Raw genomic sequence first — 55,078 nt, 5'->3', positions numbered from 1 at the left:
GCGATGATGTCTCGCAGCGACTTCTGATATTCGCCCATGAGTTCGCGCAGCTTACCCTCGAACTCCAGTTCCTTTTTCAGCTTGTCATCTTCGGAAAGGGACTTCAGTCGCTCCTGAAGTTCCTTGATGGCCTCTTCAGTGGCGCGATACTCGTTGATCAGTGACATGTGGCTTCCTTGAGATAGGCTTGAACGCAAGTGTTGGCAATCATAGTCCTGCCGTATGCGCAAGTAAATATAGCCGGTTAAAAAAGCGGGATTACTATTTGAAGGGATATTTCACGTACGGACATGCGTCGAAACAACGGGTTAATGAATGTATGCCTGTTTAAATGGACAACTTTCTTGGTGTTTTCAGGCGGGGTACTGCCGGTTGCCAATCTTCCGGGCGATGCACCTCCGCGCTCGATGCTGCTAGTTGACGGAAACGTTGCCGTTAATGCGATGGCTGTGCTTTTGTCAGCTGGGCTAGAATGCCGCGTTTCCTTTGAGCCGGAGTAACCGTTAATGCGCACTTTCAGGCTGGTCATTGCCTGTCCAGATGGCGTTGGCATTGTCGCCAAGGTCAGCAACTTTCTCGCTACCTACAACGGCTGGATCACCGAGGCCAACCATCACTCCGATCATCAGAGTGGCTGGTTTTTCATGCGCCACGAGATCCGCGCGGATTCGCTACCCTTCGACCTGGACGGATTTCGTCACGCCTTTGCACCGATTGCCCGTGAGTTTTCCATGGAGTGGCGCATCACCGACTCCGAGCAGCGCAAGCGGGTCGTGCTAATGGCGAGCCGCGAGTCCCATTGTCTGGCGGATCTGCTGCATCGCTGGCACAGCGGCGAACTCGATTGCGATATTCCCTGCGTGATTTCGAACCACGATGACCTGCGCAGCATGGTCGAGTGGCATGGTATTCCGTATTTCCATGTTCCGGTCGATCCGATGAACAAGCAGGAGGCCTTCGCCGAGGTGACCAGACTGGTGCGCGAGCAGCGTGCCGACGCCATCGTGCTGGCGCGCTACATGCAGATCCTGCCGGCAGAGCTGTGCGACGAGTTCGCCCAGCGGGTCATCAATATCCATCACAGCTTCCTGCCGTCTTTCGTCGGTGCGAAGCCTTATCACCAGGCATCCTTGCGCGGCGTGAAACTGATAGGCGCCACCTGTCACTATGTCACGGAGGAGCTGGACGCCGGCCCGATCATCGAGCAGGACGTGGTGCGGGTCAGTCATCGCGACAGCATCGAGGACATGGTTCGGCTCGGCAAGGACGTGGAGAAGATGGTGCTGTCGCGCGGCCTGCGCTATCACCTTGAGGATCGCGTGCTGGTGCACAGCAACAAGACGTTGGTATTCAACTGACAGGGGATGACGATGGCCGATCCGTTCGAGCGCGCCGCTGCCAAGGCACCGCCTATCATTGGTGGTGGCTGTACCCAGCGATACGATCCCGAGGCGCTGTCGTCCGAGTTGGGCACCGACTTTCCGGAAGCCGAGGCGCTCTGGGCCGAGCTGCAAGCCGATCGGGAGCCCGTCGACGAGCATTGATGCGGCTGTGGCAGTGTGCGGGGAACGAGAAGGAGAGGGTTGATGATGGCTTCGAACGATCGGTTGGTACTCGGCGCCGAGGTGACCGGCGAGCCCAGCACTCAGTCCCTGCGACTGGCCAATCGGCACGGCCTGATTGCTGGCGCGACCGGCACTGGCAAGACCGTAACCCTGCAGCGCCTGGCCGAGCAATTCAGCGATGCCGGCGTTGCGGTTTTTGCCGCTGACATCAAGGGCGACCTCTGCGGTCTCGGTGCTGCAGGCGCGCCGCAGGGCAAGATCGCCGAACGCATCGCCAGCATGCCGTGGCTGCAGCACCAGCCGCGGGCCTATCCCGTCACCCTGTGGGATGTGCATGGTCGCAGCGGCCATCCGCTGAGAACGACTCTGAGCGAAATGGGCCCGCTGCTGCTCGGTAATCTCCTGCAGCTGACAGATAGTCAGCAGTCGGCGCTGTATGCGGCGTTCAAGGTGGCGGATCAGCAAGGCTTGCTGCTGCTGGATTTGAAAGACCTCAAGGCGCTGCTCGCCCATCTCAAGGCAGAACCCGAGCTGCTCGGCGAAGACAGTGCATTGTTCACTGGAGCATCTTCCCAGGCGTTGCTACGGCGTCTGGCGACGCTGGAGCAGCAGGGCGCCGAGGCGCTGTTCGGCGAGCCCGCGCTGCAGCTTGAGGATCTGCTGCGACCTGCCGCTGATGGGCGTGGCCCCATCCATTTGCTCGATGCCAGTGTGCTGGTGCACGAGGCGCCAAAGGTGTATGCGACCTTTCTGCTCTGGCTGCTGGCCGAACTGTTCGAACAGCTACCGGAGCGCGGTGACGCCGACCGTCCGCTGCTTGCGCTGTTCTTCGATGAGGCGCACCTGCTCTTCGGCGATACGCCGAAGGCACTGCAGGAACGTCTGGTGCAGGTGGTCCGGCTGATCCGCTCCAAGGGGGTTGGCGTGTATTTCGTCACGCAATCGCCGAGCGATCTCCCGGATCAGGTGCTGGCACAGCTGGGGCTGCGCATCCAGCATGGGCTCCGCGCTTTCACCGTCAGAGAGCAGAAGGCGTTGCGCTCAGTGGCTGACGGTTTTCGCGCCAATCCAGATTTCGAGACGCTGGAAGTCTTGACGGAGTTGGGGATTGGCGAGGCGCTGGTCGGTGGGCTGGAGGAAAAGGGTATGCCGGCCATGGTGCAGCGAGTGGCGATCGCGCCCCCGCAATCACGCATCGGGCCATTGAGTGATGCGGAGCGTGCGGCGCTGATCGCCGGCTCTGCCCTGCGAGGTCATTACGACAAGCCTGTCGATCGGATATCCGCATACGAAATATTGAGTGCTCGCGCCAGGCAGGCCAGCGAGCCGCAGGCGCAAAAGCCGAAGCAGGGCAGGGGGCGTGACGACATCGATCTGGGTGAGCTGGCCGGGCGAGTCGTGAAAAGTGCTCTGAGTCAGGCGGCTGGCCAACTGGGCCGACAACTGGCCAGGGGGCTGCTGGGCTCGCTACTGGGCGGTAAGCGCTGAATTAAAGAATTACTGCTGAGCTATCGGTGCAGCATCCTTATTGCGGTGCGCGGTGCTTCGACTGTCGTTTGGTTAGCGTTCAGGCTTGTGGTGCAGCCGAACTCTCGAACTCGGCGCGTTTTTCCTGTTCGAGCTTCTCGAGTTCCTGTTGAAACACCTGATCTCTAAGCGAAGGCTTTTTCCGCCAGGGTTTACGCTCAGGTTCGCGCTCGGCGGCATAGGTCGTAATCTCGCCTCCGTAGACTTTCGTAAAACGCTGTGCCTGGCGTTCGAGTTCGGCGCGCAGTTCGTCTTTCGTCACGTAAGAGATCCTGTATTGAAACGATTGCTTGTAAGTTGCCTGGAATCGCCTAGTTGTAACTGAAGTTTGCCGGAGTTTTCCCGGTAACCGTAATTGTTATGACGTGATTCAATTGAAAAGGTTTGCGCAAACTGGGCGCAAGCCGGAGAAGCGAGGCGTAGTTCAAAAAAATAGGCGTGAACGCACATCGCTGTGCGTACGGAAATCTGCATCCGCGCCAAGCGAGTGAAAGTATGCCTGCTTTCGAGCAAGGCGGACCAGGGGCATGGAAAAAGAAAAGCCCGCGATGTGCGCGGGCTTTTCACTATCGGTTGAAGTGATCAACGGGCCACTTTGGCTTCGTTGCTCTGCTCCGCGCGGCCATAAACATCATCGAAACGCTCGATGTCGTCTTCACCCAGATAGCTGCCGGACTGGACTTCGATGATCTCCAGCGGAATCTTGCCAGGGTTGGCCAGGCGATGTACCGAGGTGATCGGAATATAAGTCGACTGGTTTTCGGTGAGCAGGAAGGTCTTCTCGTTACATGTAACCTGCGCTGTACCGGAAACCACGATCCAGTGCTCTGCCCGGTGGTGATGCATCTGCAGTGACAAGCTGGCGCCGGGATTAACGCAGATACGCTTGACTTGGAAGCGACCGCCCATATCCACCGAGTCGTACCAGCCCCACGGCCGGTAGACGGCACAGTGATTCTTGGTTTCGCTGCGGTCCTGGGCATCGAGCTTGCTCACCAGTTTCTTGACGTCCTGCACCTTGTCCTTGTGAGCGACCATCATGGCGTCCTTGGTTTCCACCACGACGACATCTTCCAGACCCAGCACGGTGACCAGTTTGCCGTTGCCGTGAACCAGGCAATTGCGTGTGTCTTCGGCGATCACATCGCCTTTGAGCACATTGCCGTTCTCGTCCTTTTCATGCACGTCCCAGATCGAGGACCAGGAGCCGACATCGCTCCAGCCCGCAGACATCGGCACCACGCAGGCCAGTTGCGTCTTTTCCATCACGGCATAGTCAATGGAGTTGTCCGGGCAGCAGGCGAAGGTCGCTGGGTCGATCAGCACTTCATCGCCATTCTTCACGCTGCGCTCGAGCGCTGCCCAGCAGGTGTCGTAAATGTCCGGGTCGTGCTTTTTCAATTCATCCAGGAAGACGCTGGCACGAAACAGGAACATGCCGCTGTTCCAGTAGTAGTCGCCAGATTCCAGATAGCTCTGGGCACGTGCCTCATCGGGCTTCTCGACGAACTGGGCGACGCGCTTGATGCCTTCTGGCAGGCCCGCATTGGCGTCCTGGCTGCCACGGATGTAGCCATAGCCCGTTTCGGGACGGGTCGGTGGGACGCCGAAGAGCACCATCTCACCGTTCTCGGCGGCGTTGGTCGCCAGTGCCAGGGAGCGCTGGAAAGCCTTCTGGTCTTCGATCACATGATCGGCCGGCAGGACCAGCAGCAGCTCGTCGCGGCCCTCTTCGATCAGCTTCATCGCGGCGATGCCGATGGCCGGCGCCGTGTTGCGGCCGAAGGGCTCGAGCAGAAGGCCCTGGACGCCCAGTTTGCGCGCCGCCAGCTGCTCCTTGACGATGAAGCGATGGTCCTTGTTGCACACCAGCAGAGGCTGCTGCATGCCGTCGAAAGCCAGGCGCTCGACGGTCTGCTGAAACAATGTCTGTTCACCGGTCAGGGCCAGGAACTGCTTGGGGAACGACTTGCGGGAAAGGGGCCACAGTCGGGAACCGCTGCCACCTGAAAGAATAACCGGGATCATAGTGCTCTCTCCTGAAACGTTTCGAAGGTCGTTCTACTTGTTCGTCGACGCCGGCCATCTGGCGGCGCCCGGGTTGTTCATCGAGGGAATCGCCGATCGCTCGGAGCGATAGCCGCTCGGTCCCGAGGCACCGCCTCGGGAATGGAATCTGCTGTCAGGTCTCAATGGCCGGCGTTGGTTGCGCCAGGACCGCTCAGGCCCGATGGCGCTGTGGTTGATTGCCGGTCAGAAATGTCGGCACGGCGAATCTCCGATGGCCGACGGCACGACGAAGAGCGCCATCGTCGTGAGCGATGCGTGATGTCTGCTGGTCGGCAAGGAGCGGTGCTGTTGCATGGCCGTAACCCTCTGTTCGTGCCTTGCTCGGCGTATGTCTGTCCGAATGCCGCGTTGGCACTGGTCGACGCCTCGGCCGTTGGCCTGATGTCCGGCAGTCTGGCTGCCCGAGGTTTCGCTCCTGTCGCAGCCGTCATGCGACCGGCAGCGGAGCGAATTGCATGATTGGTGACCCAATGCACGTTCATGTGCGACGTCCCTTTCCACCTGGAATTGTCGGTACGCGCTTATGATTGCCGGCCATGCGCGATAGTTCCCGCGTGGACTGCCGTTGATCGGTGAGATTTTTCGAACGGTTTCAGCGGGCAATGGCTGCTTAAGGGTGAGACCACGGCGGGCCTCGGTGCGCTGACAGGCGCAGCGGGATGAGTTCGTGCTGCCCGTGCGGGCAGGGCGGCGCCAACTGGCGGGTTGGCGCCGCGGCTACGGTTACTGCTGGTCGGTATCGCGCAGGAATACCAGATGGTTGGCCGAGGAATCGTCCGCGCTGAAGCGATAGCCCTCGTAATCGAACGCCGAGAGCTGTTCGGGCTTGGCAATACGTTCCTTGATCACCCAGCGTGCCATCAGGCCGCGCGCCTTCTTGGCATAAAACGAGATGATCTTGTACTGGCCATTCTTCATGTCCTTGAAATCGGCATCGATGACTCGCGCATTCAGCGCCTTGCGCTTGACTGAACTGAAATATTCATTGGACGCCAGGTTGAGTAGAACATCGTCGCCCTGTTCGCGAAGGGCTTCGTTCAGCCAGTCGCTGATTCGCTCTCCCCAGAACGCGTATAGGTCCTTGCCGCGCGGGTTGACGAGCTTGGTGCCCATTTCCAGCCGATAGGGCTGCATCAGGTCGAGTGGACGCAGCAGACCGTAGAGCCCCGAAAGCATGCGCAGATGCTGTTGGGCGAACAGCAGGTCGTCGTCGGTGAAATCGTCGACATTGAGCCCGGTGTAGACGTCGCCCTTGAAGGCCAGCAAGGCCTGTTTAGCGTTGTCCGGCGTGAACTCGGCGGTCCAGCTGCCGTAACGGGCCACATTGAGCGCAGCCAGCTTGTCCGAGAGGTGCATGAGTTCGCTGATCTGCGCTGGCGAATAGTCTCGAAGCAGTTCGATCAGTTGCTGCGAATGGTCGAGGTGCTGCGGCAGGGTGAAACGTTCGGTTATCGGTGGTGTTTCGTAATCGAGTGTCTTGGCTGGGGAAATCACCATCAGCATGTAGGGTCTCCTTTCTGATGGCGCGATTGTAGGGTGGTGACCGGAGCGGCTCCAGCTATGGATGCCATAGACGCGCTGTTGACCTTACCTGCATGACAAGGTGCAAGCTGTGGCCATCGATTCGGGAGTTCGTATGACTGATTGCAATCACGCGCAATGGCAGCCGCCACACGACTACCGTCCTCTGGAACGCCGCGCGGAGCGGCAGACCTGGGGCGTGGTGCTGCTTACCGGGCTGACCATGGTGGTGGAGATAGTCGCCGGTTACTGGTTCAACTCGATGGCATTGCTGGCGGACGGCTGGCACATGGCTTCGCACATGGTCGCGATCGGTCTGTCTGCGCTTGCCTATCTACTGGCGCGACGCTACGCGACGGACCAGCGCTTCGCTTTCGGCACCTGGAAGATCGAGGTGCTCGCCGGCTTCGCCAGTGCGCTTCTGCTGGTAGTCGTGGCGCTGTTCATGATCGGCGAGTCGCTGCAGCGATTCTGGTCGCCTGCGGCGATCGGCTTCGATGAGGCGTTGCTGGTTGCGGTGATCGGCCTGCTGGTGAATCTGCTATCGGCCTGGCTGTTGCGTGATCAGCACGATCACGGCCATAGCCATAGCCATAGCCATAACGAGCAGGGCCATGCGCATGCACATGGGGCGTCAGGCAAGGACCTCAACCGTCATGCCGCCTTCATCCATGTGCTAACCGATGCCCTGACGTCGGTGGCGGCCATCGTCGCATTGCTGGGGGGTAAGTTGTTTGGCTGGGGCTGGCTCGATCCGGCCATGGGCATTGTCGGTGCCGTGTTGATTCTTGTATGGGCGCGTGGCTTGTTGCGGGATACGGCGATGGCGTTGCTTGATCGGGAGATGGATGACCCGCTCGTCGAGCAGGTTCGCGAAGCGTTGGAACGGGTGCCCGATACCGAAGTGACCGACCTGCACCTGTGGCGTGTAGGACGTTCGCAGTACAGCTGCATCCTCAGCGTGGTCACGCATCAGGGACATACCGCCGATCGCTACAAGGCCGCGCTGCAGCCCTTTACCCAGCTGGTGCACATCACCGCCGAGGTGAATCGCTGCGGCGAAAGCGCGCACCTTGATCGTCGACATTAACGCGTGAAAACGGAGTGAGCCAAGCACCTGCGGTCGATTCGTGAAAAAAACCGACATTCAACGGAAAAGTCTTTTGTCTGTCATAAGTTTTACGGTATTACCGAATCCAGACCGCCGAACCCTGCGACACAGGTGGCGGCTCCTGGGTAGCCCCGAATCCACTGGCTTCCCTCGTCCGCTCACCTCAATCGCACGGCGGTCACTCTGCGGCGGAGCGCGTATCCGCTTCGCTTCTGACCCTAGAAAAAGGTGATCGGTATGGATGACTACGGCAGATCCCGCGCGACCCAGCCCACGCTCTACGTCCTCGACACGAACGTTCTAATCCACGATCCCAATGCCTTGCTGAATTTCCAGGAGCACCAGGTCGCGATACCCATGACCGTGCTGGAGGAGCTCGATCAGCTCAAGACCGGTAAGCACAGCGTGGCCGCCGAGTGCCGCCAGGCGATTCGTCTGATCGACAGGCTGCTGGGCGATGCCACGCCTGAGGAAGTCGAACTGGGTGTGCCGATCCAGCGTGGCAAAAGCGGGCCGTGCGGCAGCCTTTCGATTCTGATGAGCAAGCGCGGTGAATCCAGCGCGCTGCCAGAGGACCTGAACGACAACAAGATCATCAATCAGGTGGTCGAGCTGAGCAAACAGCGCCCCGGGGTGCCGGTGGTACTCGTCACGAAGGACATCAACATGCGCCTGAAGGCGCGGGCCTGTGGCGTGGCGGCGGAGGATTACCATACCGACCAGCTGGTCGACGACGTAGGCCAGCTTTCGCCGGGCTATCACAGCGTCACCGGCTCGTTCTGGGATCGCGTGAGCAAGGTGGAAACCCATCAGGGGCACGGACGTACCTGGCATCGCGTGCAGCTGACCGACAATCTACCGGCCGTCCATATCAACGAGTTCATCATCGACGAACAGGGCTTCGTGGGTTGGATCAAGGGCATCAAGGCCGATGAGTTGCTGCTGCTCGACCTGCACCAGGAACCGCTGCTGCATCAGGAAGCCTGGGGCCTACGCCCGCGTGACATTCATCAGGCGCTGGCATTGTTCGCGCTGCTCGATCCGGATATTCATCTGGTCAACCTGTCCGGTGCCGCCGGCTCGGGCAAGACCATCCTGGCCCTGGCTGCAGCCATCGAACAGACCGTGGTCAGCAAGCGCTACCGGCGCATCATCGCCACCCGTAGCGTACAGGGGCTGGACGAGGACATCGGCTTCTTGCCCGGCACCGAGGCCGAGAAGATGGAGCCCTGGCTCGGCGCTATCACCGATAACCTCGAAGCGCTGCACATGGAGGACGAGAACACCCACGGGAGCATCGACTACATCCTGCAAAAGGTGCCGCTGCAGTTCAAATCGCTGAACTACATCCGCGGTCGCAGCTTCCAGCAAAGCCTGATTCTGATCGACGAGTGCCAGAACCTCACGCCGCACCAGATGAAGACCATCATCACCCGTGCGGGCAACGGTTCGAAGGTGGTGTGTCTGGGCAACCTGGCGCAGATCGATACGCCCTATCTGTCCGCTACCAGTTCCGGGTTGACCTACCTCACCGAACGCTTCAAGGACTTCTCCCACGGCGTGCATATCACCCTGCAGGGCGTGCCGCGCTCGGTGCTGGCCGAATACGCCGAAGCGCACATGTAGAGGGCTCGAGGCTGGCGATGCCCGGAGTACCTCTTACGAGGCGGGTCCATCGCCAGCGGCTGGGGTAGACTCCTGATTTTCAGCTCAGGAGCGCCAAATGCTCACCCATCTCGATTCGCAAGGCCGCGCCAGCATGGTCGACGTCACCGACAAGGCCGTGACGGCGCGCGAGGCCGTGGCCGAGGCACGCGTGCGCATGCTGCCGCAGACCCTGCAGATGATTCAGCAGGGTGGCCATCCCAAGGGCGACGTATTCGCCGTGGCACGCATCGCCGGCATCCAGGCGGCGAAGAAAACCCATGAACTGATTCCGCTCTGTCATCCGCTGCTGCTGACCAGCATCAAGGTCGAGCTGCAGGCCGATGGTGAAGACAGCGTATTGATCCGCGCGGCCTGCAAATTGGCGGGCCAGACGGGGGTGGAGATGGAGGCGCTGACCGCTGCCAGCGTTGCCGCATTGACCATCTACGACATGTGCAAGGCCGTGGACCGCGGCATGGTGATCGATGGGGTGCGGTTGTTGGAAAAACTCGGCGGCAAGAGCGGACATTGGCAGGTGCAGGCATGATTTCGATTCAGTTCTTCGCCCGATATCGGGAAACCCTTGGCAGCGATGGCGAGCGCATCCAATGGGATGAGTCGCTCGGCAGCGTGGATGACGTCCGCCGACATTTGTTGGCGCGCGGCGGCGTCTGGGAGGTGCTCGGCGAGCAGAATCTGATGTGCGCGCGCAATCAGGAGCTGTGTGGCCTAGAGGAAGCCGTTGTCGATGGCGACGAGGTGGCCTTCTTTCCTACCGTGACCGGAGGTTGAGCATGGCGGTTCGTGTTCAACAGGGCTCGTTCGATCCCGGCGCGGAGCTTAACGCGCTGCACGCCGCCAACCTGGGCATCGGTGCGGTGGCCGGCTTCGTCGGCTATGTGCGGGACTTCAATGACGGGCAGGATGTGGCCGGCATGTTTCTCGAGCATGCGCCCGGCATGACGGAAAAAGCGCTGGAGAAGATCGTGCAGGAGGCCGAGCATCGCTGGCCACTGCTGCGCCTGGATGTGCTGCACCGCGTTGGATCGCTGGAGCCTGGCGAGCCGATCGTGTTCGTCGGTGCGGCCAGTGCCCATCGCGACGCCGCCTTCGACGCCTGTCGCTTCGTCATGGACTACCTGAAAACGCGCGCGCCATTCTGGAAGAAGGAAAGCACCGCGGCCGGGCCACGCTGGGTAGAGGGCCGTGCCAGCGATCAGCTGGCAGTCGAGCGCTGGAACGAGAAGAGCTGAGCCTTCAGTAGAAGGTGATGTACATCTTGAAGGCCAGCGTCGAGAACATGGTGAGGATGCCTAGGCTCAGCAGTCCGACGCCCCATTGTTTGTCCCGGTAGTTGAAGCCCACGCAGAGTAGGACAAAACCGACGACGATGAGGGTCAATAACCAGTGCATGCTGTCCATCGGTGATCCTCCTGATTCGATACCTGGATACTACTTTAGTCGCTTCGAGTCAGAAGCGGCCTGACCCAGGTCATCGGTGCCAGTCGCCGGCTCGCCTGGGCAGGCTCCGGGCAGCAAGGGGTTCAGCGCGAGCGGGGGACGGGCGCAAGCAGTTCCGCCGGCGGCATCTCGCACTGGATCTTGCGGCCGATCAGTGCCTCGATGGGCGGCAGAGCGAAGGCGTCGTCCTCGCCAGCGAAGCTGATGGAGGTGCCGCTGGTGCCGGCGCGGCCGGTCCGGCCGATGCGGTGCACGTAATCGTCCGGGTCTTCCGGCAGGGTGAAGTTGATCACATGGCTGATGCCATCGACGTGAATGCCGCGACCGGCGACGTCGGTGGCCACCAGCACGCGAATCTTGCCCTCGCGAAAGCCCTCCAGCGTGCGGATGCGCTTGTGCTGCGGGACGTCGCCGGACATCTGCGCGGCACTGATGCCGTCCTTGGTCAGGCGTTCCTCGATGCGTCGCACTTCGTCCTTGCGGTTGGCGAATACCATCACCCGCGTCCAGTCGTTCTGGGTAATCAGGTTGTACAGCAGCTTGTACTTGTCGCTGCCCGCTACGGCGTAGACGTGCTGCTCGACGGTATCGCTGGCGACGTTCTCTGGTTCGATCTCGACCACGGCAGGGTTGGTGGTCCATTGCTGTGCCAGGTTCATCACGTCGTCGGTGAAGGTGGCGGAGAACAGCAGGGTTTGACGTTCGCTCTTGGGCGGGGTCTGCCGGATGATCTGGCGGACCTGCGGGATGAAGCCCATGTCGAGCATGCGGTCGGCCTCGTCGAGGACCATCACCTCGACCATGTCCAGGTGCACCTCACCGCGCTGGTTGAAATCCAGCAGGCGGCCGGGGGTGGCAACGAGGATGTCGCAGTAACGCGATTCCAGCTGTTTGAGCTGCTTGTCGAAATCCATGCCGCCGACAAAGCTCATCACGTTGAGACCGGTGTACTTGGTCAGGTCCAGCGCATCGTTGGCGATCTGCACCACCAGTTCGCGAGTCGGAGCGATGATCAGTGCGCGTGGCTCGCCCATGTAGCGGTCTTTCGGTGGCGGCGTCTCGAGCAACTGGGTAATGGTGGAAATCAGAAATGCGGCGGTCTTGCCCGTGCCGGTCTGGGCGCGACCGATGGCGTCCCTTCCAGCGAGTGTGTAGCCGAGCACCTGAGCCTGGATCGGCGTGCAATAAGGGAAGCCCAGGTCGTGAATGGCGTGCATCAGCTCTGGCGCGAGCTTGAAGTCATGGAAGCGGGTCTTGCCTTCGGCCGGTTCGACCACGAAGTCTTCCAGCTTCCAGGCCGGGGCGGCGGGTTTGGGCGGTTTGCTGCTGCGCTGGCGGCGTGGCTTTTCAGCGGTGCGCTGGGTGGCTTGCGGCTTGGGTTGGGCTTCGTTCGTCGCGACCTGCTGGATCACGGGGTCGGTTTGCCGTTCGTGGCTGGCAGATGCGGCACCAGTCGTTGTGGCGGCCCGCTCGTCCGGGGCCTTGCCAAAGATTTTCTTGAGTGCTTTGAGCACGGTCTTCTCGTCGTCGAAATGGGAAAGAATCGCGCGTCAGTGTAATGCAAGACGCAAATGTGGCGAAGCCTCCCGCCTGGCACGGGCGGCCGACGTGGTAGGCGGTCGGACGATGGCAGGTGAGAAGCGGCGCGCTGCCACGGATAGTCGCACGTCCAGCTTCCTCTGATGCGCCTGGTCAGCCAAGACGTTCAGCGAGCCAGGCGCCGATGTCGCGAATTTCCTCCGGCAGCACTTCATGGCCCATCGGATAGTCGTGCCATGCCGCGGTGACACCTGCGTCCTGCAGGGTTTGAAAGGCGGCGCGGCCCATCGCCATAGGCACGACATCGTCGCGGCTGCCGTGCAGGCACAGTACCGGATACTGCAGTGCGGCAGAGGCGAACGCCAACGGCTCGGTAAAGGTGGGCGCGTAGGTCGAAAGCGCGATGACGCCGCCCAGCGGTCCCTGCCAGCGTAGAAACGCTGTGTGCAGGACGACCGCACCGCCCTGGGAGAAGCCGGCCAGGAAGATGCGTGCCGGATCGATCCCGGCATCGCGTTGCGCCTCGAGCAACGAGATGACCTGTTGTGCTGAAGCTTCCAGCTGGTCACGGTTGATCGCGCGGGCCGGGCTCATGGCAAGGATGTCGTACCAGCTTGGCATGCTCCAGCCGCCGTTGATGGTCACCGGACGCGTCGGCGCCTGTGGCAGGACGAAGCGCGTGCTAAGCAGCCGTTGTTGCAGGGCTTCGGCAACCGGCAGGAAGTCGTAACGGTCGGCGCCCAGGCCGTGCAGCCAGATGACGCAGGCGTCGGCGCTGTTGGACGGCTCGAGAATCAGCGGGGTAGTCATGGATCGGCTCCGGTCTGGGTACGGTTGCCTCTTCTTGGGGCGCTCTGTCCGCCGCCTGTGAGGAAATAGCGCGAGGTTACCCGCTACGGCGTGACGTTAGAACCCGGGGTGGTACGTCGGCGGGCGTTCCCGGCGAACTGGTACGCCGCTTGCTTTGTGCTGCCTGCTCTTAAGGGATCGGCCTGCAGGGGCGAGTCGAGGCAATGACAAACAACGTTGCCGTTCATCCATGGGCGACTAGACTCAGGTCAGGCTGGCACCGCTTCGTTTGGCCCGTCGGTACATCGAAGTGGTCCATGGCCCGAACCCGAGAATAAGAAAGCAAACTGGAGGTTTCGATGATTAGGGTGAAATCCACACTGGCTGCGCTGGGTGCTGCGTCACTGCTGGGTATGAGCGGGTTGGCGCAGGCAGGGGCGACCCTCGATGCGGTGCAGAAGAAGGGATTCGTGCAGTGCGGCATCAGCGATGGCCTGCCAGGGTTTTCGTTCGCCGACGCCAAGGGCCAGTACCAGGGGCTCGATGTTGATGTCTGTCGAGCAGTTGCCGCCGCGGTGTTCGGCGACGCGAGCAAGGTCAAGTACAGCCCACTGACCGCCAAGGAGCGCTTCACCGCGCTGCAGTCGGGCGAGGTGGACATGCTGTCGCGCAACACCACCTGGACCAGCTCGCGAGATGCAGCGATGGGGTTGAATTTTACCGGCGTGACCTACTACGACGGGCAGGGCTTCCTGGTAAACAAGGAACTCGGCGTCAAGAGCGCCAAAGAGCTTGATGGCGCGACTGTCTGCATTCAGGCCGGCACCACCACGGAGCTGAATCTCTCCGACTATTTCCGCGCCAACGGCCACAACTACACCCCCATCACCTACGACACCTCTGATGAAAGCGCCAAGTCGCTGGAGTCCGGGCGCTGCGACGTGCTCACCTCTGACCAGTCCCAGCTCTATGCCCAGCGCATCAAGCTGGCGAAGCCTGATGACTATGTCGTATTGCCTGAGGTGATATCCAAGGAGCCCCTTGGCCCGGCGGTTCGCCAGGGCGATGAGGAGTGGTTCGATATCGTGCGCTGGACGCTGTTCGCCATGCTCAATGCCGAGGAACTGGGTGTCACCTCGGCAAACGTCGAGGAGAAGGCCAAAAGCACCAAGAATCCGGACGTTGCCCGCCTGCTGGGTGCCGAAGGTGAATATGGCAAGGACCTGAAGCTTCCGAAGGACTGGGCGGTACAGATCATCAAGCAGGTCGGTAACTATGGCGAGATCTTCGATCGCAACGTCGGTGCCGGCAGCGAGCTGAAGATCGAACGCGGCCTCAATGCCCTGTGGAACAACGGCGGCGTGCAGTACGCCCCGCCGGTACGTTGAGCGAGCGGGGCCGGCTATACCGGCTCCGTTACCAGAGGGAGAAGTATCACCGGTGCGCACAACGCGCCGGTGATGCGGTATGAGGACATTCGATGCGAACCATCGACAATCCCCGCCCGGCGGGCGGATCGCTTCTGCATGATCCGCGAGCGCGGGCCTGGCTATTTCAGATTCTGGCCGTCATCGCCGTGGTGGCATTCGGTTGGTACCTTTTCCATAACACCCAGACCAATCTCGCCCATCGCGGCATCACCTCCGGCTTCGGCTTTCTCGACAACGCTGCCGGCTTCGGCATTTCCCAGCATCTGATCGACTACAGCGAGAGCGACAGCTACGGTCGCGTATTCTGGGTCGGGCTGCTCAACACCCTGCTGGTCAGCGTGATCGGGATATTCCTGGCCACGATCATGGGCTTCATCCTCGGCGTGGGGCGGCTCTCGAGCAACTGGCTGATCCGCCAGCTGGCGACGCTCTACATCGAGATATTCCGCAATATCCCGCCATTGTTGTTGATCTTCTTCGTCTATTTCGCAGTGATCAGCCCATTGCCTGGGCCACGCAACAGCCTGAGCCTGTGGGACGCCGTATTCGTCAACAACCGTGGCGTGCAGATGCCGGCACCCAGCGCCGCCGAGGGCTTCTGGGCGTTCTGGCTGGCGCTGTTGGTGGCGTTGGCCTCGGTGGTCATGCTCAGCCGTTGGGCCCGCGCCCGACGCCATGCCACGGGCCGCACGTTTCCGGTGTTCTGGACCAGCCTCGGGCTGTTCATCGCCATACCCTGGTTGGTGACGCTCGTTGCCGGGGCACCGTTCAGCTGGGAAGTGCCCGAGCTGCAGCGCTTCAATATCCGTGGTGGCTGGGTGGTGATACCGGAGCTGGTGTCGATCGTGGTGGCGCTTTCGGTCTATACCGCTGCATTCATCGGCGAGACCGTGCGCGCGGGTATCCAATCGGTCAGCCATGGCCAGACCGAGGCCGCCGCGTCCCTCGGCCTGCGTCCGGGACAGGTGCTGCGGCTGGTCATCGTGCCGCAGGCGCTGCGGGTCATCGTGCCGCCCTTGACCAGTCAGTACCTGAACCTGGCGAAGAACTCGTCGCTCGCGGCGGCGATCGGCTATCCGGACATGGTCTCGCTGTTCGCCGGTACGGTGCTCAACCAGACCGGGCAGGCCATCGAAACCATGGCCATCACCATGAGTGTCTATCTGGCCATCAGCATCAGCATCTCGCTGCTGATGAACTGGTACAACAAGCGCATTGCGCTGATCGAGCGGTGAGCGCATGACCATTCATTCCTTCAAGCCCGACCTGCCGCCACCGACGATCAGCATCGGTGCGCTCGGCTGGCTACGGGCCAATCTGTTTTCCAGCTGGATCAATACCCTGCTGACGCTGGTAGGCCTATACCTGCTCTGGCTGGTTGTGCCGCCGGTACTCGAATGGGCCATCTTCAAGGCCGACTGGACCGGCGAGACGCGCGCCGATTGCAGCCGCGAAGGCGCCTGCTGGGTGTTCGTGCAGGCTCGCTTCGGCCAGTTCATGTACGGCTTTTACCCCACGGAGCTGCGCTGGCGGGTCGATGCGGCGGCATGGTTGGCGATCATCGGCGCGGCGCCGCTGTTCCTGCGGCAGATGCCGCACAAGCTGCGCTATGGGCTGGGCTATCTGCTGGTCTATCCGCTGCTGGCCTACTGGCTGCTGCACGGCGGATTCTTCGGGCTGCAGACGGTGCCGACCAGTCAGTGGGGCGGCTTAATGCTGACGGTGGTGATCGCCGCGGTGGGCATTGCCGGTGCCTTGCCGCTGGGCATCCTGCTGGCGCTCGGGCGACGCTCGGACATGCCGGCCATCCGGGTGCTCTGCGTGACCTTCATCGAGTTCTGGCGCGGCGTACCGCTGATCACCGTGCTGTTCATGTCGTCGGTGATGCTGCCGCTGTTCCTGCCCGAAGGCATGAACCTCGACAAGCTGTTGCGGGCGATGCTGATGGTGGTGTTCTTCGAGGCTGCCTATATCGCCGAGGTGGTGCGCGGCGGCTTGCAGGCGATCCCCAAGGGGCAGTACGAGGCGGCGGCCGCCATGGGCCTTGGCTACTGGCGCAGCACGTTGCTGGTGATCCTGCCGCAGGCGCTGAAGCTGGTCATTCCGGGCATCGTCAACACCTTCATCGCCCTGTTCAAGGACACCAGCCTGGTGATCATCATCGGCCTGTTCGACTTCCTCAACAGCATCAAGCGCGCTACGGCGGACCCGGCCTGGCTGGGTATGTCCACCGAAGGCTATGTGTTCGCCGCGCTGGTGTACTGGATGTTCTGTTTCGGCATGTCCCGCTATTCCATGCGCCTGGAGCGCAAGCTGGACACCGGCCACAAGCGTTAGGAGTGAAATATGAATGATTCAATCGCGCAGGCCGGGCAGGCAAGCGAGCCGGTCATCCGCATGCAGGGCGTGCACAAGTGGTTCGGCCAGTTCCATGTGCTCAAGGACATCAACCTTTCCGTGCGGCAGGGCGAACGCATCGTGCTGTGCGGGCCGTCCGGATCGGGCAAGTCCACCACCATCCGCTGCCTGAATCGGCTGGAGGAGCATCAGCAGGGGCGGATCGTCATCAATGGTGTGGAGCTGACCAGCGATCTCAAGCAGATCGAGGCGATTCGCAGTGAAGTCGGCATGGTCTTCCAGCACTTCAATCTGTTTCCGCACCTGACCGTGCTGCAGAACTGCACCCTGGCACCGATGTGGGTGCGCAAGCTGCCGCGCCGGCAGGCCGAGGAGATCGCCATGCATTATCTCGAGCGCGTGCGCATTCCCGAGCAGGCCAACAAGTTTCCCGGTCAGCTCTCCGGCGGCCAGCAGCAGCGGGTGGCGATCGCCCGGGCGCTGTGCATGAAGCCGAAGATCATGCTGTTCGACGAGCCGACTTCGGCGCTCGACCCGGAGATGGTCAAGGAAGTGCTGGACACCATGATCGGTCTCGCCGAAAGCGGCATGACCATGCTCTGCGTGACGCATGAAATGGGCTTCGCCCGCACCGTGGCCGACCGGGTGATCTTCATGGATAAGGGGGAGATTGTCGAACAGGCCGAGCCGGAGGTGTTCTTCACCAACCCAGTGAACGACAGGACCAAGCTGTTCCTCAGTCAGATCCTGCATTGAAGAGCGGCAGGTCTCCGAGCGGAAACAGTCGCCCTGTTCCGGCATCCCGCCTAACCTCCGGTTGACATCGGTCATGGGCGGACATCCGGCGATAGCCTGTAATCGTCGCATCCCATCGCGTCCGGGGCGTCGGCATGTCGAAGCGCAGAACCTGTGGTGTCATTCGTTCGCTACAGTTAGCAGTCGCCTGGCTGCTGGCGTGCGCGCTGGTCGCCTCGGCACAGGCAGAGGCGCTCTGGACACCGGCGGACATCGCGCTTTCCCGTCATGTGCCGCGTGAGGCCGAGGCAACTGATTCGCCCGCTTATGAAGCCGATCCGCTGGGGCTGATCCTCGTGGTCGAGGCCGGCGGCTCGCATGTCACCATTCTCGATGGCGAAAAGCTCGAGCCCATCCACTACTTTGTCACGCGAGGTGTGCATGGCAGCCCCTGTTTCACTCGCGATGGGCGCTTTGTGTTTTTCGTATCCCGCGATGGCTGGGTGACCAAGTACGATCTGTGGACGCTGACGGTCGTCGCCGAAGTGCGTGCGGGTCTGGACAGCAGCAATATCGCCATTTCCCCTGCCGGCGACCACATTGCCGTGGCTAATCTGCGGCCCCATGCGTTGGTGCTGCTCGATGGAGAACTCAACCTGCTCAAGGTCCTGCCGACCCTCGACCACAAGGGCGAGCGCAGCTCGCGGGTGTCGGCGGTCTACGGTCTGCCGGCGCGTCGGTCGTTCATCGTTGCGATGAAGGACATCGCCGAGCTGTGGGAGGTCAGCTATGACCCTGGCGCCGAGGATATGGCGATCGGTCTGGTGCATGACTTCCAGTACCGGGAGGGGACGTTCGTTTCCGGTTATCTCAACCCCCGGCGGATCGAGCTGGATGGGCCGTTGGATGACTTCTTCTTCAACCCGGAGCAGGCCGAGCTGTTCGGCGTGTCGTCCCAGGGCGAGGTGGAGGTCGTTCATCTGGATGCGCGTCGGCGGATCGGCCGGTTGCCCATGCAAGGGCACCCAGACATGGCATCGAGTGTCGCCTGGCGGCGCGACGGCAGGTTGCTGATGGCCAGCACCGGTCAGGTGTCGCCCGAAATCGCGGTGATCGATCCGCAGCAACGCGCGCTGGTACGACGTATCGCTCTGAAGGGGCCTGGGCGCTTGCTCACGGCTCACGAGAACAGCCGGCATCTGTTGGTCGTTTCGACGATGCCGGCCGACTCTCGGCAGGTGCTGCAGGCGATCGACCGCGAGACGCTGGAAGTGGCGCGCGAATTCCTGGCCGAGCCGGAGGCGACACTGGCTCATGTCGAATTCTCACGAGATGGCCGCCATGTCCTGGTCAGCCTGCAGCGCGACGAGGGAGCGCTGATCGTTCTCGATAGCCACGCCCTGGCCGAGGTGAAACGCCTGCCGATGAAACAGCCGGTCGGCCAATACGGCGTCTGGAGGGGAGTCAGGCTTCAGGGTGGCGCGCGCTAGCCAGCGGCCGGCTCGCGGTCGATTCCGTCATCGGTCCTGGCGGGCTGGGCGTGGGCTCGCGGGGCAGGTTGCGGCTTTACGCTGGTCGTCGGGTCCAGCTGTCAGCACGGCTCCGGACTTGCAGCGGGTCGCTGCCCCTTGCCCATCGTCATGAGCTAGAATACGCGCCCCGACTGCTCCCCCTCCGAGGCTGTTCCGACGATGTTGATCCTGCGCGGCGCTCCCGCTCTTTCCGCCTTCCGTCATGGCAAGCTCCTGGCACAACTGACCGAGAAGGTCCCCGCCGTCAGCGGGTTGTACGCCGAGTTCGCCCATTTCGCCGAGGTTTCCGGCACGCTTGATGCGGATGAGCAGCACGTACTGACCCGCCTGCTGAAGTACGGACCCAGCGTGCCGGTACAGGAACCCGCCGGTCGGCTGTTCCTGGTAGTGCCGCGTTTCGGCACCATCTCGCCCTGGTCGAGCAAGGCCAGCGACATCGCCCACAATTGCGGCTTGGAGAAGATCCAGAGGCTGGAGCGGGGGATCGCCTACTACGTGCAGGGTGAAATCTCCGACGGCGACGCCAAGCTTGTCGCTGCCGCGCTGCACGACCGCATGACCCAGCTGGTGCTGGGCCGCTTCGAGGAGGCCGCCAACCTGTTCAGCCATGCCGAGCCGAAGCCGCTGGCGGCGGTCGATGTACTCGGCGGCGGCCGCGCCGCGCTGGAGAAGGCCAACGTCGAACTGGGCCTGGCCCTGGCCGAGGACGAAATCGATTACCTGGTACAGGCCTTCACCGGACTGGGGCGCAACCCGCACGATATCGAGCTGATGATGTTCGCCCAGGCGAACTCCGAGCACTGCCGGCACAAGATCTTCAATGCCAGTTGGGACATCGATGGCGAGAGCCAGGAAAAGTCCCTGTTCGGCATGATCAAGAACACCTACCAGCTGCACAACGAGGGCGTGCTGTCGGCGTACAAGGACAATGCCGCGGTCATCGTCGGCAACGTCGCCGGGCGCTTCTATCCGAATCCTGAGACGCGCGAGTACGCGGCCAGGCAGGAGCCGGTGCATATCCTGATGAAGGTGGAAACCCACAACCACCCGACCGCCATCGCGCCGTTCCCCGGGGCTTCCACCGGCTCGGGCGGCGAGATTCGCGACGAGGGTGCCACTGGCCGCGGCGCCAAGCCGAAGGCCGGCCTTACCGGTTTCACCGTATCCAACCTGAACATCCCAGGTTTCGAGCAGCCCTGGGAAAAGCCCTACGGCAAGCCCGAGCGCATCGTCACCCCGCTGGACATCATGATCGAGGGTCCGCTGGGCGGCGCCGCGTTCAACAACGAATTCGGTCGGCCGGCGCTGACCGGCTATTTCCGTACCTTCGAGCAGGCAATCAGCACCCCGTATGGCGAGGAAGTGCGCGGCTACCACAAGCCGATCATGCTTGCCGGCGGCATGGGCAACATTCGCGAAGAGCATGTGCAGAAGGGTGAGATTTCGGTCGGCGCCAAGCTGATCGTCCTCGGCGGCCCGGCCATGCTGATCGGCCTGGGTGGCGGTGCGGCATCGTCGATGGCCACCGGTACCAGCTCGGCTGATCTGGACTTCGCCTCGGTACAGCGCGACAACCCGGAAATGGAGCGTCGCTGCCAGGAAGTCATCGATCGCTGCTGGCAGATGGGCGAGCAGAACCCGATCAAGTTCATTCACGACGTGGGCGCCGGCGGCCTGTCCAACGCCTTCCCCGAGCTGGTCAACGATGGCGGCCGCGGCGGCCGTTTCGAGCTGCGCAACATTCCCAACGACGAGCCGGGCATGGCGCCGCTGGAAATCTGGTGCAACGAATCCCAGGAGCGTTACGTGCTTTCGGTCGATGCGGCCGATTTCGAACGTTTCAAGGCCATCTGCGAGCGCGAGCGTTGCCCGTTCGCGGTGGTCGGCGAGGCCACCGAGGAAGCGCATCTGACTGTCGCCGACAGCCATTTCGGCAACAAGCCGGTGGACATGCCGCTCAACGTGCTGCTCGGCAAGGCGCCACGCATGCACCGCAGCGCCAGCCGCGAAGCCGAACTGGGCGATGACTTCAATGCCGCGGCGGTCTATCTGGACGAAGCCGTGGGCCGCGTGCTGCGCCATCCTGCGGTGGCCAGCAAGAGCTTTCTGATCACCATCGGTGACCGCAGCATCACCGGCCAGGTGGTCCGCGACCAGATGGTCGGTCCATGGCAGGTGCCCGTGGCGGACTGTGCGGTAACCGCCGCCAGCTTCGACGTCAATTGCGGCGAGGCGATGGCAATGGGCGAGCGCACCCCGCTGGCACTGCTCGACGCTCCGGCCTCCGGACGCATGGCCATCGGTGAGACGCTGACCAACCTGGCTGCCGCTTCCATCGAGAAGATCTCCGACATCAAGCTGTCGGCCAACTGGATGGCCGCAGCCGGGCATCCGGGGGAGGATGCACGCCTGTACGACACCGTGCGTGCCGTTGGCATGGAACTCTGCCCGCAGCTGGGCATTACCATTCCGGTGGGCAAGGACTCGATGTCGATGAAGACGCGCTGGTCGGAAGAGGGCGCCGAGAAGAGTGTGACGTCGCCGCTTTCCCTCATCGTGTCTGGCTTTGCTCCGGTCAGCGACGTTCGCCGTACGTTGACGCCACAGCTGCGCCTGGACAAGGGGGCCACCGACCTGATCCTGATCGACCTCGGTCGCGGGCAGAACCGCCTGGGTGGATCGATTCTCGCGCAGGTCTACGGCAAGCTCGGTCGGCAGGTGCCGGATCTCGACGATGCCGAAGACCTGCGCGCATTCTTTGCCGTCATTCAGGGGCTCAACGCCGATGGGCTGCTGCAGGCCTATCATGACCGTTCCGACGGCGGCTTGCTGACTACCGTGTTGGAAATGGCGTTCGCCGGTCACTGTGGTCTGAATCTGAATCTCGATGGTCTGCTGGATGATGCCGATGACGTGCCAGCCGTGCTCTTCAACGAAGAGCTGGGTGCGGTCATTCAGGTACGCCAGGATGACACCGAGATCGTGCTCTCGCAGTTCAGCGCAGCCGGCCTCGGCGACTGCGTCGCGGTCATCGGGCAGCCCGCCAACAATGGCTATGTCTCCATCAGGCTGGCCGGCAACGAGGTGTTCAGCGGCGACCGTCGCCTGCTGCAGCGCCAGTGGGCCGAGACCAGCTACCAGATCCAGCGCCTGCGGGACAACGCCGAGTGCGCCGACCAGGAGTTCGACGCGCTGTTGGAGGAGGACAATCCCGGCCTCAGCGTCAAGCTGGGCTTCGACGTCAACCAGGATATCGCCGCGCCCTACATCAAGCGCGGTGTGCGCCCGCAGGTGGCGGTGCTGCGCGAGCAGGGCGTCAACGGTCAGGTCGAGATGGCAGCGGCGTTCGACCGGGCCGGGTTTGCCGCGGTCGACGTGCACATGAGCGACATTCTCTCCGGTCGCGTCAGCCTCGAGGCGTTCAAGGGCCTGGTCGCCTGCGGCGGTTTCTCCTATGGCGACGTGCTGGGTGCCGGCGAGGGCTGGGCCAAGTCGGTCCTGTTCAATGCGCGCGCGCGCGACGGCTTCCAAGCCTTCTTCGAGCGCAAGGACAGCTTCGCCCTGGGTGTGTGCAACGGCTGCCAGATGATGAGCAACCTGCACGAGCTGATCCCGGGAACCGAGTACTGGCCGCACTTCGTGCGCAACCGCTCGGAGCAATTCGAAGCGCGCGTGGCAATGGTCCAGATTCAGGACTCGCCGTCGATCTTCCTGCAGGGCATGGCCGGCTCCCGCCTGCCGATCGCCATCGCTCATGGCGAAGGCCATGCGGAGTTCGAAAGCGAGGAGGCCATGTTGCAGGCTGATCTCTCCGGTACCGTGGCGCTGCGCTACGTCGACAACCATGGCAAGGTCACCGAGCGCTATCCTGCCAACCCGAGCGGCTCGCCGCGGGGCATAACGGGTCTGAGCAGTCGTGATGGTCGTGTAACCATCATGATGCCGCACCCCGAGCGGGTGTTCCGCGCCGTAACCAACTCCTGGCGTCCGGACGAATGGCAGGAGGACGGCGGCTGGATGCGCATGTTCCGCAATGCTCGTGTCTGGGTTGACTGATCACGCTTTCGACCCGAGCCCTGCAAGCCCGCTGATCGCCGATCAGCGGGCTTTTCATTTGGACCAATGTCTATGAACCGCGGGTCCTGCTCGGCGTCTGAGCTATGACGCGCAGCACCTTTTGTGCGGTGCGTGGCTGGCAAACTGCCATCTATCTCGTCTGGCCACGCGCCAGGCTTCATGCGCACGGAGAGGTCGATGTACAAACTGTGTTTCTATGTTCCGGAAAGCCATCTGGAAGCGGTCAAGAAAGCAGTGTTCACAGTAGGTGGCGGTCGAATCGGTAGTTATGACAGCTGCTGCTGGCAGACGCTGGGGCAGGGGCAGTATCGGCCGCTGGAGGGAAGTCAGCCTTTTCTGGGCCAGACCGGACAAGTGCAGCACGTGGCCGAATGGAAGGTCGAGATGGTGGTCGCCGACGAGCTGATTCACGACAGCGTCAAGGCGATGAAGAAGGCTCACCCCTACGAAACACCAGCGTTCGATGTGTGGCGTCTGTCCGATATGCAGTTCTGATCGGGGGGAGAGCGCCCCCCGCCGTTATTGGATGTTGCCTGGATGGGTCAGGGCCGTATCTCGATCAGCGTGCCGTCCTTGACCAGCGACCAGATTTCCCGCATATCGCTGTTGCTCAGGGCGATGCAGCCTTCGGTCCAGTCGAGGGTGTGGAAGAACCACTCGGGATACTCCTCGTCGAGTGGCGTGCCATGCAGCATGATCATGCTGCCCGGCGGCACTCCTTCCTCCTGCGCGCGTGCCAGGTCGCGGGCGTTGGGGTAGGAGATGTGCATCGACAGGTTGTATTTGTCGCTGGTCTTGCGCCAGTCGATCCAGTAGAAACCCTCGGGCGTACGCATGTCGCCTTCACGCAGCTTCGCGCCGCGTGGCTGCTTGCCCAGCGAGACGCGATAGCTCTTGAGCGTCTGGCCGGCGCTGACCAGATGAAGTTGGCGTTCCGACTTGACCACCAGCACCTTGTCAATGGAGGAGCCGCCCAGGCTGGGTGTCGTGTTGGCGTAGGACATCGCAGTGAAGGTTAGGCAGAGCAGGGTGAACAGCCAGCGCATCGAAACTTTCCCGTGGAAAACTGCATCAGACCTGTATTGCCGTCATGCCGTACCGAACATCAACTTGCCCGGTCGCGCTGCCTGAGGCCGGAGACGGCTTCGTTACGTACCGGGAAGGTCTGCTGCACCCGGTCGGTGAAGAAGCATTCTAGGGTACGGCCAATGGTCGGAAAAGCCAGCTCGGACCAAGGGATGTCCTGCTGATGAAAGAGTTTCACCTCGAGACTCTCGTCCCCGGCACAGAAGTCCAGATCGACCAGCTGCGCGCGAAAGAACATGTAGACCTGATTGATATGTGGCAGATCGAACAGGGTGTACAGCTGCAGGTCCCTGACTCTTGCGCAGGCTTCCTCGAGCGTTTCGCGCGCAGCAGCCTGTTGTATCGTTTCGCCGTTTTCCATGAAGCCGGCCGGCAGCGTCCAGTACCCGCGTCTGGGTTCGATCGCGCGCCGGCAGAGCAGCACCTGGTCGTCCCAGATCGGCACGCAACCGGCAACGATGCGTGGATTCTGGTAGTGCACGGTCTGACAACTATCGCAGACGAAGCGCGGTCGGTTGTCACCGTCCGGGACGCGGATCAGGACCGGGTTGCCACACTGGTTGCAGTACTTCATGGAAGAATTCCTGTCGATTACGGCAAATCTTGGGCCGTCCGCGGTAATTCAGCAAGGAAGCCACGAACCACCGTGAGACTGATCTCCCATGAGCCTGTTCGTCCGGCACCATGACTTTTCCGAGGTCTTGGGCCGTTGCGCCTTTCATGCCATGATGCCGGTCAAAGACGAAACGAGACTATTCATGCTGGACACAATACTCCGACGGGTGCGTGGCTATTCTCCGCATCTCTTGGCGCCGGAGGGTTGCCTGCCCGAGGCGGCCGTGTTGATGCCGATCACTCGCAGCGAATCGCCGGAACTTGTGCTGACGCTTCGAGCCGCGGGCCTCTCCACCCACGGCGGCGAAGTGGCATTCCCCGGCGGGCGCCGTGATCCGGAGGACCGTGATCTGCTAGAGACGGCGCTGCGCGAAGCCGAGGAGGAGGTGGGGCTTGCTCCCGGCATGGTGGAGGTGGTCGGGCCACTCAGCAGTCTGGTTTCGGTGCATGGAATCCATGTCACGCCGTATGTCGGACTGGTACCGGATTATGTCGAGTATCGGGCCAACGATGCTGAAATCGCCTCGGTCTTTTCGGTGCCGCTGGAGTTCTTCTGCCAGGACCCGCGCGAGGTCACTCACCGGATCGATTATCAGGGGCAGAGCTGGTACATCCCGTCCTATCGTTTTGGCGAATATCAGATCTGGGGGCTGACGGCGATCATGATCGTCGAACTGGTGAACGTCGTTTACGACGCTGGTATCGAGATGCGCCGCGCGCCGGCGGCGTTCGTCGATCTGTCCGGACGCAGCAGGCCCTGACCCGGCCCCGGTGCGGGCCGACTATTCAAGCTGACTGAGAGGTAATGCCGTGAAATACCGTCTGGGAGAGTCGCGTGTGGATGCCCATCCGCAGAGCTGGGTGGCACCGAACGCTACGCTGGTGGGCAAGATCCGGCTCGATGCCGGCGCCAGCGTCTGGTTCGGCGCGGTGTTGCGCGGCGACAACGAGCTGATTCACATCGGCGAAAACAGCAACGTCCAGGACGGCAGCGTGATGCACACGGACATGGGCCATCCGCTGACGCTGGGAACTGGCGTGACGGTGGGGCACAACGCCATGCTGCATGGCTGTACGGTGGGTGACTACAGCCTGATCGGCATCAACGCCGTGGTGCTCAACGGGGCGAAGATCGGCAGGCATTGCATCATTGGCGCCAACACCCTGATTCCTGAAGGCAAGGAAATCCCCGATGGCTCGCTGGTGGTTGGTTCACCAGGCAAGGTTGTGCGGGAGTTGACCGAGGAGCAGAAGAAGATGCTCGAGGCCAGCGCCGCTCATTACGTGCACAACGCGCAGCGCTACGCGCGCGATCTGGAGCCGGATGAGTGAGTCTTCAGGAAAAACCGGTAGCCTCCCCCTGCGTCAGCCTCTGTGCGCTGGATGACGACGATCTGTGCGTCGGCTGCCAGCGCAGTTCCGATGAGATTCGCCGCTGGGGGCTGATGGACAATGAAGAGCGGCGCCAGGTGCTGCGCCGTTGCAACGAGCGGGCCCGTCTCGGTGGCCAGCTGATGTAGGACGCCGATGGCGTTGATCGACCTTCACAAACGACGAGGAACTCCATGCCAACGATAGGCACCCCGCTGTCTCCCAGCGCCACGCGCATCCTGCTCTGCGGCTGTGGAGAGTTGGGCAAGGAGCTGGTCATCGAATTGCAGCGTCTCGGCGTTGAAGTGATCGCCGTGGATCGCTATGCCAATGCCCCAGCGATGCAGGTTGCGCATCGCAGCCATGTGATCGACATGCTCGATGGCGCAAAACTGCGTGCCGTGATCGAACAGGAGCGGCCGCATTACATCGTGCCGGAGATCGAGGCTATCGCAACCGCCACGCTGGTGGAGCTGGAGGGCGAAGGCTATACGGTGATCCCGACGGCCCAGGCGGCGCAGCTGACGATGGACCGTGAGGGGATTCGTCGTCTGGCCGCCGAGGAGCTGGGGCTGCCTACCTCGCCCTATCGCTTTGCCGACTCGCTGGATGAGTGCCGTGCCGCGGCGCTGGCGCTGGGCTTTCCGTGCCTGATCAAGCCGGTAATGAGCTCTTCGGGCAAGGGTCAGTCCGTGCTGCGCAGTGTCGAGGATATCGAGGCGGCCTGGGACTATGCGCAGGCCGGCGGTCGCGCTGGGCGCGGTCGGGTCATCGTCGAGGGTTTCATCGATTTCGATTACGAGATCACCCTCCTGACGGTGCGGCATGCCGGCGGCACCAGCTTCTGCGAGCCGGTCGGGCATCGACAGGAAAAAGGCGACTATCAGGAGTCCTGGCAACCGCAGCCCATGACACCGGCGGCGCTGGCCGAGGCGCAGCGTATCGCATTGGCCGTGACCGATGCACTCGGTGGCCGCGGGATCTTCGGTGTCGAACTGTTCGTCAAGGGCGACCAGGTGTGGTTCTGTGAGGTATCACCGCGGCCTCACGACACCGGGCTGGTCACGCTGGTCTCGCAGGATTTGTCCGAGTTTGCGCTGCATGCACGCGCGATCCTCGGCCTGCCGATTCCGGTCATTCGCCAGCTGGGTCCGGCAGCGTCGGCTGTGGTGCTGGTGGAAGGGGAGTCGACTCAGGTGAGCTTCGGTAACCTCGCGGCGGTGCTGGCCGAGCCGGATACCGGGCTGCGTCTGTTTGGCAAGCCTGGCGTCAGCGGTCAGCGCCGCATGGGCGTGGCGCTGGCACGAGACGTCGCCATCGATGCGGCTCGGCAGAAGGCACTGCGCGCGGCAGCAGCGGTGAAGGTAGATCTCTGAGTACGGCGGAGCCGGCCTTGCGCCGCCTCCTTAGTCTGTTTGCTGCTCGGTCGATGGCGTCGCGTTGATGGTCCAGGCGCGCACGCTTTTCACCCGATTGTCGGCCGCCTGGAGGATCTCCAGGCGATAGTCGCCGATCTGCAGGCAGATGCCGCTGTCGGGGATGTGTTCCAGGGCTTCGGTGATCAGGCCGTTGAGCGTCTTGGGTCCGTCGCAGGGTAGTTGCCAATCCAGCGCTCGGTTTACCTCGCGGATGTAGGCCGCGCCATCGATCACCAGCGTGCCGTCATCCTGAGGATGGATGTCCGGGCTGCGCAAGGCGTCCTGATTGCTGAACTCGCCGACGATCTCTTCGAGAATGTCCTCGAGCGTGACGACGCCGCGGACATCGCCATACTCATCCACGACGATGCCGATCCGTCGCTTCTGTTTCTGGAAGTTCAGCAGTTGAGTCGACAGCGGCGTGTTCTCCGGCACGAAATAGGGTTCGGTGCAGGCGGCGAGCAGGCTCTCCTTGGTCAGCTGATCATGACTGAGCAGGCGAGCAATCTGTCGCATATGGACGATGCCTTCGATCTGATTGATGTCGTTGCGGAAGACCGGCAGGCGGGTGTGTGGGGTGGTGCGCAGCTGGCTGATGATCGCTTCCAGATCATCGTCCAGATCGATGCCGGTGACCTCGTTTCGCGGGATCATGATGTCGTCGACGGTCACCCGCTCCAGATCGAGAATGCCCAGCAGCATGCTCTGCCGGTTCAGCGGCAGGTCACTGCCGGATTCGCGGACCACGCTACGCAATTCCTCGGTGGAAAGACTGTCATTGCCCTTGTTGGACAGGTCTACGCCAAGCAGCCGGAGCAGGCCATTGCTTACCCAGCCGAGCAAGGCGACCAGCGGATAGAGGACCTTCTGCAGCATCAGCAGCGGCAGGCTGACCGGATAGGCGATGATCTCTGGGCGCAGTGCGGCCAGGGTCTTGGGTGTGATTTCTCCGAATACCAACAGAACGATGGTCAGGCCGATGGTGGCGATGGCGATGCCGGCTTCCCCCCACAACTGCATGGCGAGCACGGTGGCAATGGAGGAGGCGAGGATGTTGACGAAGTTGTTGCCGACCAGGATGGTGCCAAGCAGGCGGTCTGGATGGGCCAGCAGGCTGCTGGCGCGACGGGCGCCCTTGTGTCCTTCCTTGGCTTGATGCCTCAGTCGATAGCGGTTGAGGCTGAGCATGCCGGTCTCGGAGCTGGAGAAGAACGCCGAGCACAGCAGCAGAAATACCAGTAGGCCGAGCAGAAAGCCGGGATGTAGATCTTCCACGAGTTGGCCTGTTCGTCAGATGTGCAGGATGAATTCGCGGACCAGCTTGCTGCCGAAATACGCCAGCATCAGCAGGCAGAAACCAGCTAGTGTCCAGCGGATCGCCTTATAGCCACGCCAGCCGAGCTGGTGTCGTCCCCACAGCAGCAGCCCGAAAACCACCCAGGCAACCACCGAGAGCAGTGTCTTGTGGACCAGATGCTGAGCGAAAAGATCGTCGAGAAACAGCCAGCCGGACACCAGGGAGGCGGACAGCAGCCCCCAGCCCGCCCATAGAAAACCGAACAGCAAGCTTTCCATGGTCTGCAGGGGAGGGAAGTTACGGATCAGTCCTGACGGGTGCTTGTGCTTGAGATGGTGGTCCTGCAGTAACAGCAGCAAGGCCTGGAATACGGCAATGGTCAGCATGCCGTACGCGAGTATCGAAAGGAGGATGTGCGCCAGTATTCCCGGTTCTTCGGCGATCGCTGGCGCAGTGCCGGATGGCGCGAACTGGGCAAAGAGTACGGTCAGGCAACCCAGGGGAAAGAGCAGCAGGAGCAGGTTCTCCACCGGCATCCGGTGGAGAGCCAGAAGGATCAGCAGGATCACGGCGGCGGCAATCAGGCTCGAAGCCGTGAAGAAGTCCAGATGCAGGCCGCTGGGGGAGATGAGCTGGACGAACAGGCTGACGCTATGGGCGAGCAAGGCGAGTACGCCGGCGGCCAGCAGCAGCCGTTTGTCCGGGACCGCACGCTGCGCCAGACGCAGACTTTGGTAACCCGCGGCGCCAGCGTAGAGAACGGCCGCAGCGAGGCTGGGTAGCAGAGGAAGCATAGGTTCCGGTAACGAGCTCGAAAGGTCGTGAGTGTGGCACAAACGCCGGGGGCACAAAAGTCGCGTCGGGGTACGGATCGCCGCAGCTGGCGTCACTGTTTCATTCGCAGCAGGCTGCAGCGGGTGCCACATTATCGAAAACCGCGGCGATCGGGGTACCGGCCCGATGCTTCCATCTTCTATAATCGCGCCCTTCAGCACATCCAGCGTGGAATGGCTCATGTTCGAAAACCTAACCGATCGCCTCTCACAAACGCTTCGCCATGTCACGGGCAAGGCCAAGCTGACCGAGGACAACATCAAGGACACCCTGCGTGAGGTGCGGATGGCCCTGCTCGAGGCCGACGTCGCGCTGCCGGTGGTCAAGGAGTTCGTCAATCGGGTCAAGGAGCGCGCAGTCGGCACCGAGGTATCGAAGAGCCTGACGCCGGGGCAGGCGTTCGTGAAGATCGTCCGCGCCGAGCTGGAAGAACTGATGGGCGCCGCCAACGAGGATCTGGCGTTGAATGTCGCGCCGCCGGCGGTGGTGCTCATGGCTGGCCTTCAGGGTGCGGGCAAGACCACGACAGTGGGCAAGCTGGCGCGCTTCCTCAAGGAGCGCAAGAAGAAGTCGGTGCTGGTGGTCTCGGCCGACGTCTATCGCCCAGCGGCGATCAAGCAGCTCGAGACGCTGGCGGGCGAAGTCGGCGTGACCTTCTTCCCGTCCGACACCAGCCAGAAGCCGGTGGATATCGCCCAGGCGGCGATTCGCGAAGCCAAGCTCAAGTTCATCGACGTGGTGCTGGTGGACACCGCGGGTCGTCTGGCAATCGATGCCGAGATGATGGCGGAGATCCAGGCCGTGCACGCCGCGATCAAGCCGGCCGAGACGTTGTTCGTGGTCGACGCCATGACCGGTCAGGACGCGGCGAACACCGCCCGTGCGTTCGGCGATGCGCTGCCGCTGACCGGTGTCGTGCTGACCAAGGTCGATGGCGATGCCCGTGGTGGTGCAGCGCTTTCCGTGCGTCATGTGACCGGCAAGCCGATCAAGTTCCTCGGCATGGGTGAAAAGAGCGACGCGCTGGAGCCCTTCCATCCAGATCGAATCGCTTCCCGCATCCTCGGTATGGGCGACGTGCTCAGCCTCATCGAGCAGGCCGAGCAGACACTGGATCGCGAGAAGGCGGAGAAGCTCACCAAGAAGCTGAAGAAGGGCAAGGGCTTCGATCTCGAAGACTTCCGCGATCAGCTGCAGCAGATGAAAAACATGGGCGGGCTGGGCGGCCTGATGGACAAGCTGCCCTCCATCGGCGGCGTCAACCTGTCACAGATGGGGCATGCCCAGGGTGCGGCGGAGAAGCAGTTCAAGCAGATGGAAGCGATCATCAACTCGATGACGCCAGCCGAGCGGCGCAACCCGGACATCATCAGTGGCTCGCGCAAGCGACGTATTGCCATGGGCTCCGGCACTCAGGTGCAGGACATCGGTCGTCTCATCAAGCAACACAAGCAGATGCAGAAGATGATGAAGAAGGTTACCGGCAAGGGCGGCATGGCCAAGATGATGCGCGGTATGGGCGGCATGTTCCCCGGCGGCGGGATGCCCAAGTTCTAGGTCTGTGGCTGCGATTGCGCAAGATTGGCGCCAGCGCTGGCGCACGCCCGTGTCCGGCGCGCTGGACGGCTGCGCGCCTCTAGCAAAAGAGTTTGCAAAATTCCCGGCATTCCTTAAAATGTGCGGCCTTTCGGGCCCAGGCCCATTTTAAGTGTGTGCCTTAAGTTAGCACCGACTACAGGAACGATGTTCACATGGTAACTATTCGTCTCGCCCGTGGCGGCTCCAAGAAGCGCCCTTTCTACCACCTGACCGTGACCAACAGCCGCAACCCGCGTGATGGTCGCTTCGTCGAGCGCATCGGTTTCTTCAATCCGATCGCCACTGGTGCGGAAGTGAAGCTCTCTGTCAATCAGGAGCGCGCTGCTTACTGGCTGAGCCAGGGCGCACAGCCGTCTGAGCGCGTTGCTCAGCTGCTGAAGGAAGCTGCCAAGGCCGCTGCCTGAGTCTATGAGCGCAATGTCTGCCCCGAGCGATGATCTGGTCGTCATCGGCAAGATCGTTTCGGTGCATGGCGTGCGCGGTGACGTGAAGGTCTATTCCTTCACCGATCCGATCGACAATCTGCTGGACTATCGTCGCTGGACGCTGAGGCGAGGTGACGAAGTCAAGCAGGTCGAGTTGGTCAAGGGGCGCCTCCAGGGCAAGATCCTGGTGGCTTCGCTGAAAGGACTGACCGATCGCGAGGTGGCGCGTACGTACGCCGACTTCGAGATTTGCGTTCCGCGCAGCGAACTGCCCGCGCTGGATGACGGTGAGTACTACTGGTATCAGCTTCAAGGTTTGAAGGTGCTCAATCAGGCCGGGCAGTTGCTTGGTCGGGTCGATCACCTGCTCGAGACCGGAGCCAACGATGTTCTGGTCGTGAAGCCTTGCGCTGGAAGCCTGGATGATCGCGAGCGATTGCTGCCCTATACGGATCACTGCGTCTTGAAGGTCGATCTGGAATCGGGCGAGATGCAGGTCGACTGGGATGCGGACTTCTGAACGGCATGGCCGCATTGCGCGTTGAAGTCATCAGTCTGTTCCCGGGTATGTTCGCAGCCATCAGCGAGTATGGGATTACCAGTCGTGCGGTGAAGCAAGGGTTGTTGCAGTTGAGCTGCTGGAATCCCAGGAGCTACACCGAAGACCGTCATCAGACGGTGGATGACCGCCCATTCGGTGGCGGCCCCGGCATGGTGATGAAGATCAAACCGCTCGAGCTGGCGTTGGCCGATGCCAAACGCGCCGCGGGCGGCAAGGCGAAGGTGATCTACCTTTCGCCGCAAGGGCGTCAGCTGAAACAGGCGGATGTCCGCGAGCTGGCGAATGAGGATGCGTTGATTCTCATCGCCGGTCGCTACGAAGGTATCGACGAGCGTTTCATTGAAGCGCACGTAGACGAGGAATGGTCGATCGGTGATTACGTACTGTCTGGTGGCGAGCTGCCGGCGATGGTGCTGATCGATGCCGTGACCAGGTTGCTTCCGGGCGCCCTGGGTCATGCTGGTTCCGCCGAGGAGGACTCGTTTACCGACGGCCTGCTCGACTGTCCGCATTACACGCGACCTGAGGTGTATGCGGGTAAATGTGTTCCTGAGGTGCTGCTCAGCGGCAACCACGAACACATCCGGCGCTGGCGCTTGCAGCAGTCCCTTGGTCGGACCTGGGAGCGCCGCGCCGATCTTCTGGATAGCCGCTCGCTTTCTGGAGAAGAACAAAAGCTGTTGGCGGAATACATCCGTCAGCGGAACGATAGTTAACGTATCGATGGCAACCCGGTGGGTTGACCTTAGGAGCACACAGCATGACCAACAAGATCATTCAGCAGCTCGAAGCCGAGCAGATGACCAAGGAAATCCCACCGTTCGCACCGGGTGACACCGTTATCGTTCAGGTGAAGGTGAAGGAAGGCGAGCGTCAGCGTCTGCAGGCCTTCGAAGGCGTCGTGATCGGCAAGCGTAACCGCGGCCTGAACAGCGCTTTCACCGTTCGCAAGATTTCCAACGGCGTTGGCGTCGAGCGTACCTTCCAGAGCTACAGCCCGATGGTCGACAGCATCAGCGTCAAGCGTCGCGGTGACGTGCGCAAGGCCAAGCTGTACTACCTCCGCGCGCTGTCCGGCAAGGCCGCCCGAATCAAGGAAAAGCTGGTCTAAGACCGCTTTCCCCGCTTCGAAGAAAAGCAGCCTCCGGGCTGCTTTTTTTTTAAGCGCACTTCCCTCGGGCCGCAGTCTGCTCGCAGCGAGCGGTAATCGACGACGGCACTGGCACTGGCTAAGTGGCGTGTGGAAAACTGGCGCCTCCCGTTCCGTCTCGAAGTCGCCATGCCCGCTCTCGACGATCCCGTCATCGACCGCTACCTGGATGCGCTGTGGCTGGAAAAAGGCCTGGCCGACAACAGCCGGGAAGCCTACCGCAGCGATCTGGCACTGTTTAACGCATGGTTGCATGAGCGCGGGGTCCGTTTGGCGACCGCGGGTCGTGAGGTCATCCTCGATCATCTCGCCTGGCGTCTGGACAATGGCTACAAGGCGCGTTCCACGGCGCGCTTCCTGTCCGGGTTGCGCGGCTTCTATCGCTACCTGCTGCGCGAGGGCGACATATCGCTGGATCCGACATTGCGTGTGGATCTGCCGCGCCTTGGGCGTCCCTTGCCCAAGGCGCTGTCTGAGGCCGACGTGGAGGCGCTGCTGGCGGCACCCGATGTCGAGGATCCGCTGGGGTTGCGCGACCGGGCGATGCTTGAGGTGCTGTATGCGTGCGGGTTGCGCGTAACCGAACTGATCGGCCTGACGCTGGAGCAGGTCAGCCTGCGTCAGGGCGTGTTACGAACCTTCGGCAAGGGTAACAAGGAGCGTCTGGTGCCGCTGGGTGACGAGGCGCTGCATTGGCTGGAGCGCTACCAGCGCGATGCGCGCGGCCTGTTGCTTGTCGGCAAGGCCAGCGATGTGCTGTTCCCCAGTCAGCGTGGCGATCAGATGACGCGGCAGACCTTCTGGCACCGGGTCAAACTGCACGCCAAGGCGGCCGGAATCGCTACCTCTATCTCGCCGCATACCCTGCGCCACGCATTCGCCACACACCTTCTCAACCATGGTGCGGATTTGCGGACCGTGCAGATGTTGCTCGGGCATAGCGATCTGTCCACTACGCAGATCTATACCCATATCGCCCGCGCCCGGCTTCAGGAGCTGCACGCGGCCCATCATCCACGTGGCTAGCCGGGTCACATGCCTGCCGCCGATCGCGCATCAGCCGATGCGTGCCTCGTTTGCATCAACTGCCGGCAGGCCGGTCGGAGAAGCGGCTAGCAGTTTGAGCGCGATGCCTATGGTAGTCTTTGCGCCTTCCCTTAGATCGCCGCTGCCAGGAGTTTCCATGGGCCTGATTCGTTTGTTCGCTGCCGCCTCTATCGGCCTGGCCAGCACTCTTGCCACTGCTGCCGACCCTGATCAGGCGATTCGCCAGGCATTGCAGAAAATTCAGCCGGACATGCCGATCGAGGCCGTAGCGGAAAGTCCGATGCCGGGTGTCTATCAGGTTCAGCTGGAAGGCGGGCGCCAGCTCTATGCTAGCCCGGACGGGCAATTCGTGATCCAGGGCTATCTCTATCAGTTCCAGAATGGTCAGGCTGTCAATCTCACCGAGTTGGCGCAGAGCAAGTCGGTGGCCAAGCAGATCAACTCGATCCCGCAAAGCGAGATGGTGGTGTTTTCGCCAAAGGAGCCGAAGACCCATATCACCGTGTTCACCGATACCGACTGCGGCTACTGCCAGAAGCTGCACAGCGAAGTGCCGCAGCTGAACCGCCTCGGCGTCGAGGTGCGCTATGTGGCCTTTCCGCGCCAAGGCATGGGTAGCCATGGTGCCAATACGCTGACCAGTGTGTGGTGTGCCAAGGATCGCCAGGATGCGATGAACAAGGCCAAGGCCCGTGAGGAGCTGCCGGCAGCCAGTTGCGAGACGCCGATCGCCAAGCAGTATCAGCTCGGCCAGATGATCGGCGTGCAGGGCACTCCCGCCATTATTCTCGCCAATGGGCAGATGATCCCAGGCTATCAGCCGGCAGCGCAGCTGGCTGACGTGGCGCTCAAGGCGGAGTAAGGCTGGCCGGCGGTCCGAATGTGCCGCCTCGACCGGGAAAGGCAGGAGCTGGACGGCATGCTGCGTTCAAAGCTTGAGGGCTCTGAACGAGGTCGTCGTGATGAAGCTGAAAGGTTCCTGCCATTGCCAGGCTGTGCGATTCACCCTTGAGTCGGCGCAGCCATATCCGTTCATGCGCTGTTACTGCTCGATCTGCCGCAAGACTGCGGGCGGGGGCGGCTATGCCATCAATCTGGGTGGCGACTATCGAACCCTGACGGTCGAAGGGCGCGAGCATCTGGGTGTCTACCAGGCGCGTCTCGTCGATGCCGAAAGCGGAGAGGTCAAGGTCAGTGACGGCCGCCGACACTTCTGTCGAATCTGCGCCAGTGCGCTGTGGTTGTGGGATCCGAACTGGCCGGATCTGGTCCATCCTTTCGCTTCGGCGATCGATAGCGATCTGCCCGTGCCGCCCGAGCATACGCATCTCATGCTCGGCTCCAAGGCCGGCTGGGTGGAGCCGCAGATACAGACGCAGGATCGCTGTTACGCCGAGTACCCTGATGAATCGCTTGCGCAATGGCATCAACGGCTCGGGCTCGGCGGGTCGGCGCCTTAGCCGCGCGGCCGCGGCCGATTGACTAACGGCGGCTCCCTTCGTAATGTGCGACTCTTTTGTCGACCGGCAGGTCCGGTCGTTTCGCTGTGAATGGGGAGTTCAGCTTGAAACCGGTGAAAGTTGGCATCTGTGGGCTGGGGACCGTCGGTGGCGGTACCTTCAACGTGCTCAAACGCAACGCCGAGGAGATTGCCCGCCGTGCCGGGCGCGGAATCGAGGTTGCGCAGATTGCCACCCGGCATCCGAACCCCAAGTGCGACACTGGCGCAACATCTATTACCGCCGACGTCCTCGACGTCGTGAACAACCCGGAAATCGATATCGTCGTCGAGCTCATCGGTGGTTATACCCTTGCCAAGGAGCTGGTACTGCAAGCCATCGAGAACGGCAAGCACGTCGTCACGGCTAACAAGGCACTCATCGCGGTGCATGGCAACGAGATCTTTGCCAAGGCGCGCGAGAAGGGTGTCATCGTCGCCTTCGAGGCGTCCGTCGCGGGCGGGATTCCGGTAATCAAGGCCATTCGCGAGGGGCTGGCCGGCAATCGAATCAACTGGCTGGCCGGCATCATCAATGGCACGGGCAACTTCATCCTCACCGAGATGCGCGAAAAGGGACGCACCTTCGAAGACGTGCTCAAAGAAGCCCAGGAGCTCGGCTACGCGGAGGCCGACCCGACCTTCGACGTAGAAGGCATCGACGCGGCGCACAAGCTGACGATCCTGGCCTCCATCGCTTTCGGGATTCCGCTGCAGTTCGACAAGGCCTATACCGAAGGTATTGCGCGCCTGACCACGGCCGATGTGAACTATGCCGAGGCGCTGGGTTATCGCATCAAGCATCTGGGCGTGGCCCGACGCACCGATAGCGGCATCGAGTTGCGCGTCCATCCCACGCTCATTCCGGCCGATCGCCTGATCGCCAACGTCAACGGGGTGATGAACGCCGTGATGGTCAACGGCGATGCGGTTGGCAGCACACTCTACTACGGTGCCGGCGCCGGAATGGAGCCGACTGCTTCGGCAGTGGTGGCCGATCTGGTGGACGTCGCACGGGCGCTGACGACCGATCCGAACAACCGCGTGCCGCACCTGGCGTTCCAGCCTGATTCGCTGTCCGACCACCCGATTCTGCCGATCAGCGCCTGTGAAAGTGCCTACTACCTGCGCATCCAGGCCAAGGACCATCCGGGTGTTCTCGCTCAGGTGGCGACCATCCTCTCCGAGCGTGGCATCAATATCGAGTCGATCATGCAAAAGGAGGCCGAGGTTCAGGATGGCCTGGTTCCGGTCATACTCGTTACCCATCGAGTGGTCGAGCAGCGTATCGACGACGCCATCGCGGCGCTGGAAGCGCTCGAGGACGTGGTCGGGCAGGTCGTGCGTATCCGTGTCGAACAGCTGAACTAATCCGGCATCGGCGGGCCGGCGCAGGTGGTTTGCCTGCCCGTCGCCCGCAGCCAACACCGAAGGTTTGAATCATGCGTTACATCAGCACCCGTGGCCAAGCGCCGGCCCTGAACTTCGAAGACGTCCTGCTGGCGGGGCTGGCCACCGATGGTGGTCTCTATGTTCCGGAGAACCTGCCGCGGTTCACCGTCGAGGAAATCGCCTCCTGGGCTGGCCTGCCGTATCACGAGCTGGCCTTCCGGGTCATGCGCCCGTTCGTGGCTGGCAGCATTCCAGATGCGGATTTCAAGCGAATCCTCGAGGAAACCTACGGCGTCTTCGCCCATGGTGCCATCGCCCCGCTGCGCCAGCTGAACGGCAATGAATGGGTGCTCGAACTGTTCCATGGCCCGACCCTGGCGTTCAAGGACTTCGCCCTGCAGCTGCTCGGCCGTCTGCTCGACTACGTGCTGGCCAAGCGTGGCGAGCGCGTGGTGATCATGGGCGCCACCTCGGGTGATACCGGCTCTGCGGCCATCGAAGGCTGCCGCCGTTGCGAGAACGTCGACATCTTCATCCTGCACCCGCACCAGCGCGTGTCGGAAGTGCAGCGCCGGCAGATGACCACCATCCTCGGCGACAACATTCACAACATCGCCATCGAAGGCAACTTCGATGACTGCCAGGAGATGGTCAAGGCCAGCTTCGCCGATCAGGGGTTTCTCAAGGGCACCCGTCTGGTAGCGGTCAACTCGATCAACTGGGCGCGGATCATGGCCCAGATCGTCTACTACTTCCATGCCGCGCTGCAGCTGGGCGGTCCGGCGCGTTCGGTCGCCTTCTCGGTGCCGACCGGCAACTTCGGCGACATCTTTGCCGGTTACCTGGCGCGCAATATGGGGCTGCCGATCAATCAGCTGATCGTCGCCACCAACCGCAACGACATCCTGCATCGCTTCATGTCCGGCAACCGCTACGACAAGGACACCCTGCACCCGTCGCTGTCGCCTTCGATGGACATCATGGTGTCGTCGAACTTCGAGCGTTTGCTCTTCGACCTGCACGGGCGTAACGGCAAGGCCGTGGCGGATCTGCTCGATGGCTTCCGTGCCAGCGGCAAGCTGTCGGTTGAGGAGGATCGCTGGACCGAAGCACGCCGGCTCTTCGACTCGCTGGCCGTGGACGACGAACAAACCTGTGCGACCATCGCCCAGGTGTTCAAGGAAACCGGTGAGGTACTCGATCCGCATACTGCCATCGGCGTGCATGCAGCCCGTGAATGCCGTCGTAGCCTGAACATCCCGATGGTGACCCTCGGCACTGCGCATCCGGTGAAATTCCCGGATGCAGTGGAAAAGGCCGGCATAGGTCAGGCGCTTGCGTTGCCGGCGCACCTTGCCGATCTGTTCGAGCGCAGCGAGCGTTGCACAGTGTTGCCGAACGAGCTCAAAGCGGTGCAGGCCTTTGTCGGCCAGCACGGTAACCGCGGCAAGCCGCTCTAGGCTGCGGTCAAACGAAAAAGGCCAGTCATGCGACTGGCCTTTTTCGTTCTGGCGTGGAGGCGGTGAGACAGGGCGTCACCTCGGCTCCTCGGGCTGGCTCTGCTATTCGTCGAACTCTTCCCAGCCGCCCATTTCCTTCCAGCGGTTGACGATGCCGCAGAACAGTTCAGCGGTCTTCTCGGTGTCGTAGCGGGCCGAGTGGGCTTCACGGCCGTCAAAATCGATGCCCGCCGCCTGACAGGCCTTGGCCAGCACGGTCTGCCCATAGGCGAGGCCGGCGAGGGTGGCGGTATCGAAGCTGGAGAAGGGGTGGAACGGGTTGCGCTTGATCTCGCAGCGGGCGATGGCCGCGTTGAGAAAGCCCAGGTCGAAGCTGCTGTTGTGCCCGACCAGGATCGCGCGTTTGCAGCCTGCCGATTTCACCGCCTTGCGCACGCTGCGGCAGATGTCCGTCATCGCCTGCAGCTCGGGGACGGCCATGCGCAGTGGGTGGTCGAGCTTGATGCCGGTGAATTCCAGCGCGGCAGGCTCGATGTTGGCGCCGGCGAAGGGCTCGACGCGATAGAACAGCGTGTCCTGCGGGTAGAGCAGACCTTGTTCGTCCATGCCGATGGTCACGGCGGCGATTTCAAGCAGGGCATCGGTCGCGCTGTTGAAGCCACCGCATTCGACATCGATCACCACCGGAAGAAAACCACGGAAGCGCCGTGCCATGGGCGAGCGGGGCTTGCCGGGCAGGTGTTCTTCGAGTTCGTCTTCGAACTGCTCCTCACTCATGCGTTCGTCTCCAGGCGCCAGTGCAGGCGTTCGCCGGCTCGCAACGGTATGACGAGCTGCTCGCCGAACGGCAGGCTGGTCGGGACTTCCCACTCCTCGCGTACCAGCGTGATCTGGTCGGTATTGCGCGGCAGGCCATAGAAATCAGGACCAAAGTGGCTGGCAAAGGGTTCCAGCTTGTCCAGCGCCTGACGCTGCTCGAAGGCTTCGGCGTACAACTCGATGGCCGCATGGGCGGTGTAGCAGCCGGCACAGCCGCAAGCGGCTTCCTTGGCATGCTGGGCATGGGGCGCCGAGTCGGTACCCAGGAAGAACTTCGGGTTGCCGCTGGTGGCAGCGTCCAGCAGGGCTTCCTGATGCAGGTTGCGCTTGAGCACCGGCAGGCAGAACAGATGTGGGCGAATGCCACCGACCAGCATGTGGTTGCGGTTGTACAGCAAATGATGGGCGGTGATGGTGGCGCCGACATTGGCTCCAGCTGCCTGGACGAACTGCACCGCGTCACGGGTGGTGATGTGTTCGAAGACCACCCGCAGCGTTGGGAACTTCGCGGTGACCCGGCTCAGCTGCTCGTCGATGAAGTACTTCTCTCGATCGAAAATATCGATCTCGCCGCGCGTGACCTCTCCGTGAACCAACAGCGGCATGCCGACTTCGGCCATGGTTTCCAGCACGTCGAAGACGTTGTCGATGACAGTCACCCCGGAGGCCGAGTTGGTAGTGGCGCCGGCCGGGTAGAGTTTGACCGCATGGACGAAGCCGCTGGCCTTGGCGCGACGGATGTCGTCCGGCGTAGTGCTGTCGGTGAGGTAGAGCACCATGAGCGGCTCGAAACGGCTGCCGGCTGGGCGAGCGGCCAGAATGCGCTGACGGTAGGCCTCTGCCTCATCGGCGGTACGTACCGGTGGCACCAGGTTCGGCATGATGATGGCGCGGGCGAACTGGCGCGCAACGTCCGCGACGGTATGCGGCAGGACGGCGCCGTCACGCAGGTGAATGTGCCAGTCATCGGGGCGCAGCAGGGTGAGTCGGTCGGACATGCGGGCTTTCCAGGCGGGTGAAACGTGCGCGAATGCTACCGGAAAAGGGCGGTCGCGGCATCTTGCCTTCGTCTGCGAGCTGGATCGCTGACTGCACCGTGCTCAAGTTTGCTGGTTGGACACCGATACCTAGTTGGAACCAGCATCCTCCCGGAGCCCACCGTGCGCCTGCGCCCCCTCGTACTGATGTGCCTGCTCGCTTCACCGGCCAACGCGCTGACCTTTCAGACGCGGCTGGAGCGTGTGCAATGGCAGGTGGAGGGCGACCAATTCGAGTGTCGGCTGATCCAGCCTATCGCCGGTTTTGGTCGTGGCGAATTCGTGCGGCGCGCAGGCGAGCAGGCGACCTTCCGTTTGCACTCTCCGGAACGCTGGCTGGGCGCGGGCTCGGCCACGCTGCTGGCCGCCGCCGCGCCGTGGCAGCCGTCACGCAGCGATATCAACCTGGGCGTGGTGTCGATTGGTGGTGGCGATGTTCCGTTCAACAGCACGCAAGCGCAGGCCGGTCGCCTGCTCAGCGGACTGCTCGAAGGGCGCAGCCCGGTGGTGCGCCATCGTACGCAGCATGGCGGCGAAACACTGGAGATCCGCCTGCTACCGGCGCGTTTCACCAAGGCTTACGAGGACTATCGCGCCTGCACGGCGAAACTGTTGCCGGTCAACTTTGATCAGGTGCGCCAATCGCAGATCGGCTTTCCCAGCAGCGATGTGGCGCTCGACGCGCTGGGACGTGCCAAGCTCGACATCATTCTGCAGTACCTGCGTGCCGACCCCAGCGTGAATCGCATCGAGCTCGACGGTCACTCCGACAATAGCGGCAATCGACTGGTCAATCGCGATCTGTCGAGACGCCGTGCGCTGGCCGTGCAGGAGTACCTGGTCGCCAGTGGCGTGCCACAGGAGCAGGTCACTGTGCGCTTCCATGGCGAACGCTATCCCCTGGTGGCCAACAACAGTGAAGCCAATCGGGCCAAGAACCGGCGGGTTACCCTGCGTCTGCAGCGCGAAGCTGCGGCCGCTACGGCCTCGACCGAAGCAAGTGCGCCATCTTCCTGACTGCGCGTCCGCCGCCCCTGTAAAAGCAGCCCCGCGACCGGTAGAATCGCAGGTTTTCCGTACAACCCGTGGAGCTGATGGCATGGCGGACGTTAAGAAGGTAGTTCTGGCCTATTCCGGTGGCCTGGACACCTCGGTGATTCTCAAGTGGCTGCAAGACACCTACAACTGCGAAGTGGTGACCTTCACCGCTGACCTCGGCCAGGGCGAGGAAGTCGAGCCAGCGCGTGCCAAGGCACAGGCCCTGGGCGTCAAGGAAATCTATATCGATGATCTGCGCGAAGAGTTCGTTCGCGACTTCGTGTTCCCGATGTTCCGCGCCAACACCGTTTACGAAGGCGAGTATCTGCTGGGTACCTCCATCGCCCGTCCGCTGATCGCCAAGCGTCTGATCGAAATCGCCAACGAGACCGGCGCCGACGCCATCTCCCACGGCGCCACCGGCAAGGGCAACGACCAGGTGCGCTTCGAGCTGGGTGCCTACGCGCTCAAGCCAGGCGTCAAGGTCATCGCTCCCTGGCGCGAGTGGGATCTGCTGTCGCGCGAGAAGCTGATGGACTACGCCGAGAAGCACGCCATCCCGATCGAGCGCCACGGCAAGAAGAAGTCGCCATACTCCATGGATGCCAACCTGCTGCACATCTCCTACGAGGGCGGCGTGCTGGAAGACACTTGGACCGAGCACGAAGAGGACATGTGGCGCTGGACCAAGTCCCCGGAAGCCGCGCCGGACACCCCGACCTACATCGAGCTGACCTACCGCAAGGGTGACATCGTTGCCATCGACGGCAAGGACATGACCCCGGCTCAGGTACTCACCGAACTCAACCGCATCGGTGGCGAGAACGGCATCGGTCGCCTGGACATCGTCGAGAACCGCTACGTCGGCATGAAGTCCCGCGGCTGCTACGAAACCCCCGGTGGCACCATCATGCTCAAGGCCCACCGCGCCATCGAGTCGATCACTCTGGACCGCGAAGTGGCTCATCTGAAAGACGAGCTGATGCCCAAGTACGCCAGCCTGATCTACAACGGCTACTGGTGGAGCCCGGAGCGCAGCATGCTGCAGCAGATGATCGATGCCTCCCAGGTCAACGTGAACGGTGTGGTGCGCCTGAAGCTGTACAAGGGCAATGTCATCGTGGTCGGCCGCAAGTCGGACGATTCGCTGTTCGATGCCAATATCGCGACCTTCGAGGAAGACGGCGGCGCCTACGATCAGGCCGACGCTGGCGGCTTCATCAAGCTCAATGCGTTGCGCATGCGCATCGCCGCGGGCAAGGGCCGCACCCAGTTCTGATAAGCTGACGCGCCTGAGCCAACCGACCCCGGCCATGTGCCGGGGTTGTACTTTCTGCACTGCCACAAGCGCTGCCGAACGAGGAGACCTGAATCATGAGACTGCTGCATACCATGCTGCGTGTCGGCGATATGGAAAAGTCCATCGCCTTCTATACCGAGGTGCTGGGCATGACCCTGCTGCGCCGCAAGGATTATCCGGAAGGCAAATTCACCCTGGCCTTCGTCGGTTACGGCGACGAGGCGCACAACAGCGTGATCGAGCTGACCCACAACTGGGGCGTGGAAAAATACGAGCTGGGCGACGGCTACGGGCATATCGCCCTGGAAGTCGAAGATGTCTACAAGGCCTGCGAAGACATCCGCGCACGTGGCGGCAAGATCACCCGTGATGCTGGGCCGATGAAACATGGCTCCAGCATCCTGGCGTTCGTCGAGGACCCGGATGGTTACAAGATCGAACTCCTGTCTCCGTCCCGCGCCGACTGATCGGCAGGCATGAAAAAGCCCCTTGCGGGGCTTTTTCTTTTACAGATCGAAGTCGAAGTCGTTCAACTCTTTCTGCAGGCGTCGTTCCTCGAGCAGGTTGTCGATGATCCGGCGCTTGGTCAGATTGGTCTTGGCGACCTCGACAGGGGCTTCGCTGCTTTCGTCGTCATCTTCGGCGATGAAATCGTCTTCGATCTGAATGTCTTCTTTCTCGGCCACTTGTTCACTCCAAGGCTACGGGGCGCTCTTGGCGCACCTTATAGCGGCAAATCTGGAGGCGGTAAAAAAGTTTTTTTCAATCGTGCGGCTGGCTTTTTCGCTATCCGCTCAATCGTCAGATGTCTTGTGCTTGTATTCGCAGAGGTCTTCGATCCGGCAGCTGCCGCACTGCGGTTTGCGCGCCTTGCAGACATAGCGACCATGCAGGATCAGCCAGTGATGCGCATCCAGCAGGTACTCCTTCGGCACGAAGCGGATCAGCTTGCGCTCCACCTCCAGCACGTTCTTGCCGGGGGCGATTCCGGTGCGGTTGCTGACCCGGAAGATATGTGTATCCACTGCCATGGTGAACTGGCGGAAGGCGGTGTTCAGCACCACGTTGGCGGTCTTGCGACCCACTCCGGGTAATGCTTCCAACGCCTCGCGGTTGTCCGGTACCTGGCTGCCATGCTGCTCGATCAGGATGCGGCAGGTTTCGATGACATTCTTCGCCTTGCTCGGGTACAGGCCTATAGTGCGGATGTATTCGCACAGGCCATCGTAGCCGAGGGCGTAGATGGCTTCCGGGGTATTGGCCACCGGGAACAGCTTGGCGGTGGCCTTGTTCACGCCGACGTCGGTGGCCTGGGCCGAGAGGATCACTGCGATCAGCAGCTCGAAGGGTGTGCTGTAGGCCAGCTCGGTCTTCGGCTCTGGATTGTCGTCATGGAAGCGGCGGAAGATCTCCCGGCGTTTGTCGGCATTCATCGGAACGGGCTCACTCGATCACCCCGGTCACCCGTACTCGGCGGCTGGCAGCCGGCGCGGTTGGCTGGGCAGCACGGGCACGTTCGGCGAGTTGTTCGTCGATCCGGTTCTTCAGGGCGATCAGCAGGCCGAGCACGATGAAGGCGCCAGGCGGCAGGATGGCCAGCAGAAAGCCCTTATAGTCGCTGAACAGGGTGATCTGCCAGTCGCTGGCGACCGGCCCGAACAGCAGGTGCATGTTGGCGAACAGCGCGCCGGTGCCGAACAGCTCGCGCAGACCGCCCAGCACCACCAGCACCAGACAGAAGCCGATGCCCATCACCAGGCCGTCGAAGCCGGCGATCAGCGGGTTGTGCTTGGCGGCGAAGCCGTCGGCGCGGCCGAGGATCACGCAGTTGGTGGTGATCAGCGGGATGAAGATGCCGAGGATCTGATACAGCTCGTAGGTGAAGGCCTGCATCAGCAGCTCGATGCAGGTGGTCAGCGCGGCGATGATCATCACGAACGCCGGCAGGCGCACGGCGGTGTTGACCACGCCGCGCACCAGCGATACGCCGATGTTCGAGCAGGTCAGCACCAGCATGGTCGCCAGGCCGAGGCCGAGTGCGTTGACCGCCGAGTTGCTGACGCCGAGCAGCGGGCAGAGACCGAGCAGCTGCACCAGCGCCGGGTTGTTCTTCCACAGGCCGTTGACGGTCAGTTCGCGGTAGCTGGGTGTGCTCATGGCTGGTCCCCTTGCGGCTCGGCGGCCGGCTCGGTGGTGCGCAATTCGTCGCGTGTGGCGGCACCGCCGGCGCGTGAGTGGACGGTGGCTTCGGCGGGCTCGGTGCGGCTTTCCAAGACGTCGCCAGCGGCCTCGGTCGTCGCGCCTTCGGCTGCCAGTAGCTCGGCCTTGTGTGCATCGAAGTACTGCAAGGCACGATGCACCGCACCGACCACCGCGCGCGGTGTGATGGTGGCGCCCGCGAACTGGTCGAACTCACCGCGGTCCTTCTTCACCGCCCAGCCGTCGGCCTCTGGGTTCGTTAGCGACTTGCCTTCGAAGCTTCGAATCCAGGGGCTCTTTGCGAGCTCGATCTTGTCGCCGAGACCGGGGGTTTCCCGGTGGCCAATGACTCGCACGCCAGCGACCCGGCCGTCAGCATGGATGCCCACCAGCAGATGAATGGCGCCGCTGTAGCCGTCCGGAGCGATGGCCTGGAGGATTACGGCGGTGGGGCGTCCATCCTTGATGGCGACATAGGCGGGCAGTGGGCTTCGGTTGCCTAGCAGGCGATCCTGAACCAGCACGCTGTCGTCGAGCAGATGGTTGTCGTAGCTGCCAGCCGGGAGGATCTCGCCCAGCGCACGTACCTGGGCGGCGCGTTCAGCGGCCTGGATGCGCTCGGCAGTGCCCTGTTGCAGCAGGGTCACCGCGCCCACGGTGACGATGGCGAACAAGCCCAGCACCGTGGCGTTCTTCAGCATCGAACGGCTGATTTCCGGAACTATCATGTCATTCGCCCAGCTTGAAGCCGCGCTCGGCCTTGCGATGGCCGTAGGTGCGCGGGCGGGTGTAGTAATCGATGGTGGGAGCGGCAAGGTTCATCAGCAGCACGCCAAAGGCGACACCGTCCGGATAGCCGCCCCAGGCGCGGATGACGTATACCAGTACACCGACACCAGCACCGAAAATGAGGCGTCCACGTGGGCTGGTGGCGCTGCTGACCGGATCGGTGACGATGAAGAAGGCGCCGAGCATGGTGGCGCCGCTGAGTAGGTGAAACAGCGGCGAACCGTTGCTATCCGAACCCGAGCCGTTCCAGAACACCAGGCTCATCAGCATCAGCGCGCCGAGCATGCCGACTGGCGCGTGCCAGCTAAACAGCCGCTTGTGTAGCAGGAACAGGCCGCCAGCAAGAAACGCGAGGTTCACCACTTCCGAGCCGATGCCGCCGAAGTGGCCGAAGGCCGGATTGCGCCAGAGCTCGTCGATGGTCAGGCTCTTGTTCACCTTGAGCACATCCAGGGCGGTGGCCTGGGTCCAGCCGTCGGGAAGCGAGGCGATACCGAGAATATGCTGCAGGCCGGCGCTCAGCCCGACACTGTGCGGCACCGGCCAGGTGGTCATCTCCACCGGGAAGGAGATAAGCACCACCACGTAGCCGATCATCGCCGGGTTGAAGGGGTTCTGGCCCAGGCCGCCATACAGCTGCTTGCCGAACACCACGGCGCAGCCGGTGGCGATCAGCGTCAGCCACCAGGGCGAGTAGGGCGGCAACGCCAAGGCCAGCAACACGGCGGTGACCAGCACGCTGCCGTCGCGCAGAAAGAAGCCCACCGGCCGCTGCCGCAGGCGGAGAATCGCCGCTTCGAAGGCAAGTGCGGCGAGCGATGCCCAGGCGAGGTTGATCAGCGTGCCGGCGCCGTAGAGCCAGGTCAGCACAACCACGCCGGGCAGGGTGGCCGCGAGCACCAGCAGCATGACCCGCTGGGTACGGTTGGCGCCCTTGGCGTGGGGCGAGGTGATGCGGGGCAGGGCCATTGGCTCTCCGGTGAAGGTGTTGTCTTGGGATGTGGCCTGGGCCACTTCCTCGAATCTCTCTGACTTGTCGAGCGACTACACCAGCGCACCGGTGCAGCGGCCATTTCTCACGATTGCTGATAGTCCGCCAGCTGCCGTTCGGCTTCGCTGAGTCGCAGGCGAGCGGCCTCCAGTGTCATGGGCTCGGTCTGCTCGTCTCGCTCCAGCTTGCGCAGATCGGCGCGGGCGAAGGCAACCTCGGTCTTCAGTTCGCGCTGGCGCTCATCGACACCGGGCGTGCTGGTGCGCACCAGTTCCGGGGCGGGCTTGTGCGAGGCTTCTTCGGCCGCATGCAGGGCTTGTTCGGCCGCCTGCAGCGCGTCGCGCAGCCGGCTGAGTTCCGCCTCTTGCGCGCCGGCTTTCTCGGCCTTCTTCAGTTCGGCGCGTTTCATCGCCAGTTCGATCTTTGCCTTCTTCAAGGCTTCATCGTCCGCCGGCTTGGCGGTGGGAGCTGGAGCGGCGCTTTGGGCGGCTGCCAAGGTTTGTTCGGCTTCGTGCAGCTGCTGACGCAGACGAGCGAGCTCGGCCTGCTGGTCCTCGTCCGGTGCTTCGAGCTTTTCCAGCTTGCGGATCTGCGCCTTGAGCATGGCGGCTTCGATCTTGGCCTTTTTCAGCGCCTCGTCATTCGCTGGTTTGGCGGCGGGAGCGGGGGCGGTGCTCTGGGCGGCTGCTAGGGCTTGTTCAGCTTCGTGCAGTTGCTGACGCAGACGCGCGAGCTCGGCCTGCTGGTCGTCGTCCGGCGCTTCGAGCTTTTCCAGTTTGCGGATCTGCGCCTTGAGCATGGCGGCTTCGATCTTGGCCTTCTTCAGCGCCTCGTCGTCCGCTGGCTTGGCGGTAGGCGCGGCGCTGGCGCTCTCCTGCATGGCGGCATCGAGTGCCTGCTGCGCCGCTTCGGCGGCTTTGCGCAGGTCGGCAACCTGGGCTTGCAGTTCGGGCGTGTCGTGTGCGGCGAGCTGCTTTTCCGCCTTCTTCAGGGCGACCTGGGCCATGCTGGCTTCGATCTTCAATTTCTTCTGGCTTTCCGAGAGGCCCGACTTGGGCGCTGAGCTCGGAGCTGCAGCGGCGCTATTGGAGGCCGTCTGCACGCTTTCGCCCTGCGCCGCCTTGGCGCGTGCGGCGCGCTCCGCGCGGGCCTTGCGCTCGGCTTCCTTCTGTTCTTCGGCGCGGCGCAGACGCTCCTGGCGCAGTTCGAAGCGCTGCTTGGAGTGCTCGGCTTTCTGCTGCTTCTGCTCCAACTCACGGATCTCGCCCTTGGCGGCGCGGTAGTACTGCACCAGCGGGATGCTGGACGGGCAGACGTAGGCGCAGGCTCCGCACTCGATGCAGTCGAACAGGTTATGGGCCTTGAGCTGCTCGTGCTCCTGGCCGAGGGCAAAGAAATGCAGCTGCTGCGGCAGCAGGCTGACCGGGCAGGCCTCGGCGCACTCGCCGCAGCGGATGCAGGGCAGCGCTGGTGGCGGCGGAGGCAGCTCTTCGAGCGTGCTGGCGAGCAGGCAGTTGGTGGTCTTGATCACCGGCACGTCGAGGGACGGCAGGGTAAAGCCCATCATCGGGCCGCCCATGATCAGGCGGTTGAGCCGGCTCTGCTCGAGTCCGGCGAACGCGAGCAGTTCTTCGACTGGCGTGCCGATCAGCACCTCGACGTTCATCGGGCGCGCCAGTGCTTCGCCGGTGAGGGTGGTGATTCGCGAGATCAGCGGTTTGCCGAGCAGCACGGCGTCATGGATAGCGACGCAGGTGCCGACGTTCTGGCAGAGCATGCCGATATCCGCGGGCAGGCCGCCGCTGGGCACCTCTTCGCCAGTCAGAATCTGGATCAGCTGCTTCTCGCCGCCGGAGGGGTACTTGGTCGGAAAGACCTTGAGCACGAAGGGCCGTCCACCGATGGCCGCGCGGACCGCGGCGATGGCCTCGGGCTTGTTGTCCTCGATGCCGATCAGTACCTCCTGCGGTTGGATCAGGTGCGCGAGGATTTCGATGCCCGCCACCAGTTCGGCGGCTTTCTCGCGCATCAGCAGGTCGTCGGCGGTGATGTACGGCTCACACTCGGTGCCGTTGATGATCAGTGTGCGGATGCTTTGCGTCGGCGGTGGGGTCAGTTTGACCGCAGTGGGAAAGCCGGCGCCGCCGAGGCCGCTGATTCCGGCCTGACGGATCAGTTCGAGCAACACCGGACGCTCCAGCGCGCGGTAGTCGGGGTGGGGCTCGAGTTCGAGCCAGCAGTCCTCACCATCGCTGTCGATGACGATTGCGTCGACGAGCATGCCCGAGACATGCGGGTAGGGTTGTGGGCCGATGAAGCTGACCACGCCGGATGTCGGCGCGTGCAGCGCGGCGCTGACGAAACCGCTGGCGAGCGCGATCTGCTGGCCCTTGAGCACGCGTTCGCCGAGCGTCACGCAGGGTTCGGCCGGTGCGCCCAGGTGCTGCGCCAAGGGCAGGACCAGGCGCTTGGGCAGTGGCGCAGGCTGGATCGGGGTGCGGTTGGACAACTCCTTGTGCTCCGGCGGATGGATGCCGCCGTGGATGTCCCATACCTTGAGTGAGGTCATGCCGCCTGCTCCCGGTCAGTCGCGATCAGCTGGCCGGGCGCCAGCGGCCGGTTCCACTTCCAGCTCTGCAGGTTGCTGCCGACCTCGATCATGTCGATGCAATCCACCGGGCAGGGCTCGACGCAGAGGTCGCAGCCGGTGCACTCGGAGATTATGACGGTATGCATCTGCCGTGCGGCACCGACGATGGCGTCCACCGGGCAGGCCTGGATGCACTTGGTGCAACCAATGCACTCGGCTTCGCGGATGTAGGCGACCATCTGCGGCTTCTCGCCGCCTTCGGCATCCAGCGGTTCCGGCTCGACATCGAGCAGGTCGGCCAGCGCCTGGATGGTCGCTTCGCCGCCCGGCGGGCACTTGTTGATCTTGTCGCCGCCGGCGATGGCCTCGGCGTAGGGCTTGCAGCCCGGGTAGCCGCACTGGCCGCACTGGGTCTGCGGCAGCAGGGCATTGATCTGCTCGGCGATGGGGTCGCCCTCGACGCGAAAGCGCACGGCGGCGAAACCGAGGATGGCACCGCCAAGCAGGCACAGGGCGAGCAGTGCAAGCACTGCGATGAGAACCGCACTCATAGCTTGATCAGTCCGGTGAAGCCCATGAAGGCCAGCGACATGAGGCCGGCGGTGATCATGCCGATCGCCGCGCCCTGGAACGATCTGGGCACATCGGCAATGGCGATGCGCTCACGCATGGCGGCGAACAGCACCAGCACCAGGGAAAAGCCCAGCCCCGCGGCGAAGCCGTTCACGGTAGCGGTCAGGAAGGTGAACTCGGCCTTGTTGGCGTTGAGCAGGGCCACGCCTAGGACGATGCAGTTGGTGGTGATCAGCGGCAGGAAGATGCCGAGCACGCGATAGAGCAGCGGACTGGTCTTGTTTACCACCATTTCGGTGAACTGGACGGTTACGGCAATCACCAGAATGAAGCTGATGGTGCGCAGGAATTCCAGGTCCAGCGGCTTGAGCACGTACTGCTGAACGAGATAGCTGCACATCGCTGCCAAGGTCAACACGAAGGTGGTCGCCAGCGACAGGCCGATGGCCGTCTCGATCTTCTTCGACACGCCCATGAACGGGCACAGACCGAGGAACTGCACCAGCACGAAATTGTTGACCAGAATGGCGCTAACCATGATCAGGGCGAGTTCGGTCATCTAGGGTCTGTTCCCGTTCCGTCGCGCTCTGCGAGAGCCGTGGGGCTAAAGGGCCGCTATTATCGGGAAGCGGCGGCGGGCATACAAGCTGCGGCAGCCGGTCGCGCTGATCCGGCGACATCTGGAGCGGGTCCAGACGCTACATGGCCGCCGGTTGTCCGCCGTTTCAGCAGCTGGCCGCTGGTTGTGGTCTGATGAGCTGGGGTCCATGACACCATCGGAGGTGTTCCCATGAGCATTCGATCATTGTTGGTCCTGCTGTGCCTCGGCCTGGGGGCGAGCCTGCAGGCGCAGGCGCAGGCGGATCGGCGAGACGGCGTCTGGGTGTTCCAGGCTGAAAGCCCACGCTATTACAACCATGGTTATAGTGCCGGCTACGGCCAGGGCTACAACCGTGGCTATCGGCATGACAGCCGTCCCCGTCAGTACGATCCGCGCAGCCCTTATTCGCACTATCCGCAGTATCCACGTAACCTGCCGCCGCGGTATCAGAGCCAGCTCCCACCGCAGTACTACGATCGTCACCGCGGTTTCGAGCGCCGCGAGCACTGGCGCCCGGATCATCGTCAGCAACGCCCGCACATCATTCGCGACGGCCGCGATCATCGGCTGCGGCCTCATTACAACCGGGACGGCCGCTACCAGCAGCAGTACCGACCCTACCGGCGTTGAAACCGCATTATTCAGACAAGGCCGGTGTCGTTCAGTCGGAACGAGCTTCGCTTCCGAAGGTGCGTCATATCGGCAGCTGAACGACCTGCACAAGTCCCGCTACGGATGCGTCAGCGGTTGCGCCAGCGCGGATCGCGCTTTTCGAGAAAGGCGTTGACGCCCTCGAGCGTGTCTTCGGCTTCGAACAATCCGACGAACGCCTCGCGCTCTGCCGCCGCGAACGTGGCGGGAACCCGTAGCCGTGCTCCGTCGATCAGAGGTTTGATGGCGCGTACCGCCACTGGGCTCTGGCGTGCCACGCGGGAGGCGAGGAGCAGGGCATGGCCGCGCGACTGGCCAGGTTCGACCACCTGCTCGACTAGGCCGATGCGTAGTGCTGTCTCCGCGGTGATGCGCTCGCCGCAGAGGATCATGCGTTTTGCCCAGCCTTCGCCGACCAGCCAGGCCAGGGCTTGAGTGCCGCCAGCGCAGGGCAATAGTCCGACCGAGGCTTCCGGCAGGCCCAACTGCGCTTGCTGCTCAGCGATGCGCAGGTCACAAGCCAGCGCGCACTCAAGCCCACCACCGAGGGCGAAACCGTTGATTGCGGCGATCGAGACACCGCGGAAATCGCGCAGCGTTTCGAAGGCTTCGCCGAAGCGCCGGGCCATCTCCCGCGCTCGGTTTCGGTCGCCGTCGGCGAATAGCTTGAGGTCGGCGCCGGCGCTGAAGAACTTCTCGCCCTGGCCGCAGATCACCAGAGCATAGATATCATCGTCGTGGTTGAGATGCTCCACCACTTGCTTGAGACCGATCAGCGACTCTCGGTCCCAGGTATTGGCCGGTGGGTGATTGATGGTGATGAGGGCGGTGTGACCGTGTTTTTCCACGGTCAGCTTGTGAGTCAGGTCGAAGACGCCGGCTTGATAGGGTTCTAGTGCGGTAGTCATATCGAGATCCTCTTGACAGGTCAGGGCTGCCGGCCGGCGCCTGAATCTGCCTCCGCGCCTGTATCCCAAGCTCGCCGAGGTTGCAGTGGACACCGGTCCCAGAAAAGTCCCGTTGGCAGCGCCTGCTCGCGTCAGGCGCTGCCGTTGCAGGTCACTGTAGCCTAGTCGGCTGCCCGCCGGCACGGCGCTCTTCCTGCCACTCGGTCAGCGAAGGGGCGGCCTGCTCGCCGGACAGACGATGGACGATCTCGAAATAGTCCTGCTTGAAGCGGTCCTTGAGAACTTCCTCGCGCGGCTTCACGCGCACTGCGTAGACCGACTGCACGTTCTGATGGTCGAACGCGCGCCATTGCTGGCGATCCTTAAGCAGGGTGTAGCTGTGGTCTTCCATCGCCGCGATGACCTGCTCGCTGCCGATGCTCCTAGCTCGTTTGGCTGCATCCGCCCATTGATGAACGATGCTATAGGCCGAGGCAGCGGAGCTCGACGGGTGGGTCTGATAGCGCTCGCCGAAATCCCGGACGAAGGCCTTGCCGCGCTCGGAGCCCTCCAGGTCTGGAACTCGCCAGGTCCAGGGCTCCGTGCCAAGAACGCCGTGCATGATGTCGGGGCCGGCCAGTTCGACCATCGACAGCGTCAGGTTGGGAACAGCGATCTGCATCCTCTTGTTCAGGCCTAGATCATCGGCGATGCGCATGGCACGCACCATGTCCTCGCCGAAAAGCACCAGTACCAGGACGTCGGCGTTACTGCTGGCGGCTTTCTCCAGTGCTGCCCGGTAATCGGACAGGCGAGCGCCCGGAAATGCCGTTTTGATACCTGGATGCCTGTTCTGGTCGACGGTGCCCGTAGCCTGGCGCAACGAGCTCTCGCTGGTATGGCCCCAGGTGTAGTCGGAAGTGATATAGAAGTAGTTCTTGCCCGGCAGGTTCTCGTTCAGATACTGCCCCAGCACGCGCGCACTCATCCAGGCGTTGTTGCACTCGCGGAACATGTAGCGGTGGCCGTCTTTGCCGGTCGTGTCGTTGGAGTACGTCAGCGTGCCGAAGTAGAGCAGCCCTCTTTCCTTGGCGCGCTTGCTCGCTGCGATAGCCACGGCGCTGGAGACGCCGCCGAACAGCATCGCGACGCCTTCGTCGGCCATCTTGTCGACATTGGCGACCGCCTTCTCGGGGCGTGAGGCCGTATTGCGGCTGATGAGTTGCAGCGGGCGGCCGAGCACGCCTCCTGCTTCGTTGATTTCGTCGATGGCCAACAGGGCGCCCCGCATCTGCGCCAGACCTTCTTCCTTGTAGCTGCCAGTGCGGGGGTAATTGAGGCCGAGTGTGATGGGATCGGCAGCCTGAGCCGTAAGACAAAACCCCAGCCCTAGCGCCAGAAGAGTAATCCGGTTCATTGCATGTTCCTTGTTGTCGCTTTTGTTATTGGTTTGTCGGCAGTTGGCTTTTTTACCCTGCGGCTGGGGTAGGCGTCACTCTTTATGTGCGCATCGGAAGCCTTGTCCGCATCAGTCCGTGAGCCAGGTGCAATTATGACTAAAGGAGGGGGGATGATATTGCGGTGACGCAATGGTCGAGGCGTTTCGGCGTTGACAAGGGCGCCCGGCGTTCCTTAGGGTTCCGCCGTTTGGCTATCCAGAAACCGCTCATGACCCAGGATGATCGCATCAAGCTCGAGGCTGGCTGGAAAGAAGCCCTGCGCGACGAGTTCGACAAACCCTACATGCAGCAACTGGCCGCGTTTCTGCGTCGCGAAAAGGCTGCCGGCAAGGTGATCTTCCCGCCGGGGCCGCTGATCTTCAATGCGCTCAACTCGACGCCCCTCGAGCAGGTCAAAGTGGTCATCCTCGGGCAGGACCCTTATCACGGGCCAGGGCAGGCGCACGGCTTGTGTTTCTCGGTGCAGCCTGGCGTGGCACCGCCGCCGTCGTTGCAGAACATCTTCAAGGAGCTCAAGCGCGACCTCAATCTACCGGTTCCTTCTCACGGCTATCTGCAGCGCTGGGCGGAGCAGGGGGTGCTGATGCTAAACACCTCGCTGACGGTGGAGCAGGGCTTGGCAGGATCCCATGCCAAGGCTGGCTGGCAGCAATTCACCGACCGAGTAATCGAGGTGGTTGGCGAGTGTCGCCCGCATCTGGTGTTCATGCTCTGGGGCGCGCACGCACAGTCGAAGACGCGACTGATCGATCCGACGCGGCATTTGATGCTCAAGTCGGCGCATCCTTCGCCACTGTCGGCGCATCGTGGTTTTCTGGGTAACGGGCACTTCAGTCGTGCCAATCAGTTTCTGAGACAGCAAGGTCTTGAGCCGATCGACTGGCAACTGCCTGACCGGGTATGAACCGATGCCGGCCCGCGGCATCGGGTCCGGGCCTCAGTTCTGCTGGCCGTGCTTGGCCTGCAGTTCCTTCGCTTGCTTGAGATGTTCTTCCAGCTTGGGCAGGGTCTGTTGGGCGAACTGCTT

The 55,078-nt window shown here is 62.5% G+C and carries 57 protein-coding genes (1 of these 57 cut by a window edge); 34 read left to right on the top strand and 23 right to left on the bottom strand.

Going from position 1 to position 55,078, the window contains the following annotated elements; genetic code table 11:
- Nucleotides 1–167: the start of a histone-like nucleoid-structuring protein MvaT gene (gene mvaT, locus NAO55_RS17830; protein ID WP_063544645.1), read on the bottom strand. The gene continues 214 nt to the left of window position 1, outside the view; only the first 167 of its 381 coding nucleotides appear in the window; the start codon lies at nt 165–167; its stop codon lies off the left edge, out of view.
- A 339-nt stretch (nt 168–506) separates the two neighbouring features.
- Between mvaT and purU the strand changes: the two genes are divergently transcribed.
- The 3 genes from purU to NAO55_RS17815 are packed head-to-tail and all read left to right on the top strand — an operon-like array spanning nt 507 to nt 3,053.
- Complete coding sequence (gene purU, locus NAO55_RS17825; protein ID WP_063544647.1) at nt 507–1,358, top strand: formyltetrahydrofolate deformylase; 852 nt, start codon at nt 507–509, stop codon at nt 1,356–1,358.
- A 12-nt stretch (nt 1,359–1,370) separates the two neighbouring features.
- On the top strand, nt 1,371–1,544 hold the full coding sequence (locus NAO55_RS17820) for a hypothetical protein (RefSeq protein WP_166082497.1): 174 nt from the start codon (nt 1,371–1,373) through the stop codon (nt 1,542–1,544).
- A gap of 42 nt (nt 1,545–1,586) precedes the next feature.
- Nucleotides 1,587–3,053, top strand: coding sequence for a helicase HerA-like domain-containing protein (locus NAO55_RS17815; RefSeq protein WP_102840653.1), 1,467 nt, complete (start codon nt 1,587–1,589; stop codon nt 3,051–3,053).
- A gap of 79 nt (nt 3,054–3,132) precedes the next feature.
- On the opposite strand, the gene NAO55_RS17810 is transcribed toward NAO55_RS17815, so the two are convergent.
- The 3 genes from NAO55_RS17810 to yaaA all read right to left on the bottom strand — a co-directional run bounded on the left by NAO55_RS17810 (nt 3,133) and on the right by yaaA (nt 6,665).
- Nucleotides 3,133–3,354, bottom strand: a complete 222-nt coding sequence (locus NAO55_RS17810) for a hypothetical protein (RefSeq protein ID WP_063544653.1) — start codon at nt 3,352–3,354, stop codon at nt 3,133–3,135.
- Nucleotides 3,355–3,674: 320 nt separating this feature from the next.
- Nucleotides 3,675–5,120 (bottom strand): mannose-1-phosphate guanylyltransferase/mannose-6-phosphate isomerase, encoded by a 1,446-nt coding sequence (locus NAO55_RS17805; protein WP_063544655.1) that lies wholly within the window; start codon nt 5,118–5,120, stop codon nt 3,675–3,677.
- A 765-nt stretch (nt 5,121–5,885) separates the two neighbouring features.
- Nucleotides 5,886–6,665 carry a peroxide stress protein YaaA gene (gene yaaA / locus NAO55_RS17800; protein ID WP_102840654.1) on the bottom strand — a complete coding sequence of 260 codons (780 nt, stop codon included), beginning with the start codon at nt 6,663–6,665 and terminating at the stop codon, nt 5,886–5,888.
- Nucleotides 6,666–6,798: 133 nt separating this feature from the next.
- Here yaaA and dmeF point away from each other — a divergent pair, with 133 nt between their 5' ends.
- From dmeF to moaE, 5 genes are all read left to right on the top strand, one after another.
- Entirely contained in the window at nt 6,799–7,773 is a 975-nt protein-coding gene (gene dmeF, locus NAO55_RS17795) for a CDF family Co(II)/Ni(II) efflux transporter DmeF (protein WP_102840655.1), read from the top strand.
- Between the two features lie 258 nt (nt 7,774–8,031).
- Nucleotides 8,032–9,420, top strand: coding sequence for a PhoH family protein (locus tag NAO55_RS17790; RefSeq protein ID WP_063544661.1), 1,389 nt, complete (start codon nt 8,032–8,034; stop codon nt 9,418–9,420).
- 97 nt (nt 9,421–9,517) lie between these two features.
- The gene (gene moaC / locus NAO55_RS17785) at nt 9,518–9,988 is read left to right on the top strand and encodes a cyclic pyranopterin monophosphate synthase MoaC (RefSeq protein WP_102840656.1); all 471 of its coding nucleotides are present in this window, start codon (nt 9,518–9,520) and stop codon (nt 9,986–9,988) included.
- Complete coding sequence (locus tag NAO55_RS17780) at nt 9,985–10,233, top strand: MoaD/ThiS family protein (RefSeq protein WP_102840657.1); 249 nt, start codon at nt 9,985–9,987, stop codon at nt 10,231–10,233. Before moaC ends, NAO55_RS17780 begins: the two co-directional genes overlap by 4 nt.
- A gap of 2 nt (nt 10,234–10,235) precedes the next feature.
- Complete coding sequence (gene moaE, locus NAO55_RS17775) at nt 10,236–10,694, top strand: molybdopterin synthase catalytic subunit MoaE (RefSeq protein WP_102840658.1); 459 nt, start codon at nt 10,236–10,238, stop codon at nt 10,692–10,694.
- Between the two features lie 4 nt (nt 10,695–10,698).
- On the opposite strand, the gene NAO55_RS17770 is transcribed toward moaE, so the two are convergent.
- The 3 genes from NAO55_RS17770 to NAO55_RS17760 all read right to left on the bottom strand — a co-directional run bounded on the left by NAO55_RS17770 (nt 10,699) and on the right by NAO55_RS17760 (nt 13,251).
- On the bottom strand, nt 10,699–10,854 hold the full coding sequence (locus tag NAO55_RS17770) for a hypothetical protein (RefSeq protein WP_162621546.1): 156 nt from the start codon (nt 10,852–10,854) through the stop codon (nt 10,699–10,701).
- Nucleotides 10,855–10,985: 131 nt separating this feature from the next.
- The gene (rhlB, locus tag NAO55_RS17765) at nt 10,986–12,416 is read right to left on the bottom strand and encodes an ATP-dependent RNA helicase RhlB (protein ID WP_102840659.1); all 1,431 of its coding nucleotides are present in this window, start codon (nt 12,414–12,416) and stop codon (nt 10,986–10,988) included.
- A gap of 178 nt (nt 12,417–12,594) precedes the next feature.
- Nucleotides 12,595–13,251: an alpha/beta hydrolase gene (locus NAO55_RS17760; protein ID WP_102840660.1), complete on the bottom strand. Its 657-nt coding sequence runs from the start codon at nt 13,249–13,251 to the stop codon at nt 12,595–12,597.
- A gap of 338 nt (nt 13,252–13,589) precedes the next feature.
- Here NAO55_RS17760 and NAO55_RS17755 point away from each other — a divergent pair, with 338 nt between their 5' ends.
- The 7 genes from NAO55_RS17755 (at nt 13,590) to NAO55_RS17725 (ending at nt 23,857) form a co-directional block, all read left to right on the top strand.
- The gene (locus NAO55_RS17755; protein ID WP_102840661.1) at nt 13,590–14,618 is read left to right on the top strand and encodes an amino acid ABC transporter substrate-binding protein; all 1,029 of its coding nucleotides are present in this window, start codon (nt 13,590–13,592) and stop codon (nt 14,616–14,618) included.
- A gap of 92 nt (nt 14,619–14,710) precedes the next feature.
- On the top strand, nt 14,711–15,895 hold the full coding sequence (locus NAO55_RS17750) for an amino acid ABC transporter permease (RefSeq protein WP_102840662.1): 1,185 nt from the start codon (nt 14,711–14,713) through the stop codon (nt 15,893–15,895).
- A gap of 4 nt (nt 15,896–15,899) precedes the next feature.
- A complete protein-coding gene (locus NAO55_RS17745; RefSeq protein ID WP_102840663.1) occupies nt 15,900–16,997 on the top strand; it encodes an amino acid ABC transporter permease in 1,098 nt (365 codons plus the stop codon).
- A gap of 9 nt (nt 16,998–17,006) precedes the next feature.
- Entirely contained in the window at nt 17,007–17,774 is a 768-nt protein-coding gene (locus NAO55_RS17740; RefSeq protein ID WP_102840664.1) for an amino acid ABC transporter ATP-binding protein, read from the top strand.
- Between the two features lie 134 nt (nt 17,775–17,908).
- Nucleotides 17,909–19,243 carry a cytochrome D1 domain-containing protein gene (locus NAO55_RS17735; protein WP_102840665.1) on the top strand — a complete coding sequence of 445 codons (1,335 nt, stop codon included), beginning with the start codon at nt 17,909–17,911 and terminating at the stop codon, nt 19,241–19,243.
- A gap of 201 nt (nt 19,244–19,444) precedes the next feature.
- Nucleotides 19,445–23,341: a phosphoribosylformylglycinamidine synthase gene (purL, locus tag NAO55_RS17730; RefSeq protein ID WP_102840666.1), complete on the top strand. Its 3,897-nt coding sequence runs from the start codon at nt 19,445–19,447 to the stop codon at nt 23,339–23,341.
- A gap of 198 nt (nt 23,342–23,539) precedes the next feature.
- Nucleotides 23,540–23,857 (top strand): YqfO family protein, encoded by a 318-nt coding sequence (locus NAO55_RS17725; RefSeq protein ID WP_102840667.1) that lies wholly within the window; start codon nt 23,540–23,542, stop codon nt 23,855–23,857.
- A gap of 47 nt (nt 23,858–23,904) precedes the next feature.
- Here NAO55_RS17725 and NAO55_RS17720 read toward each other — a convergent pair whose 3' ends face one another.
- On the bottom strand, nt 23,905–24,408 hold the full coding sequence (locus NAO55_RS17720; RefSeq protein WP_102840668.1) for a L,D-transpeptidase family protein: 504 nt from the start codon (nt 24,406–24,408) through the stop codon (nt 23,905–23,907).
- A 59-nt stretch (nt 24,409–24,467) separates the two neighbouring features.
- Nucleotides 24,468–25,022 carry an NUDIX hydrolase gene (locus NAO55_RS17715; RefSeq protein ID WP_102840669.1) on the bottom strand — a complete coding sequence of 185 codons (555 nt, stop codon included), beginning with the start codon at nt 25,020–25,022 and terminating at the stop codon, nt 24,468–24,470.
- A gap of 184 nt (nt 25,023–25,206) precedes the next feature.
- Between NAO55_RS17715 and NAO55_RS17710 the strand changes: the two genes are divergently transcribed.
- Genes NAO55_RS17710 through purT form a run of 4 tightly spaced genes read left to right on the top strand, consistent with a single transcriptional unit; the run spans nt 25,207 to nt 27,810 of the window.
- The gene (locus tag NAO55_RS17710; RefSeq protein ID WP_102840949.1) at nt 25,207–25,824 is read left to right on the top strand and encodes a CoA pyrophosphatase; all 618 of its coding nucleotides are present in this window, start codon (nt 25,207–25,209) and stop codon (nt 25,822–25,824) included.
- A gap of 49 nt (nt 25,825–25,873) precedes the next feature.
- A complete protein-coding gene (locus NAO55_RS17705; protein ID WP_063544693.1) occupies nt 25,874–26,395 on the top strand; it encodes a gamma carbonic anhydrase family protein in 522 nt (173 codons plus the stop codon).
- The gene (locus NAO55_RS17700; RefSeq protein WP_063544695.1) at nt 26,392–26,583 is read left to right on the top strand and encodes a DUF1289 domain-containing protein; all 192 of its coding nucleotides are present in this window, start codon (nt 26,392–26,394) and stop codon (nt 26,581–26,583) included. Before NAO55_RS17705 ends, NAO55_RS17700 begins: the two co-directional genes overlap by 4 nt.
- A gap of 45 nt (nt 26,584–26,628) precedes the next feature.
- Nucleotides 26,629–27,810 (top strand): formate-dependent phosphoribosylglycinamide formyltransferase, encoded by a 1,182-nt coding sequence (purT, locus tag NAO55_RS17695; protein ID WP_102840670.1) that lies wholly within the window; start codon nt 26,629–26,631, stop codon nt 27,808–27,810.
- A gap of 30 nt (nt 27,811–27,840) precedes the next feature.
- Here purT and NAO55_RS17690 read toward each other — a convergent pair whose 3' ends face one another.
- Together NAO55_RS17690 and NAO55_RS17685 are read right to left on the bottom strand one after the other, a co-directional pair.
- The gene (locus NAO55_RS17690) at nt 27,841–29,127 is read right to left on the bottom strand and encodes an HlyC/CorC family transporter (RefSeq protein WP_102840671.1); all 1,287 of its coding nucleotides are present in this window, start codon (nt 29,125–29,127) and stop codon (nt 27,841–27,843) included.
- A gap of 15 nt (nt 29,128–29,142) precedes the next feature.
- Entirely contained in the window at nt 29,143–29,943 is an 801-nt protein-coding gene (locus tag NAO55_RS17685) for a cytochrome C assembly family protein (RefSeq protein ID WP_063544701.1), read from the bottom strand.
- Between the two features lie 220 nt (nt 29,944–30,163).
- Between NAO55_RS17685 and ffh the strand changes: the two genes are divergently transcribed.
- The 10 genes from ffh (at nt 30,164) to thrC (ending at nt 39,116) form a co-directional block, all read left to right on the top strand.
- Nucleotides 30,164–31,540, top strand: a complete 1,377-nt coding sequence (ffh, locus tag NAO55_RS17680) for a signal recognition particle protein (RefSeq protein WP_102840672.1) — start codon at nt 30,164–30,166, stop codon at nt 31,538–31,540.
- A gap of 194 nt (nt 31,541–31,734) precedes the next feature.
- Nucleotides 31,735–31,986, top strand: coding sequence for a 30S ribosomal protein S16 (rpsP, locus tag NAO55_RS17675; RefSeq protein ID WP_011912373.1), 252 nt, complete (start codon nt 31,735–31,737; stop codon nt 31,984–31,986).
- Nucleotides 31,987–31,990: 4 nt separating this feature from the next.
- Nucleotides 31,991–32,527 (top strand): ribosome maturation factor RimM, encoded by a 537-nt coding sequence (rimM, locus tag NAO55_RS17670; RefSeq protein WP_063544705.1) that lies wholly within the window; start codon nt 31,991–31,993, stop codon nt 32,525–32,527.
- Between the two features lie 5 nt (nt 32,528–32,532).
- Entirely contained in the window at nt 32,533–33,285 is a 753-nt protein-coding gene (gene trmD / locus NAO55_RS17665) for a tRNA (guanosine(37)-N1)-methyltransferase TrmD (protein WP_063544707.1), read from the top strand.
- 44 nt (nt 33,286–33,329) lie between these two features.
- Nucleotides 33,330–33,680, top strand: a complete 351-nt coding sequence (gene rplS, locus NAO55_RS17660; RefSeq protein WP_015277862.1) for a 50S ribosomal protein L19 — start codon at nt 33,330–33,332, stop codon at nt 33,678–33,680.
- A gap of 168 nt (nt 33,681–33,848) precedes the next feature.
- Nucleotides 33,849–34,745 carry a site-specific tyrosine recombinase XerD gene (gene xerD, locus NAO55_RS17655; protein WP_102840673.1) on the top strand — a complete coding sequence of 299 codons (897 nt, stop codon included), beginning with the start codon at nt 33,849–33,851 and terminating at the stop codon, nt 34,743–34,745.
- A gap of 157 nt (nt 34,746–34,902) precedes the next feature.
- Nucleotides 34,903–35,628 carry a thioredoxin fold domain-containing protein gene (locus tag NAO55_RS17650; RefSeq protein ID WP_102840674.1) on the top strand — a complete coding sequence of 242 codons (726 nt, stop codon included), beginning with the start codon at nt 34,903–34,905 and terminating at the stop codon, nt 35,626–35,628.
- A gap of 100 nt (nt 35,629–35,728) precedes the next feature.
- Nucleotides 35,729–36,226, top strand: a complete 498-nt coding sequence (locus tag NAO55_RS17645) for a GFA family protein (protein WP_102840675.1) — start codon at nt 35,729–35,731, stop codon at nt 36,224–36,226.
- A 104-nt stretch (nt 36,227–36,330) separates the two neighbouring features.
- Nucleotides 36,331–37,635, top strand: a complete 1,305-nt coding sequence (locus NAO55_RS17640; protein ID WP_063544715.1) for a homoserine dehydrogenase — start codon at nt 36,331–36,333, stop codon at nt 37,633–37,635.
- Nucleotides 37,636–37,706: 71 nt separating this feature from the next.
- On the top strand, nt 37,707–39,116 hold the full coding sequence (gene thrC, locus NAO55_RS17635) for a threonine synthase (protein WP_102840676.1): 1,410 nt from the start codon (nt 37,707–37,709) through the stop codon (nt 39,114–39,116).
- Nucleotides 39,117–39,218: 102 nt separating this feature from the next.
- On the opposite strand, the gene rnt is transcribed toward thrC, so the two are convergent.
- Together rnt and pyrC are read right to left on the bottom strand one after the other, a co-directional pair.
- On the bottom strand, nt 39,219–39,893 hold the full coding sequence (gene rnt / locus NAO55_RS17630) for a ribonuclease T (protein ID WP_063544719.1): 675 nt from the start codon (nt 39,891–39,893) through the stop codon (nt 39,219–39,221).
- Nucleotides 39,890–40,933 (bottom strand): dihydroorotase, encoded by a 1,044-nt coding sequence (pyrC, locus tag NAO55_RS17625; protein ID WP_102840677.1) that lies wholly within the window; start codon nt 40,931–40,933, stop codon nt 39,890–39,892. The genes rnt and pyrC overlap by 4 nt, the downstream gene beginning before the upstream one ends.
- A gap of 162 nt (nt 40,934–41,095) precedes the next feature.
- Between pyrC and NAO55_RS17620 the strand changes: the two genes are divergently transcribed.
- From NAO55_RS17620 to gloA, 3 genes are all read left to right on the top strand, one after another.
- Nucleotides 41,096–41,989, top strand: coding sequence for a flagellar protein MotY (locus tag NAO55_RS17620; protein ID WP_102840678.1), 894 nt, complete (start codon nt 41,096–41,098; stop codon nt 41,987–41,989).
- A gap of 82 nt (nt 41,990–42,071) precedes the next feature.
- Nucleotides 42,072–43,289, top strand: a complete 1,218-nt coding sequence (locus tag NAO55_RS17615; RefSeq protein WP_102840679.1) for an argininosuccinate synthase — start codon at nt 42,072–42,074, stop codon at nt 43,287–43,289.
- A 95-nt stretch (nt 43,290–43,384) separates the two neighbouring features.
- Nucleotides 43,385–43,777: a lactoylglutathione lyase gene (gene gloA, locus NAO55_RS17610; protein ID WP_102840680.1), complete on the top strand. Its 393-nt coding sequence runs from the start codon at nt 43,385–43,387 to the stop codon at nt 43,775–43,777.
- A 39-nt stretch (nt 43,778–43,816) separates the two neighbouring features.
- Here gloA and NAO55_RS17605 read toward each other — a convergent pair whose 3' ends face one another.
- The 8 genes from NAO55_RS17605 to rsxA all read right to left on the bottom strand — a co-directional run bounded on the left by NAO55_RS17605 (nt 43,817) and on the right by rsxA (nt 51,011).
- The gene (locus tag NAO55_RS17605; protein ID WP_013982061.1) at nt 43,817–43,996 is read right to left on the bottom strand and encodes a PA3496 family putative envelope integrity protein; all 180 of its coding nucleotides are present in this window, start codon (nt 43,994–43,996) and stop codon (nt 43,817–43,819) included.
- Nucleotides 43,997–44,104: 108 nt separating this feature from the next.
- Nucleotides 44,105–44,743, bottom strand: a complete 639-nt coding sequence (gene nth, locus NAO55_RS17600) for an endonuclease III (RefSeq protein WP_102840681.1) — start codon at nt 44,741–44,743, stop codon at nt 44,105–44,107.
- Nucleotides 44,744–44,753: 10 nt separating this feature from the next.
- Nucleotides 44,754–45,467 (bottom strand): electron transport complex subunit E, encoded by a 714-nt coding sequence (locus NAO55_RS17595; protein ID WP_102840682.1) that lies wholly within the window; start codon nt 45,465–45,467, stop codon nt 44,754–44,756.
- Nucleotides 45,464–46,237 carry an electron transport complex subunit RsxG gene (gene rsxG, locus NAO55_RS17590; RefSeq protein ID WP_102840683.1) on the bottom strand — a complete coding sequence of 258 codons (774 nt, stop codon included), beginning with the start codon at nt 46,235–46,237 and terminating at the stop codon, nt 45,464–45,466. The genes NAO55_RS17595 and rsxG overlap by 4 nt, the downstream gene beginning before the upstream one ends.
- 1 nt (nt 46,238) lies before the next feature.
- Nucleotides 46,239–47,267, bottom strand: coding sequence for an RnfABCDGE type electron transport complex subunit D (locus NAO55_RS17585; RefSeq protein WP_011912391.1), 1,029 nt, complete (start codon nt 47,265–47,267; stop codon nt 46,239–46,241).
- Between the two features lie 107 nt (nt 47,268–47,374).
- Nucleotides 47,375–49,858: an electron transport complex subunit RsxC gene (gene rsxC / locus NAO55_RS17580; protein WP_102840684.1), complete on the bottom strand. Its 2,484-nt coding sequence runs from the start codon at nt 49,856–49,858 to the stop codon at nt 47,375–47,377.
- On the bottom strand, nt 49,855–50,430 hold the full coding sequence (gene rsxB / locus NAO55_RS17575) for an electron transport complex subunit RsxB (protein ID WP_011912393.1): 576 nt from the start codon (nt 50,428–50,430) through the stop codon (nt 49,855–49,857). The genes rsxC and rsxB overlap by 4 nt, the downstream gene beginning before the upstream one ends.
- On the bottom strand, nt 50,427–51,011 hold the full coding sequence (gene rsxA, locus NAO55_RS17570) for an electron transport complex subunit RsxA (protein ID WP_011912394.1): 585 nt from the start codon (nt 51,009–51,011) through the stop codon (nt 50,427–50,429). The genes rsxB and rsxA overlap by 4 nt, the downstream gene beginning before the upstream one ends.
- A 231-nt stretch (nt 51,012–51,242) precedes the next feature.
- On the opposite strand from rsxA, the gene NAO55_RS17565 reads away from it, so the two are divergent.
- Nucleotides 51,243–51,683: a hypothetical protein gene (locus NAO55_RS17565; protein WP_102840685.1), complete on the top strand. Its 441-nt coding sequence runs from the start codon at nt 51,243–51,245 to the stop codon at nt 51,681–51,683.
- 110 nt (nt 51,684–51,793) lie between these two features.
- On the opposite strand, the gene NAO55_RS17560 is transcribed toward NAO55_RS17565, so the two are convergent.
- The gene (locus tag NAO55_RS17560) at nt 51,794–52,612 is read right to left on the bottom strand and encodes an enoyl-CoA hydratase (protein WP_102840686.1); all 819 of its coding nucleotides are present in this window, start codon (nt 52,610–52,612) and stop codon (nt 51,794–51,796) included.
- 151 nt (nt 52,613–52,763) lie between these two features.
- On the bottom strand, nt 52,764–54,008 hold the full coding sequence (locus NAO55_RS17555) for an ABC transporter substrate-binding protein (protein WP_063544743.1): 1,245 nt from the start codon (nt 54,006–54,008) through the stop codon (nt 52,764–52,766).
- Between the two features lie 251 nt (nt 54,009–54,259).
- Here NAO55_RS17555 and ung point away from each other — a divergent pair, with 251 nt between their 5' ends.
- Nucleotides 54,260–54,955 carry a uracil-DNA glycosylase gene (gene ung, locus NAO55_RS17550; protein WP_102840687.1) on the top strand — a complete coding sequence of 232 codons (696 nt, stop codon included), beginning with the start codon at nt 54,260–54,262 and terminating at the stop codon, nt 54,953–54,955.
- Nucleotides 54,956–55,078: the final 123 nt, after the last annotated feature.

The organism is Stutzerimonas frequens (assembly GCF_024448335.1).
GTDB classification, from domain to species: domain Bacteria; phylum Pseudomonadota; class Gammaproteobacteria; order Pseudomonadales; family Pseudomonadaceae; genus Stutzerimonas; species Stutzerimonas frequens.
This window is presented reverse-complemented; position numbering and strand designations above follow the sequence as displayed.

Excerpts from the sequence above, each read along its gene's own strand:
- NAO55_RS17755 (WP_102840661.1), top strand. The coding sequence starts at position 13,590 with ATGATTAGGGTGAAATCCACACTGGCTGCGCTGGGTGCTGCGTCACTG.
- purU (WP_063544647.1), top strand. The coding sequence starts at position 507 with ATGCGCACTTTCAGGCTGGTCATTGCCTGTCCAGATGGCGTTGGCATT.
- NAO55_RS17585 (WP_011912391.1), bottom strand. The coding sequence starts at position 47,267 with ATGGCCCTGCCCCGCATCACCTCGCCCCACGCCAAGGGCGCCAACCGT.
- NAO55_RS17745 (WP_102840663.1), top strand. The coding sequence starts at position 15,900 with ATGACCATTCATTCCTTCAAGCCCGACCTGCCGCCACCGACGATCAGC.
- NAO55_RS17790 (WP_063544661.1), top strand. The coding sequence starts at position 8,032 with ATGGATGACTACGGCAGATCCCGCGCGACCCAGCCCACGCTCTACGTC.
- NAO55_RS17615 (WP_102840679.1), top strand. The coding sequence starts at position 42,072 with ATGGCGGACGTTAAGAAGGTAGTTCTGGCCTATTCCGGTGGCCTGGAC.
- pyrC (WP_102840677.1), bottom strand. The coding sequence starts at position 40,933 with ATGTCCGACCGACTCACCCTGCTGCGCCCCGATGACTGGCACATTCAC.
- yaaA (WP_102840654.1), bottom strand. The coding sequence starts at position 6,665 with ATGCTGATGGTGATTTCCCCAGCCAAGACACTCGATTACGAAACACCA.
- rsxC (WP_102840684.1), bottom strand. The coding sequence starts at position 49,858 with ATGACCTCACTCAAGGTATGGGACATCCACGGCGGCATCCATCCGCCG.
- NAO55_RS17805 (WP_063544655.1), bottom strand. The coding sequence starts at position 5,120 with ATGATCCCGGTTATTCTTTCAGGTGGCAGCGGTTCCCGACTGTGGCCC.
- NAO55_RS17750 (WP_102840662.1), top strand. The coding sequence starts at position 14,711 with ATGCGAACCATCGACAATCCCCGCCCGGCGGGCGGATCGCTTCTGCAT.
- nth (WP_102840681.1), bottom strand. The coding sequence starts at position 44,743 with ATGAATGCCGACAAACGCCGGGAGATCTTCCGCCGCTTCCATGACGAC.
- NAO55_RS17645 (WP_102840675.1), top strand. The coding sequence starts at position 35,729 with ATGAAGCTGAAAGGTTCCTGCCATTGCCAGGCTGTGCGATTCACCCTT.
- NAO55_RS17760 (WP_102840660.1), bottom strand. The coding sequence starts at position 13,251 with ATGACTACCCCGCTGATTCTCGAGCCGTCCAACAGCGCCGACGCCTGC.
- NAO55_RS17560 (WP_102840686.1), bottom strand. The coding sequence starts at position 52,612 with ATGACTACCGCACTAGAACCCTATCAAGCCGGCGTCTTCGACCTGACT.
- rsxB (WP_011912393.1), bottom strand. The coding sequence starts at position 50,430 with ATGAGTGCGGTTCTCATCGCAGTGCTTGCACTGCTCGCCCTGTGCCTG.
- NAO55_RS17770 (WP_162621546.1), bottom strand. The coding sequence starts at position 10,854 with ATGCACTGGTTATTGACCCTCATCGTCGTCGGTTTTGTCCTACTCTGC.
- NAO55_RS17650 (WP_102840674.1), top strand. The coding sequence starts at position 34,903 with ATGGGCCTGATTCGTTTGTTCGCTGCCGCCTCTATCGGCCTGGCCAGC.
- ffh (WP_102840672.1), top strand. The coding sequence starts at position 30,164 with ATGTTCGAAAACCTAACCGATCGCCTCTCACAAACGCTTCGCCATGTC.
- dmeF (WP_102840655.1), top strand. The coding sequence starts at position 6,799 with ATGACTGATTGCAATCACGCGCAATGGCAGCCGCCACACGACTACCGT.
- moaC (WP_102840656.1), top strand. The coding sequence starts at position 9,518 with ATGCTCACCCATCTCGATTCGCAAGGCCGCGCCAGCATGGTCGACGTC.
- purL (WP_102840666.1), top strand. The coding sequence starts at position 19,445 with ATGTTGATCCTGCGCGGCGCTCCCGCTCTTTCCGCCTTCCGTCATGGC.
- NAO55_RS17720 (WP_102840668.1), bottom strand. The coding sequence starts at position 24,408 with ATGCGCTGGCTGTTCACCCTGCTCTGCCTAACCTTCACTGCGATGTCC.
- NAO55_RS17685 (WP_063544701.1), bottom strand. The coding sequence starts at position 29,943 with ATGCTTCCTCTGCTACCCAGCCTCGCTGCGGCCGTTCTCTACGCTGGC.
- rplS (WP_015277862.1), top strand. The coding sequence starts at position 33,330 with ATGACCAACAAGATCATTCAGCAGCTCGAAGCCGAGCAGATGACCAAG.
- thrC (WP_102840676.1), top strand. The coding sequence starts at position 37,707 with ATGCGTTACATCAGCACCCGTGGCCAAGCGCCGGCCCTGAACTTCGAA.
- NAO55_RS17565 (WP_102840685.1), top strand. The coding sequence starts at position 51,243 with ATGAGCATTCGATCATTGTTGGTCCTGCTGTGCCTCGGCCTGGGGGCG.
- ung (WP_102840687.1), top strand. The coding sequence starts at position 54,260 with ATGACCCAGGATGATCGCATCAAGCTCGAGGCTGGCTGGAAAGAAGCC.
- gloA (WP_102840680.1), top strand. The coding sequence starts at position 43,385 with ATGAGACTGCTGCATACCATGCTGCGTGTCGGCGATATGGAAAAGTCC.
- xerD (WP_102840673.1), top strand. The coding sequence starts at position 33,849 with ATGCCCGCTCTCGACGATCCCGTCATCGACCGCTACCTGGATGCGCTG.
- rpsP (WP_011912373.1), top strand. The coding sequence starts at position 31,735 with ATGGTAACTATTCGTCTCGCCCGTGGCGGCTCCAAGAAGCGCCCTTTC.
- NAO55_RS17780 (WP_102840657.1), top strand. The coding sequence starts at position 9,985 with ATGATTTCGATTCAGTTCTTCGCCCGATATCGGGAAACCCTTGGCAGC.
- NAO55_RS17735 (WP_102840665.1), top strand. The coding sequence starts at position 17,909 with ATGTCGAAGCGCAGAACCTGTGGTGTCATTCGTTCGCTACAGTTAGCA.
- rsxG (WP_102840683.1), bottom strand. The coding sequence starts at position 46,237 with ATGATAGTTCCGGAAATCAGCCGTTCGATGCTGAAGAACGCCACGGTG.
- purT (WP_102840670.1), top strand. The coding sequence starts at position 26,629 with ATGCCAACGATAGGCACCCCGCTGTCTCCCAGCGCCACGCGCATCCTG.
- rnt (WP_063544719.1), bottom strand. The coding sequence starts at position 39,893 with ATGAGTGAGGAGCAGTTCGAAGACGAACTCGAAGAACACCTGCCCGGC.
- NAO55_RS17710 (WP_102840949.1), top strand. The coding sequence starts at position 25,207 with ATGCTGGACACAATACTCCGACGGGTGCGTGGCTATTCTCCGCATCTC.
- NAO55_RS17725 (WP_102840667.1), top strand. The coding sequence starts at position 23,540 with ATGTACAAACTGTGTTTCTATGTTCCGGAAAGCCATCTGGAAGCGGTC.
- NAO55_RS17715 (WP_102840669.1), bottom strand. The coding sequence starts at position 25,022 with ATGAAGTACTGCAACCAGTGTGGCAACCCGGTCCTGATCCGCGTCCCG.
- moaE (WP_102840658.1), top strand. The coding sequence starts at position 10,236 with ATGGCGGTTCGTGTTCAACAGGGCTCGTTCGATCCCGGCGCGGAGCTT.
- trmD (WP_063544707.1), top strand. The coding sequence starts at position 32,533 with ATGGCCGCATTGCGCGTTGAAGTCATCAGTCTGTTCCCGGGTATGTTC.
- NAO55_RS17820 (WP_166082497.1), top strand. The coding sequence starts at position 1,371 with ATGGCCGATCCGTTCGAGCGCGCCGCTGCCAAGGCACCGCCTATCATT.
- rimM (WP_063544705.1), top strand. The coding sequence starts at position 31,991 with ATGAGCGCAATGTCTGCCCCGAGCGATGATCTGGTCGTCATCGGCAAG.
- NAO55_RS17555 (WP_063544743.1), bottom strand. The coding sequence starts at position 54,008 with ATGAACCGGATTACTCTTCTGGCGCTAGGGCTGGGGTTTTGTCTTACG.
- NAO55_RS17740 (WP_102840664.1), top strand. The coding sequence starts at position 17,007 with ATGAATGATTCAATCGCGCAGGCCGGGCAGGCAAGCGAGCCGGTCATC.
- NAO55_RS17595 (WP_102840682.1), bottom strand. The coding sequence starts at position 45,467 with ATGAGCACACCCAGCTACCGCGAACTGACCGTCAACGGCCTGTGGAAG.
- rsxA (WP_011912394.1), bottom strand. The coding sequence starts at position 51,011 with ATGACCGAACTCGCCCTGATCATGGTTAGCGCCATTCTGGTCAACAAT.
- NAO55_RS17815 (WP_102840653.1), top strand. The coding sequence starts at position 1,587 with ATGATGGCTTCGAACGATCGGTTGGTACTCGGCGCCGAGGTGACCGGC.